This is a genomic window from Paenibacillus xylaniclasticus, from assembly GCF_004001065.1.
GTDB classification, from domain to species: Bacteria; Bacillota; Bacilli; order Paenibacillales; family Paenibacillaceae; genus Paenibacillus_T; species Paenibacillus_T xylaniclasticus.
Window position 1 is genome coordinate 230,687 of the sequence record NZ_BIML01000001.1, and the last position, 56,717, is coordinate 287,403.

Annotated in this window: 75 protein-coding genes, 1 tRNA gene and 1 pseudogene (2 of these 77 running past the window's edge); 13 read left to right on the forward strand and 64 right to left on the reverse strand. The window is 35.7% G+C overall.

Translation table 11 applies throughout. The annotated features are described in order from the left end of the window. From PXY01_RS01180 to PXY01_RS01315, 30 genes are all read right to left on the reverse strand, one after another. Positions 1-430: the 5' portion of a DUF5662 family protein gene (locus PXY01_RS01180; RefSeq protein ID WP_218028196.1), read on the reverse strand. Its footprint begins 77 nt before the window's first position; only the first 430 of its 507 coding nucleotides appear in the window; the start codon lies at positions 428-430; its stop codon lies off the left edge, out of view. 114 nt (positions 431-544) lie between these two features. Then, entirely contained in the window at positions 545-712 is a 168-nt protein-coding gene (locus tag PXY01_RS22195) for a hypothetical protein (protein ID WP_164744263.1), read from the reverse strand. Positions 713-727: 15 nt separating this feature from the next. Beyond that, entirely contained in the window at positions 728-1,228 is a 501-nt protein-coding gene (locus tag PXY01_RS01185) for a 5' nucleotidase, NT5C type (protein ID WP_246027764.1), read from the reverse strand. A gap of 19 nt (positions 1,229-1,247) precedes the next feature. Then, positions 1,248-1,796, reverse strand: a complete 549-nt coding sequence (locus PXY01_RS01190) for a guanylate kinase (RefSeq protein ID WP_127566431.1) — start codon at positions 1,794-1,796, stop codon at positions 1,248-1,250. Continuing rightward, positions 1,793-2,041, reverse strand: a complete 249-nt coding sequence (locus tag PXY01_RS23225) for a nucleotide modification associated domain-containing protein (RefSeq protein ID WP_127566433.1) — start codon at positions 2,039-2,041, stop codon at positions 1,793-1,795. Before PXY01_RS23225 ends, PXY01_RS01190 begins: the two co-directional genes overlap by 4 nt. Positions 2,042-2,078: 37 nt before the next feature. Further along, positions 2,079-2,585: a 3D domain-containing protein gene (locus PXY01_RS01200; RefSeq protein ID WP_246027754.1), complete on the reverse strand. Its 507-nt coding sequence runs from the start codon at positions 2,583-2,585 to the stop codon at positions 2,079-2,081. A 204-nt stretch (positions 2,586-2,789) separates the two neighbouring features. After that, positions 2,790-3,089: a hypothetical protein gene (locus tag PXY01_RS01205; RefSeq protein ID WP_127566435.1), complete on the reverse strand. Its 300-nt coding sequence runs from the start codon at positions 3,087-3,089 to the stop codon at positions 2,790-2,792. 41 nt (positions 3,090-3,130) lie between these two features. Further along, positions 3,131-4,174, reverse strand: coding sequence for an AAA family ATPase (locus PXY01_RS01210; protein WP_127566437.1), 1,044 nt, complete (start codon positions 4,172-4,174; stop codon positions 3,131-3,133). 31 nt (positions 4,175-4,205) lie between these two features. Then, a complete protein-coding gene (locus tag PXY01_RS01215) occupies positions 4,206-5,237 on the reverse strand; it encodes a YorF family protein (RefSeq protein ID WP_127566438.1) in 1,032 nt (343 codons plus the stop codon). Between the two features lie 94 nt (positions 5,238-5,331). Then, positions 5,332-5,408, reverse strand: a tRNA-Ile gene (locus tag PXY01_RS22200). A 124-nt stretch (positions 5,409-5,532) separates the two neighbouring features. Further along, positions 5,533-5,832, reverse strand: a complete 300-nt coding sequence (locus tag PXY01_RS01220) for a hypothetical protein (protein WP_127566440.1) — start codon at positions 5,830-5,832, stop codon at positions 5,533-5,535. Between the two features lie 251 nt (positions 5,833-6,083). Next, complete coding sequence (locus PXY01_RS01225; RefSeq protein WP_127566442.1) at positions 6,084-6,323, reverse strand: hypothetical protein; 240 nt, start codon at positions 6,321-6,323, stop codon at positions 6,084-6,086. A gap of 548 nt (positions 6,324-6,871) precedes the next feature. Beyond that, on the reverse strand, positions 6,872-7,501 hold the full coding sequence (locus tag PXY01_RS01230; protein WP_127566444.1) for a hypothetical protein: 630 nt from the start codon (positions 7,499-7,501) through the stop codon (positions 6,872-6,874). Between the two features lie 287 nt (positions 7,502-7,788). Then, the gene (locus tag PXY01_RS01235; protein ID WP_246027755.1) at positions 7,789-8,211 is read right to left on the reverse strand and encodes a GTP pyrophosphokinase; all 423 of its coding nucleotides are present in this window, start codon (positions 8,209-8,211) and stop codon (positions 7,789-7,791) included. A gap of 5 nt (positions 8,212-8,216) precedes the next feature. Then, positions 8,217-8,468 carry a hypothetical protein gene (locus tag PXY01_RS01240; protein WP_127566446.1) on the reverse strand — a complete coding sequence of 84 codons (252 nt, stop codon included), beginning with the start codon at positions 8,466-8,468 and terminating at the stop codon, positions 8,217-8,219. Positions 8,469-8,659: 191 nt separating this feature from the next. Continuing rightward, entirely contained in the window at positions 8,660-9,178 is a 519-nt protein-coding gene (locus PXY01_RS01245; protein WP_127566448.1) for a hypothetical protein, read from the reverse strand. Positions 9,179-10,078: 900 nt separating this feature from the next. Beyond that, complete coding sequence (locus PXY01_RS23230; RefSeq protein WP_373864263.1) at positions 10,079-10,636, reverse strand: accessory gene regulator B family protein; 558 nt, start codon at positions 10,634-10,636, stop codon at positions 10,079-10,081. A gap of 152 nt (positions 10,637-10,788) precedes the next feature. After that, positions 10,789-11,766, reverse strand: a complete 978-nt coding sequence (locus PXY01_RS01255) for a phage lytic cycle repressor MrpR family protein (protein ID WP_127566450.1) — start codon at positions 11,764-11,766, stop codon at positions 10,789-10,791. Positions 11,767-11,802: 36 nt separating this feature from the next. Further along, positions 11,803-13,140 carry a DNA sulfur modification protein DndB gene (locus PXY01_RS01260; protein WP_127566452.1) on the reverse strand — a complete coding sequence of 446 codons (1,338 nt, stop codon included), beginning with the start codon at positions 13,138-13,140 and terminating at the stop codon, positions 11,803-11,805. Between the two features lie 615 nt (positions 13,141-13,755). Then, entirely contained in the window at positions 13,756-13,974 is a 219-nt protein-coding gene (locus tag PXY01_RS01265) for a hypothetical protein (protein ID WP_127566454.1), read from the reverse strand. A 48-nt stretch (positions 13,975-14,022) separates the two neighbouring features. Further along, on the reverse strand, positions 14,023-14,229 hold the full coding sequence (locus PXY01_RS01270; RefSeq protein ID WP_127566456.1) for a hypothetical protein: 207 nt from the start codon (positions 14,227-14,229) through the stop codon (positions 14,023-14,025). A gap of 25 nt (positions 14,230-14,254) precedes the next feature. Further along, positions 14,255-14,545, reverse strand: coding sequence for a hypothetical protein (locus PXY01_RS01275; protein ID WP_127566458.1), 291 nt, complete (start codon positions 14,543-14,545; stop codon positions 14,255-14,257). Between the two features lie 33 nt (positions 14,546-14,578). Then, positions 14,579-14,863: a hypothetical protein gene (locus PXY01_RS01280; RefSeq protein WP_127566460.1), complete on the reverse strand. Its 285-nt coding sequence runs from the start codon at positions 14,861-14,863 to the stop codon at positions 14,579-14,581. 640 nt (positions 14,864-15,503) lie between these two features. Then, the gene (locus PXY01_RS01285; protein ID WP_127566462.1) at positions 15,504-15,716 is read right to left on the reverse strand and encodes a hypothetical protein; all 213 of its coding nucleotides are present in this window, start codon (positions 15,714-15,716) and stop codon (positions 15,504-15,506) included. Between the two features lie 37 nt (positions 15,717-15,753). Continuing rightward, a complete protein-coding gene (locus PXY01_RS01290) occupies positions 15,754-16,086 on the reverse strand; it encodes a hypothetical protein (protein ID WP_127566464.1) in 333 nt (110 codons plus the stop codon). A gap of 543 nt (positions 16,087-16,629) precedes the next feature. Continuing rightward, a complete protein-coding gene (locus PXY01_RS22205; protein ID WP_164744266.1) occupies positions 16,630-16,767 on the reverse strand; it encodes a hypothetical protein in 138 nt (45 codons plus the stop codon). 23 nt (positions 16,768-16,790) lie between these two features. Then, positions 16,791-17,249 (reverse strand): hypothetical protein, encoded by a 459-nt coding sequence (locus tag PXY01_RS01295; RefSeq protein ID WP_127566466.1) that lies wholly within the window; start codon positions 17,247-17,249, stop codon positions 16,791-16,793. A 45-nt stretch (positions 17,250-17,294) separates the two neighbouring features. Beyond that, on the reverse strand, positions 17,295-17,603 hold the full coding sequence (locus PXY01_RS01300) for a helix-turn-helix domain-containing protein (protein ID WP_127566468.1): 309 nt from the start codon (positions 17,601-17,603) through the stop codon (positions 17,295-17,297). Positions 17,604-17,828: 225 nt separating this feature from the next. Beyond that, positions 17,829-18,083 (reverse strand): hypothetical protein, encoded by a 255-nt coding sequence (locus tag PXY01_RS01305; protein WP_127566470.1) that lies wholly within the window; start codon positions 18,081-18,083, stop codon positions 17,829-17,831. Between the two features lie 260 nt (positions 18,084-18,343). Continuing rightward, positions 18,344-18,901, reverse strand: coding sequence for a helix-turn-helix transcriptional regulator (locus PXY01_RS01315; RefSeq protein ID WP_127566473.1), 558 nt, complete (start codon positions 18,899-18,901; stop codon positions 18,344-18,346). Between the two features lie 175 nt (positions 18,902-19,076). Between PXY01_RS01315 and PXY01_RS01320 the strand changes: the two genes are divergently transcribed. Next, complete coding sequence (locus tag PXY01_RS01320) at positions 19,077-19,298, forward strand: hypothetical protein (RefSeq protein WP_127566475.1); 222 nt, start codon at positions 19,077-19,079, stop codon at positions 19,296-19,298. 34 nt (positions 19,299-19,332) lie between these two features. Here PXY01_RS01320 and PXY01_RS01325 read toward each other — a convergent pair whose 3' ends face one another. The 29 genes and pseudogenes from PXY01_RS01325 to PXY01_RS01455 all read right to left on the reverse strand — a co-directional run bounded on the left by PXY01_RS01325 (position 19,333) and on the right by PXY01_RS01455 (position 38,443). Beyond that, positions 19,333-19,770, reverse strand: a complete 438-nt coding sequence (locus tag PXY01_RS01325) for a M23 family metallopeptidase (protein ID WP_164744267.1) — start codon at positions 19,768-19,770, stop codon at positions 19,333-19,335. 237 nt (positions 19,771-20,007) lie between these two features. After that, the gene (locus PXY01_RS01330) at positions 20,008-20,340 is read right to left on the reverse strand and encodes a hypothetical protein (RefSeq protein WP_127566479.1); all 333 of its coding nucleotides are present in this window, start codon (positions 20,338-20,340) and stop codon (positions 20,008-20,010) included. 18 nt (positions 20,341-20,358) lie between these two features. Further along, positions 20,359-20,550 carry a hypothetical protein gene (locus tag PXY01_RS01335; RefSeq protein WP_127566481.1) on the reverse strand — a complete coding sequence of 64 codons (192 nt, stop codon included), beginning with the start codon at positions 20,548-20,550 and terminating at the stop codon, positions 20,359-20,361. 26 nt (positions 20,551-20,576) lie between these two features. Then, positions 20,577-20,948, reverse strand: coding sequence for a hypothetical protein (locus PXY01_RS01340; RefSeq protein WP_127566483.1), 372 nt, complete (start codon positions 20,946-20,948; stop codon positions 20,577-20,579). Between the two features lie 225 nt (positions 20,949-21,173). Further along, a complete protein-coding gene (locus tag PXY01_RS01345) occupies positions 21,174-21,452 on the reverse strand; it encodes a sporulation transcriptional regulator SpoIIID (protein WP_373864264.1) in 279 nt (92 codons plus the stop codon). A 59-nt stretch (positions 21,453-21,511) separates the two neighbouring features. Continuing rightward, complete coding sequence (locus PXY01_RS01350) at positions 21,512-21,811, reverse strand: SMP domain-containing protein (RefSeq protein WP_127566485.1); 300 nt, start codon at positions 21,809-21,811, stop codon at positions 21,512-21,514. A gap of 108 nt (positions 21,812-21,919) precedes the next feature. Next, positions 21,920-22,129 carry a hypothetical protein gene (locus tag PXY01_RS01355; RefSeq protein ID WP_127566487.1) on the reverse strand — a complete coding sequence of 70 codons (210 nt, stop codon included), beginning with the start codon at positions 22,127-22,129 and terminating at the stop codon, positions 21,920-21,922. A 193-nt stretch (positions 22,130-22,322) separates the two neighbouring features. Next, complete coding sequence (locus tag PXY01_RS22210) at positions 22,323-22,496, reverse strand: hypothetical protein (RefSeq protein ID WP_164744268.1); 174 nt, start codon at positions 22,494-22,496, stop codon at positions 22,323-22,325. Positions 22,497-22,517: 21 nt separating this feature from the next. Beyond that, positions 22,518-22,904, reverse strand: a complete 387-nt coding sequence (locus PXY01_RS01360; protein ID WP_127566489.1) for a type II toxin-antitoxin system PemK/MazF family toxin — start codon at positions 22,902-22,904, stop codon at positions 22,518-22,520. 569 nt (positions 22,905-23,473) lie between these two features. Next, positions 23,474-23,731, reverse strand: a pseudogene (locus PXY01_RS23235) (ISL3 family transposase); the annotation flags it as partial. A 152-nt stretch (positions 23,732-23,883) separates the two neighbouring features. Beyond that, the gene (locus PXY01_RS22685; RefSeq protein ID WP_246027756.1) at positions 23,884-24,900 is read right to left on the reverse strand and encodes a DUF262 domain-containing protein; all 1,017 of its coding nucleotides are present in this window, start codon (positions 24,898-24,900) and stop codon (positions 23,884-23,886) included. A 337-nt stretch (positions 24,901-25,237) separates the two neighbouring features. Further along, the gene (locus PXY01_RS01375; RefSeq protein WP_127566491.1) at positions 25,238-25,909 is read right to left on the reverse strand and encodes a hypothetical protein; all 672 of its coding nucleotides are present in this window, start codon (positions 25,907-25,909) and stop codon (positions 25,238-25,240) included. A gap of 395 nt (positions 25,910-26,304) precedes the next feature. Next, a complete protein-coding gene (locus PXY01_RS01380; protein ID WP_127566493.1) occupies positions 26,305-26,652 on the reverse strand; it encodes a regulatory protein RecX in 348 nt (115 codons plus the stop codon). Positions 26,653-26,774: 122 nt separating this feature from the next. Continuing rightward, positions 26,775-27,008: a hypothetical protein gene (locus tag PXY01_RS01385; protein ID WP_246027757.1), complete on the reverse strand. Its 234-nt coding sequence runs from the start codon at positions 27,006-27,008 to the stop codon at positions 26,775-26,777. Further along, a complete protein-coding gene (locus PXY01_RS01390) occupies positions 27,001-27,480 on the reverse strand; it encodes an HNH endonuclease (protein ID WP_127566495.1) in 480 nt (159 codons plus the stop codon). The genes PXY01_RS01385 and PXY01_RS01390 overlap by 8 nt, the downstream gene beginning before the upstream one ends. An 88-nt stretch (positions 27,481-27,568) precedes the next feature. Then, the gene (locus PXY01_RS23010) at positions 27,569-27,700 is read right to left on the reverse strand and encodes a hypothetical protein (protein WP_262385109.1); all 132 of its coding nucleotides are present in this window, start codon (positions 27,698-27,700) and stop codon (positions 27,569-27,571) included. Positions 27,701-27,768: 68 nt separating this feature from the next. After that, complete coding sequence (locus PXY01_RS01395; protein ID WP_127566497.1) at positions 27,769-28,086, reverse strand: hypothetical protein; 318 nt, start codon at positions 28,084-28,086, stop codon at positions 27,769-27,771. Positions 28,087-28,169: 83 nt separating this feature from the next. Further along, a complete protein-coding gene (locus tag PXY01_RS01400; protein WP_127566499.1) occupies positions 28,170-28,502 on the reverse strand; it encodes a hypothetical protein in 333 nt (110 codons plus the stop codon). A 68-nt stretch (positions 28,503-28,570) separates the two neighbouring features. Beyond that, on the reverse strand, positions 28,571-28,852 hold the full coding sequence (locus PXY01_RS01405; RefSeq protein ID WP_127566501.1) for a hypothetical protein: 282 nt from the start codon (positions 28,850-28,852) through the stop codon (positions 28,571-28,573). A gap of 75 nt (positions 28,853-28,927) precedes the next feature. Continuing rightward, positions 28,928-29,107, reverse strand: coding sequence for a hypothetical protein (locus tag PXY01_RS01410; protein WP_127566503.1), 180 nt, complete (start codon positions 29,105-29,107; stop codon positions 28,928-28,930). A 68-nt stretch (positions 29,108-29,175) separates the two neighbouring features. After that, positions 29,176-29,388 (reverse strand): hypothetical protein, encoded by a 213-nt coding sequence (locus PXY01_RS01415; RefSeq protein ID WP_127566505.1) that lies wholly within the window; start codon positions 29,386-29,388, stop codon positions 29,176-29,178. 101 nt (positions 29,389-29,489) lie between these two features. After that, positions 29,490-30,551 carry a DNA polymerase III subunit beta gene (gene dnaN, locus PXY01_RS01420; RefSeq protein WP_164744269.1) on the reverse strand — a complete coding sequence of 354 codons (1,062 nt, stop codon included), beginning with the start codon at positions 30,549-30,551 and terminating at the stop codon, positions 29,490-29,492. 63 nt (positions 30,552-30,614) lie between these two features. Then, positions 30,615-30,794, reverse strand: a complete 180-nt coding sequence (locus PXY01_RS01425; RefSeq protein ID WP_127566509.1) for an RNA polymerase — start codon at positions 30,792-30,794, stop codon at positions 30,615-30,617. Between the two features lie 157 nt (positions 30,795-30,951). Next, positions 30,952-33,993 carry a helicase-related protein gene (locus PXY01_RS01430; protein WP_127566511.1) on the reverse strand — a complete coding sequence of 1,014 codons (3,042 nt, stop codon included), beginning with the start codon at positions 33,991-33,993 and terminating at the stop codon, positions 30,952-30,954. Positions 33,994-34,054: 61 nt separating this feature from the next. Further along, the gene (locus PXY01_RS01435; RefSeq protein ID WP_127566513.1) at positions 34,055-36,316 is read right to left on the reverse strand and encodes a hypothetical protein; all 2,262 of its coding nucleotides are present in this window, start codon (positions 36,314-36,316) and stop codon (positions 34,055-34,057) included. 155 nt (positions 36,317-36,471) lie between these two features. Beyond that, the gene (locus tag PXY01_RS01440) at positions 36,472-36,840 is read right to left on the reverse strand and encodes a hypothetical protein (protein ID WP_127566515.1); all 369 of its coding nucleotides are present in this window, start codon (positions 36,838-36,840) and stop codon (positions 36,472-36,474) included. 42 nt (positions 36,841-36,882) lie between these two features. Then, on the reverse strand, positions 36,883-37,092 hold the full coding sequence (locus PXY01_RS01445) for a hypothetical protein (protein ID WP_127566517.1): 210 nt from the start codon (positions 37,090-37,092) through the stop codon (positions 36,883-36,885). Between the two features lie 323 nt (positions 37,093-37,415). After that, positions 37,416-37,664: a hypothetical protein gene (locus PXY01_RS01450; protein WP_127566519.1), complete on the reverse strand. Its 249-nt coding sequence runs from the start codon at positions 37,662-37,664 to the stop codon at positions 37,416-37,418. Positions 37,665-37,786: 122 nt separating this feature from the next. Beyond that, positions 37,787-38,443 carry a hypothetical protein gene (locus tag PXY01_RS01455; protein ID WP_127566521.1) on the reverse strand — a complete coding sequence of 219 codons (657 nt, stop codon included), beginning with the start codon at positions 38,441-38,443 and terminating at the stop codon, positions 37,787-37,789. Between the two features lie 549 nt (positions 38,444-38,992). On the opposite strand from PXY01_RS01455, the gene PXY01_RS01460 reads away from it, so the two are divergent. Further along, the gene (locus PXY01_RS01460) at positions 38,993-39,295 is read left to right on the forward strand and encodes a hypothetical protein (RefSeq protein ID WP_127566523.1); all 303 of its coding nucleotides are present in this window, start codon (positions 38,993-38,995) and stop codon (positions 39,293-39,295) included. 418 nt (positions 39,296-39,713) lie between these two features. Here PXY01_RS01460 and PXY01_RS01465 read toward each other — a convergent pair whose 3' ends face one another. The 5 genes from PXY01_RS01465 to PXY01_RS01485 all read right to left on the reverse strand — a co-directional run bounded on the left by PXY01_RS01465 (position 39,714) and on the right by PXY01_RS01485 (position 45,403). Continuing rightward, positions 39,714-40,133 (reverse strand): hypothetical protein, encoded by a 420-nt coding sequence (locus PXY01_RS01465; protein ID WP_127566525.1) that lies wholly within the window; start codon positions 40,131-40,133, stop codon positions 39,714-39,716. Between the two features lie 1,040 nt (positions 40,134-41,173). Beyond that, a complete protein-coding gene (locus PXY01_RS01470) occupies positions 41,174-42,145 on the reverse strand; it encodes a hypothetical protein (protein WP_127566527.1) in 972 nt (323 codons plus the stop codon). A gap of 261 nt (positions 42,146-42,406) precedes the next feature. Then, positions 42,407-44,044: a DEAD/DEAH box helicase gene (locus PXY01_RS01475; protein WP_127566529.1), complete on the reverse strand. Its 1,638-nt coding sequence runs from the start codon at positions 44,042-44,044 to the stop codon at positions 42,407-42,409. Further along, the gene (locus tag PXY01_RS01480; RefSeq protein WP_127566531.1) at positions 44,041-44,292 is read right to left on the reverse strand and encodes a helix-turn-helix domain-containing protein; all 252 of its coding nucleotides are present in this window, start codon (positions 44,290-44,292) and stop codon (positions 44,041-44,043) included. Before PXY01_RS01480 ends, PXY01_RS01475 begins: the two co-directional genes overlap by 4 nt. A gap of 73 nt (positions 44,293-44,365) precedes the next feature. Next, positions 44,366-45,403 carry a tyrosine-type recombinase/integrase gene (locus tag PXY01_RS01485; protein WP_164744270.1) on the reverse strand — a complete coding sequence of 346 codons (1,038 nt, stop codon included), beginning with the start codon at positions 45,401-45,403 and terminating at the stop codon, positions 44,366-44,368. 477 nt (positions 45,404-45,880) lie between these two features. Between PXY01_RS01485 and PXY01_RS01495 the strand changes: the two genes are divergently transcribed. The 11 genes from PXY01_RS01495 to PXY01_RS01540 form a co-directional block, all read left to right on the forward strand. Continuing rightward, on the forward strand, positions 45,881-46,165 hold the full coding sequence (locus tag PXY01_RS01495; RefSeq protein WP_127566537.1) for a hypothetical protein: 285 nt from the start codon (positions 45,881-45,883) through the stop codon (positions 46,163-46,165). Beyond that, positions 46,165-47,271 carry an FtsZ/tubulin family protein gene (locus PXY01_RS01500; RefSeq protein ID WP_127566538.1) on the forward strand — a complete coding sequence of 369 codons (1,107 nt, stop codon included), beginning with the start codon at positions 46,165-46,167 and terminating at the stop codon, positions 47,269-47,271. Before PXY01_RS01495 ends, PXY01_RS01500 begins: the two co-directional genes overlap by 1 nt. 16 nt (positions 47,272-47,287) lie before the next feature. Continuing rightward, on the forward strand, positions 47,288-47,428 hold the full coding sequence (locus tag PXY01_RS22215; RefSeq protein WP_164744271.1) for a hypothetical protein: 141 nt from the start codon (positions 47,288-47,290) through the stop codon (positions 47,426-47,428). Between the two features lie 486 nt (positions 47,429-47,914). After that, positions 47,915-48,100, forward strand: a complete 186-nt coding sequence (locus PXY01_RS01505; RefSeq protein WP_127566540.1) for a hypothetical protein — start codon at positions 47,915-47,917, stop codon at positions 48,098-48,100. Between the two features lie 270 nt (positions 48,101-48,370). Next, positions 48,371-49,804, forward strand: coding sequence for a TrbL/VirB6 family protein (locus tag PXY01_RS01510; protein ID WP_127566542.1), 1,434 nt, complete (start codon positions 48,371-48,373; stop codon positions 49,802-49,804). A gap of 9 nt (positions 49,805-49,813) precedes the next feature. Continuing rightward, complete coding sequence (locus PXY01_RS01515; RefSeq protein ID WP_127566544.1) at positions 49,814-52,096, forward strand: FtsK/SpoIIIE domain-containing protein; 2,283 nt, start codon at positions 49,814-49,816, stop codon at positions 52,094-52,096. Positions 52,097-52,101: 5 nt separating this feature from the next. Then, positions 52,102-52,317 carry a hypothetical protein gene (locus PXY01_RS01520; RefSeq protein WP_127566546.1) on the forward strand — a complete coding sequence of 72 codons (216 nt, stop codon included), beginning with the start codon at positions 52,102-52,104 and terminating at the stop codon, positions 52,315-52,317. A 167-nt stretch (positions 52,318-52,484) separates the two neighbouring features. After that, a complete protein-coding gene (locus tag PXY01_RS01525; protein WP_127566548.1) occupies positions 52,485-52,712 on the forward strand; it encodes a hypothetical protein in 228 nt (75 codons plus the stop codon). 254 nt (positions 52,713-52,966) lie between these two features. Further along, complete coding sequence (locus PXY01_RS01530; RefSeq protein WP_246027758.1) at positions 52,967-55,483, forward strand: RNA dependent RNA polymerase; 2,517 nt, start codon at positions 52,967-52,969, stop codon at positions 55,481-55,483. A gap of 116 nt (positions 55,484-55,599) precedes the next feature. Then, positions 55,600-55,872 (forward strand): non-specific DNA-binding protein Hbs, encoded by a 273-nt coding sequence (gene hbs / locus PXY01_RS01535; protein ID WP_127566552.1) that lies wholly within the window; start codon positions 55,600-55,602, stop codon positions 55,870-55,872. A 100-nt stretch (positions 55,873-55,972) separates the two neighbouring features. Beyond that, positions 55,973-56,717 carry the 5' portion of a PhoH family protein gene (locus PXY01_RS01540; RefSeq protein WP_127566554.1) on the forward strand. 449 nt of this gene lie beyond the right edge of the window, so the window shows 745 of its 1,194 coding nt (coding positions 1-745); the start codon lies at positions 55,973-55,975; the stop codon falls past the right edge of the window.

Sequence of the window (56,717 nt, forward strand, 5' to 3'; positions counted from 1 at the left end):
CCGCTTTCCAGTCACAGAACATTTCCATTATGTCCAATAGGTTCATTTGTGTAATATCTGGCTCCTCTTGAAACTGTGAATATCCACATACAGCACATTTGTTAGGCATAGCGCCCTTGTATTCAGCAAAACAACCGTTGCATACGAACTTTTTATAGTGTTCTGGGTGGTGTGAGTTATGTTCATAGTGATGCGTCAATGCTTCGCCCATGCCTTTCAAGAAAGACTTATATTCTTCCGAACCGTATGTACTATTCTTTAACTTCGGTGTGTATTCGGTGAATATCTCAACCTCTGGAGATTCTAATTTCGACTTGTCATGCACTAAAGCACGTTGGATTAACTGATTAACAACAACCATCATAAACTCGCGAACCTGACTGATATGCTCCTTGGTGTCTCTAATGCAGTCCTCTTTTGAGTACTCCATTCCTTCACTCTCCTTCGCAATATGGGTAACCAATTTATTGAAATAATGGATTTCGATAAAGTATCATTCCACCAAATAATCCGAAGAGACTAAAAAAATTAGTATTTGATTGCCTTAGTACTCATCGCGCCCAATCCAGAATGATTCGCTCAATACCTCAACCTGATACTCATCTTCGTATTCTTCACGGATTTTCTGTTTTTTCTTTTTATGCAGTTTCGTAGCGAGATGCTGCTTCTTATCTTGTTCGGGAACATTGCGCCGTTTATTTTCTTTTAGCAACTTTCTCTTCTCCTTTTATACACCAAAATAATTCGCAATCTCATTCCAATTTTTAAAACGCTCAAATCGATGCTCGTTCTGATTATGCTCTGCATCAAACAATAATCCTTTTCCTCTGAAAGTTAGCAGGTTTTCAGGCTTGTCATCGATAAGGTAGTCTCCATAGCAAATACTCTTATCTATAGCATATACAATTTTATCCTTGTTGATAAATGGAAAATGTTTTTTCAACCATTTCGCCTTTGCAGGGATGATTGACGCCTCTCCTGCCGCCGTCGCTATAAAAACCTCATAGTCTTTTACTAGTTTTTCTAACACCTCTTGTGAACCTTCAATGACTGGGAGAGATTCAAATAATTCGGGCGTGAGTAGTTTATATATCTTTTCTTGCGCTTCCGGCTTCGTGATAACATGCCAATCCCACATAGTGATATCTGAAACTTTCAAGTGGTCATTATATGTATTATTATAACTTTCTAGCCAAGGATCGGTAAGATTGGCGATCACATTATCCATATCCACAAAAATTCGCTGCTTAATTTTCCGACATCTCCTTCTGCAGTATGTCTCGCACGCATTCAATCGTTTCATCAATGCGGCCTCGTTCATTAATTACAACATGGTCGTAATAAATCATATTATTAATTTCGTCATCATATGTTTTGAGACGCTTAATAATACTTTCTTCGCTATCGCCGCGGTCGCGCATATTTAATTCGACCTCATCTTTTTCTGCATATACATATATAGAGATACATTTTTCATGAACCTTTTTTAGTTGACGCATTCCGTGAATATCTACCACAACAAATGCATCGCCTTTTGATAACTTATTTTCATATTCTTTTCTAGTAAGACCATATTGATTTCCCGCATATTCAGTAAATTCAATTAGACCATTATTTTTAAGCAAATAGCTAAACTCGTCTTTAGTGATGAAAATATAATCTACACCATTCACTTCACCAACACGAGGTTCGCGAGTAGTGAAGCTAATGAGTTCATTATCCATAACAGAGCGCATAATAGTAGTTTTTCCGCTACCACTGACTCCTGAGACAAGGAATAGTTTATTGGTTATCATACCGTGTTAATGCCTCTCTCCTTATCAAGTTCAATTAACGTTAAAATACAATACCCAGCTAGATCCTTAATTGTATCATAGACTGATTCGTTTGCTACTTGTTGACTTGCGCCACCGATTAAATTCTCAAGCCTAAGCCACTTATCTTCCATTCTAATGAAGGCCGAGAGAATTCCATGTTTAGAGTAACGCTTTGCAAATGCGTCTCCATAGTCACTATTTTTACATATCAGCGTCGACTTCATCTCTTCAATTTTCTCAACGATCCATTGTTCCTGCGTCTTAATCTTCTTTCACCTCGTCTTCTGGATAAATAACCAACACTTTAAGATTACGTCTTCCAAACGCTAAAGCATCGTCTAAATCCTCCATGTAAATGTCAAGCTTTCCTTCTTTTATTGCTCCTCCGCGATCTTCACAGACAAAGGTATTATCAAAATAAGGTATGTAAAGTTCAGTTCCAAATGGCATAGTCTTTGGGCAAGCCGCCGTGCGGTTTTCTTCTACCTTCTTTCCACTTGCAGTAATACCAAACAGAGGATCTTTAGGTGTTTTACTTGTGGATTCTTCGTATGCCGTGTATGCAGTTACTTCAAATATCTCATATTTATCTTCTTTATATGATTCAACTATTACCTCTTGCTCGTTCTTAGGCTGAGTCTTCATCTCTATCTCGGTCTTATATCTCATTAATTTGTCGATTGGGTTTGCTGCTCTCTCCTTCGCTTCTTCAAAGTACAAAAAGAAGTGCGAAGCGATTAAGGATAAAGCAATCAGCGTCTTAATCATCTAACCTCCTGAGTGTTCATTTTTCAAGAAAGCCTTAGCTACTCGCGGATTAATGCTTTTACTAAGGCTTCGAAGACTAACTCTTATATGTTTATAATTGTATTTATTTTACCCTAAACTCATAACATACTCATAAGCACATTGAATTTTGCTATATCCGTGTTCTCTGTAATAAGTTGAGACAACTATTATGGGCTACCTCAATTATCTATCTTTAACTTTGACAGCATGACCCTTAGATGCAACAATTGTAACATCCTCAGGGTTCAATGATTCTTCTTCTAGAAGCCTATAAACTCCCGCTTTAAATTTTGCAGATTCTTCATCTTTTGCCACTACTTTTTTATCAAGAGTGATAGAGCCGCCTTGATCAACAACCGTTACTTCGTAAAGATAATACGCCATAGCGCTAACCTCCGAATTATTTAGTTTGTCTTTGTACTCAGTCCAATACCCACTTAAACTAGAAGCAACTGCGCTGCCCGATACAGGAATGCCTCTCATTGAAATTTCCACCTTTATCACCTTTTGAAATAAATTTTTTATTACAATGTGAGAATTTGTTTATATAACTCTTTAATTTCATCAAAATCAAACTCAGTAGTATCGGCTATTGTTCCTCCATCGAGAACTGCGTTGATGACTTCACGTACCTTTTTAGAGCCAATCGATTTGTCTTTAGATTTCTCTTGGCACAGCACAGTCAGTAGAGATTTAAACTCCTCAAACTCTAAATCAGGAACTTCGAGCATATTGTTTTTAGATCCGTTCTTCTCTTCTTCTGCTGGCGCTGCTTCCGCCTTCTTAATACTTGGGGGGGCATTAGTCACTCTTACATCCTCGCCAGTCTCAAGCCATCTCATAAGTTGCCTACCAGTCTCAGGCGAGATTTTAAAGTATTGTTGGTCAAAGATTGTTGTACGGTCTTTGCTACCATATGCATTATGCTCTGCATCAATATCGAAGAATGCAGTAAACTCATACTCCATACCGTCACGCTGGATTGGCGCAAGACCGACTTTGCGAACGCTTGATTTGCCATTACTATCCTTCTCGATTACATACTCCGTTTTACTACGCATCGTCACAATAATATGTATATCTGTTTGAAGCATCGTATCAACAAATTGATTATGTAATGGTGTTACATCTCGCCATGCCGTATAACTGTTTCCTGTACGTTTAGCAACATTCCCTTGTTGCTCAAGCAAACCACCCTGTCCTGCCCAAGCATGTGAGGCCGAATCAAGGATACATACTTCGATACCTTCACTATGGCACGTCTTAATTCCTTCAATGTACTTCTTAGGAGTAAATGGAGGTGTAACTGGAATTGTGAAATATTCGCCAATCTTGAGTCCATCAATTGTTAATCCGACATATAACTCTCCGCTACCATTCTCTGTATCAATGATGGCAATTTTTGACCATCGTTCATCTTCTGTGGCATCAGGATATTTTTCAAGCATCAGACCGTAAGCAATTAGCAATGATCCTAGCGTCTTTCCTCCACCTGACGGAGCTGCTAAACCAAGTTTAAGTTTTGCTTTTCTGCGCGATGCGCGTCTTAATTGGGAAATAATAATCACTCCATTTTTTTATTTTTTATATTGGATACTATTAAAACGGCAAATCTTCCGAATCATCCTCAAAAAGTTCCTCAGATTCAAATGGGTTCGTTTGATATTCAAAATCTCTCTCTGTATAGTAATCTCGCTTAAGGGTGCTGCCATCACCTTTAGTAATCTCTAGCTCTTTAATATAATCTTTGATAACGTAATTGTCTTGACCTTCAGGAGCAAATCCACCAAAATCATCTCCAGTTTCTTCTTCTCGACCGAGAACTACGCCAAAATTAATATTGCCACTTACTCGAATTGTGGAGCCAAACGTTAGTTTTTGAAAACTTTGAATAAGCTTTTGTAAAGATGAGTATTTTTCTTTATCTCCCTCATATTTCTTGGAATCGATTGCGAATTTGTATGGGACATGTCGCAGTTCATTATCTTTCTTATAGATAATATATGTATTAATAAATGTCTTGCCTGTATCATTATCCTCGTTTTCACAATCAACAAATACAATCTCTTGATCAAAAGAGGCTTCTTTAATGAAGTTATCAGCATCGAGATTAATTAGATCGTTAGTGACGTAAATTTGTTGAATTTTAAATATCTCTGGAGCCTTGCCGTTATATTCTGTGATTTCGATTCGACCGCGAATAAATACTGACTCGCCATCTTTTAAGTATTTTTTAATATATTCCACGGCATCGTATGGAACAAGTGTCTTATTCTCTTTTTTCTTTTTGCCATCTTCATCTCGTTCAAGACCAACCTTAATGGTATTCTGAATTTCATAATCATCTGTCCGCTCTTTATAGCGATCTGTCCATTTTACTTTTAGTGTCTTGCTGAAGTCACGTTTCCCTTCACTTGGGTCGCGATACACAAATTGAACTTCTTTTGATTTTGACCCCAATAACTCAACATGCACAAAGTCAGTCTTACTGGTCTTAATACTGAATTGAACTTTCTTCCAAGGGTTGCCGCCATCTTTTTGACCTTCAGTAAATGCCCCTTCTCGTGACACGCCTGTCACAATACCCTTTAATACGAAGTTACCGTATGTCGCCTTTTTAACATTTCCCATTAAATTAATCAATCTCCCTTTGCATTTTTAGTTTTTAAATCAACAATCGGTAAAGCAATCTATATAATCACTCAACTTGCGAGTGTTGATTTATTGGTCGGAGGTGTGAGGATCGAACTCACCTTTAACGCTGTATAAGAACGTCGCCATCCACCAGATCGCTTACCTCCGAGAAAACATCATAACTAGCATTTCAAATATTCGAAATTTAGTAAATTCTCTTCGTCATTGTTTGTTCGACATCTCATCGAATGAAGATTTATTTGTTGTTCAAAATAGAAATTGCCGACTGAGGTCACTTTGTATCTTCGTCCCATGACGTTTCACTTTCCATCAAGTAACAGTCGAAATACTCGCCATCAATTTCTAGTTCAGGAGTAGCCCATGTTGATGCTAGATATGTATAGCTATTATAATTAGGCTTGCCGTCTTTGAAAATAATTCCGCCTGTCCATTCCCAGTCACCGCTTAAACCAGCAGATACCGAATTCGCGTTCCTTTCTTTGATTAGTCTTGCAGCCTTATCCCAATCGAAAACCATCATCTCTCTACCTCTATTCGCTTCGCCCAACATAAATGCGCCCCAAGTGTTCATCTTCTTTTACCCTTCCCATCTCCCTTGAAATGTATATATTTCATTCTATTCTATGCTTCTCCCTTTCTTGTACAATCATTTCAGATAGTGGAGTTGTGCCCTTTAATTTTTCATCAAGCATACATCTCTTACTTCTTCCATAGTCATTACAGGGACATTTAGTTCTAAATCATATTTAACTTTTTGTTCTTCTTTTCTCTTTCTAAGATATCGCAGAACCCCATTCAGAGTTATTACCTCCCGATGGCTTATTAAAACACACTATCCACATCAATCCAAAACTCTTCTCCATTATCCAAAACTTTCACTCGCAGCGCATCTTCTTTTACTTGTAGCACCTTTGCAGTTCTACCGACATTGTATTGATTATCAGACCTTTCAATTTCTACAAAGTCGCCTACTTCATATAGTGACTGCAGGCGTTTTCGAACTTCGGGAATCTCATTCGTTTGATTGACGAAGTTTTCAAAATCTTCTCCTACGTTAGTCAAATTACTCACCTCCTTATTTTATTTTAATAGTCAATGGCAGGGTGGCATATCCTGCATCTCTGATAATTTATCTCACAACTTGATCCTTTTTCAAAGACTTACATTTATAGATAATGTCTCGATAAACGTGCGAGTAACCTTTCTCCCCTCATCGACTACAACCGCAGAGCCTTCACCTCATATTCTCTGCATTAGATAGCCCAACGAACAACCGCTATCCTTTCCATAACCAACACTGTTGCCAACACTCCAGCCACGCGGTATCAGATCACGTCAACAAAGAATTACGTGCTAACCGTTAATCGTGGATTTTATCGACCTTTGGAGTTTGAAACCTTAACTTTGAACTTAAAGATCTTTGAGTCTTAAACTTTAACCTATGAGAGTTGAACTTTGAACTTTTATTATCTTTTATAGGTAATTATCTACATTGTAAGAAATTTAGATAATAATCCATTGTTTAATCTTCAAAGGTTGAGCGGTATAACCGAACCACTCATGCGGTCTTTGGTTCGTCTGATTTCGGAGTATTGGCAGTGAACTATTATTTAAATTGAATCTGGTATTTCAATTTGCGTTATTGCATTAATGGTACTTAGTTCATAGTCTACATTCGTAAGGAATTCTTCAATCTCACAACTTAGTTTATCAATTTCATTTTTTAATTTTAATGGATCAATTAGCTTTGGTTCATTCTGTTCAAGAAATGGCTTAGAAGTCGCATCGTACTGATCTGCAGTCGGTTTTTTATCACTGCCAAATGTCGTTTTAATAAGTTCATCGAGACGACCTTTTACCTTCTCCTCTTCCTGTTCGTATTTCCGTATGGCTGCCGCATACTCATTGGTCAGTTTGTGTAACAATAACTGTTCATACTCAATAGATGATTTTCTTTCGATAGCTTCAGCGACCGTCATTTCCTTGCCGCCAACAGTAACAATTGTTTCTGCGTTTGATTTTACAATTGCTGCTTTTATATTGTTTCTACGCTTGATTAAATCATTTACAGATTGATAGTTGGACTTAACTTTGCTTTCATACTCAGTATTATCTTTGTAACCAACAATTGCTTTCTTACCAGTCACCAATCCAATATATGATGTTTCTTGGATTGCTTTTCTGATACGACTATCTAATGTCTTAAGTTCTGCGAGACCGCGAGTAATTGAGATTTTCAACGAACATCTCTCCTTAAATTTGAATTTTGATTTTTAACCTAACTCATATGTATTGACCACCTTCTGCATAATCAATAATAGCATTTTCCAGTTTTTGAAGTCAATACATATGAGTCTGTTTTTAATATTTTATTTTTTAAATCGATTAGCGCTCAATAATCCTTGCCAATCAAACGGTATCCGAGCTGCTAGATCAACTTAATTCCCTCCTCTTTCGGCCATTGAAATACTCGATTTATTACCTACGGAACGTCCAAACTGGATAATATGACGAGTAGATCGTCATATTATCCAAGGAGTCGTTGAGCTGCCATACGATATTCTTGAATATGGTTGCTGTTTAGATCAATGACGCTGTTCAAACTTGATCCTCTCAAATTATCATTAATCTCTAAAAATTTAACCTGTTTGGCAAGTTCATTTTGTCCCAATCTGTCAATATAATCCTCATAGGCTTCATTTTCTCGTTTTGTTAAATGATCTATAGCAGAAATGATATCGTCGCTAAATCCGTCAAACTTTAGATCATTTAATGTATATGAAGTGTTCTCAACGATGTCATGCAAAACTGCAACAATACGTTGATCTTCTGAAATTGTTGCCTTATGCATTAATCGCAGGGGATGTAAAATATATGGTCTACCACTTTTATCAGTTTGACCTTCATGCATCAATACTGCTATTTTAATCGCCTTTTCTAGTGTTGCCATATGTACTATGCCCCTTTTATAGTTGATTGTTTCCACTTGCGATAACCATAAGCAGTTGCCTCTAGATTGTCCAAATCTCCATCAAAAAAGTTGCCTATATATTCTCTCAGGTCGTTTGTAGTTTCAACGCAACTTTGAAAAATTCGATATACCTCATTATCCTCGTCAAGTTCGCAAATAACTTTTAACCACTTAAAGAAACTACCCACATCATCCTCCCATGTCTCCCAAAGTTGATCTTCTAGATAAGAACCCATTCAACCCCTCCGCTCTGCGACGACTATTTAGTATTTCACTTATAAGAAAATTATCCTACAAACAATGGTAGAATTGTAGGATAATTTTCTTCTAGAAAAAATTAGACTTGCAATGTGGACTATTTTATGCATATACATCAGATTTATGTCTTATTTTGTCGAATTCCGATAAAACACCGCAAATCACGCAATCATTCCCTTAAAGGCTTGACAACTGAAATTTCTTTCTTTTTTCTTGGATAATACTCTCCTTTTGCACTATTCAAATCTCTTAAGTCATACTTTGCTTTCGATACGATATTTTTGATTGCCATTCCTGTTACTACTTTAGAAGTTCCATTTGAAAAATAAACTTCATTCTTAAAAGAATCATAGCTAATTACTAAATCCATATTAACTAAATAACCATGCTGAAGGCACTTGAACTGAGGATAATTGGATTCAATATAAGCCCAAGCGTTATCACTCGGATCTTTTAGTTTAATAACTTTTCCATTGACAAGTTGTAATTCGCCTAATTGTCTTTTAGGTTTATAAAAGAACATTACATCAGACAGTATTTGCTCCTTAAATTCATTAATTCCAAAAGGAATAATTAAATATTCATCTTTCATTTCGTCTATAACTAATTTAAAGACATTCCCTACCGCTTTTTTGTCTCCAGACAATACTAAGTTCCTTAGAAATTGTTTTAAATTTTCTAACTGCACTCCAATACCGCCCTTTCTATACATACTTATATATCATAGAAGAACGCATCTTAAAATACTTAGATGCGTTCTTCCTGATTGATAAGTACGTATTATTTTTCTAAATCACAAAAAATCCAGAACTTAAGTGGTGTAATTTCTGGCAGTAATGTTACTACTGCTAAAAGCGCTGCGGCTGCGTTAGAAAATTTAAGTATCTTCTTCATTGATAATCACCTCCTATTTAAAATATATAAATCAACACAAATTATGAGAACTCTTTCTGGTCGCGCTTGTATGATAAAAAAAGCATCACTAGTAAAGAGACGAAGATTGAAATTGTAAACCCAATTAAAACAGATGATGATACATTGTACTCAAGTGAATAATAAACAAAAGTTAAGAATATCAATAAAAGAACCGACACAGTTATAAACTTCTTATATCCATGTCCTCTGAACATAAAACCGAATCCGCCTCTTGTCAACTTAACGTAAATAGCAACCGTTAATCCAATCGATGCATTCAGAGATTGTATCAAATATGTTTTAAGACCAAATGATTGATTAATTATTTCATTTACAGTAATAACATTATAATGACTGAATAATGAAGAACTTAATAGTGATACGAATCCGTAAGTCAATGATCCAGCTATTACAACAACTAAGGAATATGATACTTTCTTTTGATATATAATCCAAAAGCAAATAACAAAAATAAAAATGATAATAATAAAGGAAGGGACAATACTAAAAACGCCGTTAACTAATAAAAAATATGACAAAAGAGATGTTATTTCTGTAGTGATTATCGTTTCTTTAATATAGTATTTAATTTCCAAGTTAAATATTGAAAATATGAGCAATATGCATACCAAGTATTCCATAGAACTGAAGAACATATAGCCAGCAAAATTGCTCAACCTTTCCTCCATTTCCCCCGACCGCCTTCATATTTAATCCAATCAAATGAGAGTATGAATAATGATGTTATAAGAATTTTTAATTCTAACGAATAAGCTACTAGAATTAGAAATACGATGAATATTTTTCTTAAATAATCATTTTTCTTAGTATGTTTATTGAATGGGGTAAATAATAATGAAATAAACAGTGTCCACAAAAACGCAAATAACCAAAATTTATCCATATATGGACTTATTATTGGGGTTCCAATAATAACCGATGTTGTTACTAGATAACATAAATCTGGCTTAAAATGATGCCCTCCATTTAAAAGACGAATAAATACTAAACAAATTGATGAAAAAATCAAATCAGTCTTTTCGATCCAGTAAGAGGAGATAACTATCGATATAATTATCATTATGTACAAAAAAGTAATTTTTAGACCTTTTTCTAGTTCTATTATACTTGTTGAACCTTGATCAAATCTAGTCCTATTTTCGTCGTCAAGATTGTCATATATCCACTTAACAATTCTTTTACTTAATCGACTTATCAATATAACCCACACCTCATTTCCTATATTTAATATATCATGGTCTTAAAAGGAAAGTCAACAAAATATAAGTACTATTTCTTATACTTTATTTTTTATTTTATCTTCATGATTAGCAGTATCTCTTATTGTTCTGGAGCAAAACAAAAAACCTAGACACAGTATGTCTAGGTTAAACTGTATACCTGTTTTATTGTTTCAACATTCAAGAAGTCGTTCTTCAATCGATATACTCCACTATCCTTATCTTCGCCAAATTGAATAGCAATCTCGATAACATCAACATCAGTCAACTCGCCATTTAACAGATAGCGATCTTTAGCCATTGCCAACATACCAGATCGTGCAATATTGAGAGTTGCAGCGAAATTCGGTTCACCGATCTCATCTGCTATTTTCTTTAATCGACGATGTACCACGTTCTTATCAGCTTCGCTGTGCTCGCTCTTTACTCTAGTCTTAGCTAGTCTGACCACAAATTCATTGTCTACTAACTGAGCCATTGGTGACTTGATATTAGAACTTGTGTTACCGTTCATTTTTTCGTATTCTGACTCTCTGATTGCTTGCTCACACAATTTGATACATTTATCAGATACAATAATCGTCCTCTTGTTCCCTTCATCATCAATCAAATGCAATTGATTATTAAAAGCATCTACCGCATTTTTTGTAAGAAGAGTGATCTCACTGTTCGCAATACCTCTAACACCATTTCGTAAAAGCTCAATAATTACAGCATCAGAGGCATTGTGTCTACTATCAATAATTTCATCCAACTCTTTGTCAGTCCAAAATGATTTAACTTGCCTATTAACGAACTGTCTCTTCCATTCGGTTGAAACCATGTCTAGCGGATTGATGTCTTTTAAGTGTCCTTCGTCAATACACCAATCGATATACTTGCCTATCAAAGTAACGTTACTGTTGCTACTTGCCTCTGTCTTAGGTTTGTACATAAAAAACAAGCGACGAAGTTCCTCAAGATTGAAATCATAAAGGTCTTTTCCAAGCTCGCTTTCTATTAACCGAGATACTTTAAACATCCTCTGAAATATTTTTTGTGTACCTTCCTTATGGATCTCCAAAAAATCCCTCTTCAAATCTTCGTTGTGATATTTATCCTCGTAAATTACATTTGACATTTATCTTCCCCCTCACCAGAAGAGATGCATTGTTTTCTACAACAATGCATCGACTTTCTCCTCAAAGAATTTACGAATGCTGCGCTTCACTCGATTTGAATTCACTTTTCCTTGGCCCGCCATGAGAGTATTGAATTCCGAACCTTCAGTTTTTGACAGATCAATTGCATTGATGATTCTTACGATCTCATCAACCGGAAAATCTTTACCATACTTATCGTAAAGTTTTTTAGCTACAACCACAAACCCAACAAACATATTATGATGGTTAATCCAAGACACTTTTGCAACCTCGGATTTATTTGTGGTCAATTCGCTTTCGAATGAAGGAATCAAATACCCGAAGAATTTTTTTAAGGCCTCGGTAAAATCATACCTATCTTTAGTGTTTTTTGGCTCAAAAATTGACTCAATTGACTCAGATAGAATCGCAAAGTTGGTAAAGTAGAGAATCTTTTTATCCAATGTCGTCTTAATTGAAACTCGGTTTCTAAGCTCAGGAATATTCATCAAATCTTTTGTGATTTGCGCTCCAATAGTTTCGCTCATATAATTTTTTATCAGCGTTTTATCGAATCGGTTAACCGTGTTAACTTGGCCAAGCAAAAATTGCGCTTCTTGAAGAGGAAAGTGTTTTATAGCCACGTTTATAAAGCCATCAAAATTAGGGTTGTCTTCTAACACCTTGATCATCGCTGTGACACGATGAGCGCCATCGATCAGATTGAGCGTCGTCCCTTCTCCTATCGTTAAATCGCCGTTCGAATATTCAACATCGTCGTTACCATCAACCAAAATATTAAACAAAAGCGTATCTGCCTTGTATTTCCCCTCTGTCATTAAACGAGCGATGTTTTTTACGCTCTTTTGGTTTATGTCAATTTTCTCTAAGAACGTTCCATCTTTTTTAGCCTTCTTCTTAGACAATCTCTGTGTGTCAAAATTGTATGTCAATATCTTTGACAGCCATAACTTCACAACTTCTTGATAGCTCATAATCGTGACGTAATCTCTTCCAGATGGAGCTGCAATAACACCTTCAAAGGTGTACGGTAGCGTTAATTGCTCGACTACTTCTCTTTTATACCTCTCCGCATTTTTGATTTCTCTGGATGAGTAAAAATTTGAAGGGTTGGTGTCTTCATTTTTCGTAACAGTATAAAACACAGTTACAAACACAGCCTTTTCCTCTTCTGAAAGGGATTCAAATTTTGCAGGATTAACAAGTAATTCATCGAATACTCCTCTAGGAATCCTGTGATTGGCATTAAGAAGATCATCAATCTCTCTTTGCTGCTCCTTATTTTTGTTCACCTCAACAAGGACGCTAAAAACTGTTTCAAGAAAATCCTTCTCTTGAATGGCCTCACTCATCGTAACAACTCCTTTGTCAACTTACCGCCTAAATATCGATTTGCTATTTATCATTATACACGAGTTTTTTAAAATTTAAAACAAACAATAATAAAAAAGACATATGCAAGGGAACACACTTGACGCATGCCTCTTACGTATATCTTTTTGCCATAATAAAATCCACTTTCACAATCTACTCACACGTTTCTAATTCTCTCCTAAATAGCATAATTTTTACACCAAATAGCATTCTCTCCATAGATCTTGTCTCTACTTAGGATATATCTATCGCCCTTTAAGCCAGAATACTTCCATCTGTCTCGACCTAGATAATTTAAAACCTGTAAAAATTCGAATCCGTCTCATTCTTTAAGTAGACGTACAGAATTGACTTGCTCAAGAACCCAAATGCATTTGTTTCCTCAAACGTATCAAGTTTCATTTGCTCCAAAAATCGTTCCTATTGATATCTTAAAACCATGGTGTTTCATGGAATTTTATATAAATTACTCATGATATTCACAACTTCGCCCATGCGCTTTTGTGCCCACTCCTCGACCTGCATCTTAACAATGACACTCATTCTATTATCAGCCCGCTCACTTGTCACTACCTCTTAAAATAGTATTTTTATCACTTTTTAATTAAGCCCTCGTCAAGTAGTATCTGCTGAACTTTACTTTCAAAATCATTTTGCACTACTCCGTCGATCACAGAACTATGAACAATCTCATGAACAATCCTTCTAACCTCTTTATTAAAGTCTCTTTTCGAAACAGTTATTTCAAAATAATCATCATCTAGTACACTTGGCATGTCAAGTTCTACCGTAAACTCGATTTTTATCTTCATTTTTCACCATTCTTTCATTCCCTCGATACACCTATCTGAAATGGATTATTATTCGGATTTACCGTAAACATTTTGATATTGCACTTCTTCAATCTTGATAATCCCACTTGCTTCAGCTAAAGGAGCGTTAAAAGGTAACTTATTTAAATAATCCAGAGTTGTAATCGAAGATTTATATTTACACCCAATCATAGATCCGTCTAAATTAAACCGAACATACCTGTCACCGCATTTTATCACATATAACTTCTCCATTTATTACCCCCATCAAACTGACATTTTATTGGATTTTAGTCTTATCCACACGCTGACCACAATCATTGCAAATGTAAAATTCTATATTAAGACCACTTACCTCAACCTCATTTTTCCTATATCCGTTTTCATGAGTGCAACTTTGCCTTAATTCGTGCCAAATAGCCCTAATTTTCTTACCGATTGATTTTCTTTGTTGTTTTAAATTTTCTGATTCTTGATGGGTTACTTTCTTTGCACACTGATAACATAAATTATCGTCATTGAATATAAAATTTGAATTGGTTTGTTTCCCACATGTGGCACATATTTTCAAATATTCACAGCCTCCTCCCCATAAAATTGACCTTTATTCAGATTTGACCACTGTAAATTTATTACCAAAATCCTTAACCAAAATAAATCCTTCCCATGAATCTACTCCAATCATACAATCCTTAATAATAACTTCACTTTCACAAGGAAATCCTTCGCTGTCAATCCATTCTACTTTACTACCTATACAAATTTTTTCACCATTTCGATCTTTATATCCTGTGAATATTAAATTTGATAACTCTGTTTTTTTTCTCAAAATCTTTTCAACAATTTGAGCATAGTCCTTCATCAGTATCGTTTGCAAAAAAATTTTCATTACAATCACTACAGATTAATTTTTTGTATCCTTCCAATTCAATTTCTCCTTCCCAATAAAAGTGAACTTTCGTTTGGTTACTTAATACCGACGATCTTCCCTTTGACAACTCTGATTCCTTTGTCTTTTAGTTCATGTTTATCTGTGAGATCAATTGGACTACTACCCATGTATTCAAAGTAATATTGCTTTGCACAGTCTGGACTGCAAAATATTTCAGTTACAAATTGGCTGTACTCCAATTCCATCTTATCAGTTAATTCAACTTCACAAGTTTTACAGGTCAATACTTCATTCATCATTCTTTCCCCAATCTGTATGAAAGTCAGTTTTCATAATAAATCAATCTTCGTAGTCAGCCCACTCGTCCATATCTACCTGCTCATTACATTTAGCACAATAGATAATATCCTCATAGAAACCATCAATATGATCTGGTTCGATGTCGTAAGTCTTTTTGTGTCTTGAACCATTCTTTAGATCGATCCTTTGCTTCGCTTTAACAAAAATTTCAGTGTAGAAAAATCTTGTTTCTCCGCAACTCGTACAAGTATATCTCATTCCCATTCGATACTCCTCTTAAAATTCAGGATTTATTATCCATATCTTTAAATTCATTTAGCTCACGGTTGAGATTTTCCTAAAATACATCAGTTCTATTACTCTTTAGAGCTTGGGTTTTTACATCTTCGTTATGTGCACTAAATCCAAGAACTACTAGAGGTGTAAAGATTGCAATTGGTAGAATAGCCCAGAATGCGAAAAGCAAATAAAAGATATATACTGCTGCTCCCCATCCAAGGATCACCGTAATTCCGAAAGTGGCAATCCCAATCTTATCTAGTTTACTCATTCACTCACCCCTGTTTTGAAACAACTCTTTTATGTGCCTATAGCAGCTTATTTAATCTGTCAATAAGCCTTCTAATGTCTTCCTCATTGTAAATCGCAAACTTGTCATCGTCATCAAACATTCCATCTCTTCTTCCACAATTAAGATCCATTCGAAATTCATAACTGCTGTCCTTCTCCGCTTTAGCGAAAATCTCATCAAACTCATTTTCGTCTTCATCAATATCACCGACTACATCTTGATATATCCAGTCGTTAGTTAATGATTCAAGTTTACTATGTAGTCCTCTGATCGTACCAAGTGATTCGTATCTTGAATACAAAATTCCACTCGGTAACTTTAGAAACTCTGCTCTATTCACAATCCTCACAATCCATCCTCCTTTAGATGGTAAATCTAGTATTTCAATACCTCGCTTCTGTCTACTATCAAATAATTTTACCCCTTACTTTCATTAAATTTTTAAAATAACTATTTAGATATTGACTTTGAGGGCTTCCTACTTGACTTATATTTTTTTCGACTCACAACTGTAACAACAAATGCAAGAGATCGTTCCTTAAATTTTAATACAACATAATCTCCGTTGTTCATTCTCCACGAAATACGACCATCTGAATGCGGTAATAAACTAAGTTCTCTTTTTAATTTATCGACATTTACATTTTGTTGCTTACACCGCTTAAGAGCGTGATCAGAAAAAATAATTTTTATCACGACGTGAACACCTCAACTCCGCTTTCAAATTTTAGATAAACGAAACTACCGCTTGTCTAAATTGTCTCACATTCGAAATGAGATTCATGTAGTTACCTTAGCCCATTCATTATCAAGCGCATGTCTGCCATTAAATCCTCATCAAGCAAATTTGTTAGGAATATACTTCTCTCTACAATCTTCTATCTGCTAACAGTCAGGACTTTTCTTTCGCATTTCTCTCTGCAAGCGACTTAAATAACTCTCCCGCCTTTTCTACTTCCTCCTTGGTCATATCCTCACGAAGCATATCCTTGATCTTTTCAATAGTTTTATCTGCTTGTTTATCGCTCATTATTAATCCGCCTGATTAAATTATTATTTAACATCAAAATAATCAAACAGAGGTTTAAATTGCTCTTTTACTTTCTCAAAAGGGAAATTGTTTGTCATCCACACAATGTTCGTTGTAATATGATTTACAATTACAACCGTTAGTTTATCTTGCTGCTTTATTGTACACAAAAAATCATAAATCTTACTATGAGGAATCTCGCATTCTAAATTGATGTCGGGTTCTATATCAAATCCCCAAATCAAATTAATGCCTTCCATATAAGCCTTTGCGCCCATCGGCACAGTATCTTCGATTGTTTTGCCTTTAAGCGGTTCGTAAAGCCACTCTTCTCCCTTAACAACGAAAATATACTCCTTTTTGCCGTCAGGAAGTGTACCAATAACTGGAGTCATTGAATTAGTCGGAGCATCTGCTATAACTTCTCCGTACCCCTCCTTTAACCACCGCTCAAACATCTTTACGTTAAAATTCTGTCTCAATGAAGACACCTTCTTTTCTCTTATAAAATCTCCGATTTATTTCAACTACTGATGCAATCTTCGTACTAGATGCACTACCATCTCATAATCTTCCGCTGATAGTTTGCTAATTAGAATTTCTATTTCCGAGTCAATCAATCTCGGCAATTTCGCCTCATCAGCCAACAACAGCCAATCAATCGAAACATTTAACTTAGTAGCAATTGACACTAGTTGCTCTAAATTCGGCTCAGATGCACCAGATTCCCATTTTGAAATTGTAGAGTTATCAGCATAAAGAAACTCACCTAATTGTGCTTGAGTTAGTCCATTCAAATTTCTTAAATGCTTTAATCGAACTCCAAATGAATCCATAAACTCTCCTTTTGATACAATCAGTTTCTTATCTTCGTGCAATTATTGATAAGTATTGATGCACCATGCAATCGACCGTAATCTACAATTGTGAAGTAATCAGCATTTTCAATGGTCGCAGCCTTCACATCATAGATTTCTCCCCTAAGAGTGTTCAAGCCATCCCTAGTAACTTTAACCTTAAATGTATTAGGCTCCACTTTATCACCTCTTAGAATCCGTTTTTTAATGGTAACTACTAGCAACTCGTTCAGACATTAGTCCAATGTACCCTACTTCTTTATGTTTAAGATAGTAGCAGCGGTCAATTGCGTCATATTTCTTTGTGATCTCATTGCGTTCCAAAAATTCATCGTATCCTTCAATTGGTTCTTCAAGAAGGCATTGTTTAATATCTGCTTGAAGTTTATGTGTTTTAATCTTCTCCACTTTATAAACATCGAGCAATTTGAAAAACTCTTGGTTAATTGATACTCTCATACAAAAATCCACTCCTATCCTTTGAAATCAGACCTTCATTACCCTTCTTCTCACTCTAAACTGACTCCGATCAAACACTGGTGTTACTTCGCCAAAACTCGATGAGATAGATCCACCGTTAACATGAAACACATCGCCATCCCACATACGAATGTAGCCCCAATGTCCAAAATAGTCTGATTCTTTATCCGTGATATGAACTTCTCTGTTAATCATATTTTCTGGTTTCACATCTCTCACCGCCTCATACAATTAGATTTTCATTCCCTAACCTCTTCAATTTCCTCATTTGGAATACTTAGAATCGCCCTGATTTCATTTAGCTGCTTCTCATTCAACAACTGTACGCCTCGTTCAAATCGGGCGTAGTGGATGTAATTCAGCCCCAATACATCGGCAATATCTTTTTGAGTAAGATTGTGTGATTTTCGTATTGACTTAAGGTTCTTAATGCGAAAGCGAATCGTCTCACTTTTCTCATACTTTCTCTTCTCTCGGTCATTCTCCAGCTCGGAGTAATTCTTTTCAAGTTGTTCGTATTTCTTTCGTAAATCAAGTAGTTCCTGAACAACCTGTTCATATTCACCCTTACTCTTATTAAAATACCTCGCATTTCCACTTTCGTCTCGATATTGAATTATTTCTTCAACGGACACATCTAAAATTGAGCAAAACCTATCTAGCACATCGAATCGGATAGGTTCATCCTTGTTTATCTTTGCAACAGTCGATGATGAGAACCCTCCTTCTTTTATGAGATCGGTCAGTTTAATTCCCTTATAATCAAGCAAATTTCTTAGTGGTTCGTATGTTAGCACCTTTAGTTCACCTCTGACTATATATTAACATATTCGCATTCGTAAAGCAAACATATAATTTAATCGACATTTTTTCTTAACTAATACGAACATGTGTTTGCATATATTTGAACGTCATGTTAGAATTAATTCACCGCTAATCCACATATTATTACATAAATCGGGAGATGGTAACGTGAGTCAGAAAATGTATCAAGTGTATGGATGTTTGACTTTGCCGCTTGTCTTCAACATTAAAGATGAATCCGAACAAGCGGCAATAGAGTATGCAGAACGAATATTTAACTCGTCAAACATATTACGGATTGAAATGGATCTGGAGAGTAAAGATAACAAACACCATTTAATAATAGCGGACACATTTGATTTCTCTTGGTTTGAAGCGGAATCAAAGTAAACCACTCCCGACCTACACTATTCAGTGTAGGTTTTTACATTAGAGTGTCTGAAACGGTATGTTTGAAGTTAAACCACAATTCAGGATCGATGTAGTGTCCCAACTTATCTCGTATGCTTAAATGTAGGTGCGTACCAAAAGATCGCCCTGAGCAGCCACACAACCCAATTACATCACCCTTCTCAATTATATCGCCTACATTGGTTTTCAGAGCGCTCAAATGTCCAAATATAAGACGGAATCCATCGCCCGTTTTGATCATTACCGCATTCCCCAGACCTTCATGTAGGCCATTGTCGTGAGTTATCTTTGATACTACGCCGTTTACTGGCGAATGAATTTCTGTACCATCACTACAGGCAAAATCAATACCTTTATGCAGGTGCGAATGAGTTCCATCTATTGCTCCGTATCTTGTTGTAACTGTTCCTAGTGGTGATACAAGTATCTTGATCGTAACAAACTTGCTCATGCTGCTCACCTCATGATGATTAATAAAACAAGACTTCAATGACATTTACTAGACATATATTCTTTCTTCCACGTCACTCTTTTATTGTTATCCATCTCAGTTACTATTACCCATCCATCATTATGCATTGGTATCGCATTCTGTAGATAGTCTTGAAAATCTTTGTATTCGACAATCCGAATTTCTAATAAAACTAGCCATCAGTATTCATCCTCCAAGACTAAATTTATAGGAAAATCAATAATTGTCATTATGTTTTACACGATCATTCGCATTTACAAAATTGACATATGGATTAGTTCTGTACAGTTCGCGCAAATATGCATCAACGCAATGATTTATTTCATCTCCAGTTTCATCAAGTCCATTATAGGAAGTTAAACAGATCGAATAATACTTGGAAAGTAGGTTAACTGCACTGGTGATTTCATCAGTTCTAATTTTAAATTCTTTGATTACAGGTTCTCCTGCAATCCCCGTCGTGCAATCATAAGTTGCAAAAATTTCACCATTCTTCACAATGGCCTTGCCTCTAGGAGAAAGGCCAACATATTGTGTAAATTGTGCCATTCTAATCATCTCCTGAATTTATACTGTAACAAAATGCTCACAGTGTGCTTTATATTTGTGATACACGTCCAGTACCACTTTTGTATCGCGAGACTTAGGCTTAACGCGCTGCACCCAACTATCATCCTTTTGAAGCAACTCCAAAAGGTCTTGTTGAACATATGTCAATTTAATTCCTAGTACTTCTTGTGCGTATTTGATTGCGTCCATTTCTATATCTATCTCCTTATTTTATATTACTGAGCAATTGCCATTTTAGAATTCACTTTTGTCAGTATCTCTCGAATCTTTCGTTGTTCGGAAATTACATCAATCACCTCTTCTTTTGCAAGTTGCGACGAATACTCAGCTACTTTCCTGTAATAAAAATCGAGAGCAAATCCAGATAACTGATCTAATTGAACTACCTCATCAAGATTGTTATCGTAAATCTCAGTGGTGTATGATTGTTTACCTGTGCACGTGAAAGTAATTGTTAGATCGTCGTAAATGTATGATGAAGATAGAATGCTTTCGATATCCCCTGCTGTTATGTATTGACTGTTCGATTTAATAAGGTTGTAAAGATAGTCACGTTCAATAAAACGAAATCTTATTTGTTTTTTCATTTTAAACACGCCTCCAATTCTTTAACTTCAGGGTTTGAATATTGCTTATCAAATTCTTCCCATCTTCCGCAATCCATACATTCCATCGCTAAAACTTCATTCCATGCAATCACTTTACCATAAGTGCATTTGCAAACTTTGCATTCAAATTGTATCTTCAGCACAGCAATTCATCGCCTTTCGTTATGTATTGAAATTCACTTTTCAATGGTTTTCAATGCCGATTTAAGCCGATTTAAATTCTTTAATTTTAATCCTTGTTGCTTCTCCTCCCCTAATATGTTTTACTGCATTATGGTAATCCAAGTGCTGTCTGATTCGTATGTATAGTTCTGGGTTAATAATGCGAAGACGTTCTTCTACATCTTTATGTACAGTGCTTTTAGAAACATTCATTATTTCGGCAGTTTCTCTGATTGTTAACCTTTCTTCAAGAATTCTAATCGCGGTGTTCAATACTCTATTCTTAATTTTTTGATTAACCTTCATTTGACTTGTTATCATGAATATTCGTCTCCAGTTTTTATTATTATTTTTGGGTATTCGGATTTTATGGTGGAACACTAACATCGGAATTTCCATTTATCTCTCTGCTGCCATTTACCGTTTATATAATGGAGTCCCTTTGTGTTAGTTGATCTATCCAATGGAATAAAGCAAAAATGAACGCCGTCATTAAATTCAATGACAATAGTCTCATCGTCAGCCCAAGCATCGGGATATGAGGAAATATGATTTAAGCGAAATGCTTCAGGATTAGCAAGTAATGCTGTGATATTGCCTTTTTCTACCCAATCCAGATATCGAAATCCATCAAGCGATTGTTTCAAGAAAGAATCAAGTGCAAGAAGATGTTCTTTCAAACTGCTTTCACACCTCCAAAAATGGAAAATGACTTATATCAATTCCACCATAAAATCCGCAGAGCCTTATTTTTTATAAGACTATCGAAGAATCCTTTCGACACCCTACTACAGTGTGTACGTCCTTTGAGGCTCAGCTTCAAGCAGCATATATCCTTTTTCCTCTTCATCTTTCACCGCTTCCTCACAATATGCAATGACTCCCCAAAAACGATCAGGATATTCTGGTTCAAGTTGTCCAGGAAATACTTCATAATACTTTATGTCTTGAGAAGTGCCATTGCACCTACAAAACATACCACCTTGACAATTTTTCATCTTCGTTTTCACCCCTTGTTATTAGGTAGTAAAATATTCATTTTATTTCATTATAGTCTTCGCAAATGCAAATGTCAACAATATTTTTCGATATTTTAGTTTGATTTCTAGAAAAAAGAAAACCGCTCGACCCACGCTGGATCAGCAGTTATTTAGGGATATTTTTGTATAACAACTGAAACCATGACGTACCTTAAACCTTAAATAGCATTACCTTCTTGTTTCCAATTCGAACACTTGCCTTACGAGTTCTTTCCGCTTCAGTTAGTATAGATAAAGCATCGCGAACGCCAATTTTCTCAAAGAATATTCTAATGTCTTCCTTGTTCAGCAGACCCTCTGTTCCGCCCCAAATCTTATATGCCACAATCAACATCTCCTTTTTTATTTATGTAGTCACTAAAAGTTCTTGATTAGCCAAGTCAATGACACCAGTAGATATCATTAGAGCCGTATTTACTTTCATCATATCTGTCTTATCTAAACTTGCTATTTTATAATAGTCTAATCGGTCTTTATCAACGGTGCGAATTTGCTCCAATAGTACAACCGAATCTTTTTCAATATTATATTTATCTTTTGTTATTTCGACATGAGTTTTTAATTTTGCTTTATGAAATTGACCTGTTATGGCTGCTACGATAACTGTAGGGCTATAACGATTTCCAATGTCATTTTGAATAACAAGGACTGGTCGCAGGCCGCCTTGCTCTGATCCTGTGACTGGCGACAAATCAGCTAAGTAAATGTCACCTCGTTTAATAAAACTATTCATCAATCTCACTCCTACTCGATTCTATATATTTTAGTTATGGATTCAGATATTGTACGTCATCTACTCCTTAGTCTAGAGCGATCTTTTACTATTTTTGTTTCATCCTTTGACTAAAGTATAGTCAAATTACCTTACACTAACAAGCGAACATACGTTTCAAATTTAAATAAATTATAAAAAGTCAAGACCAATTTTTTCGGAGAAAATTATTGCGCGGTTTGACGTAATAATTTACGTTGACAATTCTTTAAATTTATGATAAGTCTACTAATCAAATATATTTTACTCCTCTTAATTTATGCTTATACTATGTTTAAAAACGAAACAATTGGAGATTTTTTAAAAGAATATTATAAGACAATACGTTTTTGAATAGGATAAAGATGACATATTAACCAATACTGAACGAAGGAAACTGAAGGTAGTGGAAAAGTATATGGGGGCGCATTTATGGTTTGATTGGACGTAGATTTAAAAGGGGATAGGTATGATTGCATAGCGTTTTACGAGGAAACAGTGATCAATACATAAGATTTTAAGGGTATTCGGATTTTATAGTGGAGAAGGGCTTATAACTCGCCCTTCTCCAATTTCTCAATCAAGGTGGAAATGTCGATACCAAGAAGTTCGCCACGCTCACGGACAACGCCTATAGGTGGCAGCTTTTCGAACATAGGGAAGTTGTAGTCTCGAATTTCGTAATCATCCATACGTTTTTAGTACTTTGGCTTACGTTCTTTTGCAAGACCTTCTGTGAAGAGCATTTTAGCTCTAAGGGCTTCAAAGGAGTATCCCCTGCCCAAACGGTTCATTACACGTATAAGGCTTACTTTGTATTCCTCCTCTATGATAAAACGTGTCTTTCATTACCTAATTATTGTTACACTAGATTAAACATGTTATAATGTACATTACTATTCGACATACCTTTTTTAAGGCCGCATACCTATCTCCTGCATAGTCATACGGCCTCTTTTTGTTATACGCCTATAAAAACTCGATTCTCTTTCTTGTACTCTTCATACAGACTTTGCAGGCCGCTAATCCTACCTTTGACCTGATCACGTTTCGCCCCTCCAGCGCCGCAATATTTACGATAAGGATCGCCCTTTTTGGTCACATTGGCGTAGTGCTGAAGAAATGGGACAACATTCTTTTCATTATTAAGAATCAATTTTACCATAGGTGGGATATTTACCTTTGTCACAAACTTATTTCGTTCGGGGAATGCTTTATAAATTACTTCATAAGCAGATGAGACCTTCTTTAAAACCTCTTGTTCAATTTCATTTTCACTGAAGAATTTTTCAATATCTCTTGTAGCAAATGAAACCCACTCGTAATCACCAGCAAGTAAAATAGATTGCAATACCGTAATTTCTCGATCCGACTTTTTAATACTGCCTTCGGGATAATGTGCCGTTATTGTGAATAATGGATCGCTGCTAACCATGCTATGAACATAGCTTTGAACGTTACTTGAAGCTGATACCAATGCCAAATGTTCGCGCGATACCGCTTTTCCGTTGTTCAGTCGGTAAAAGATTTCTTGAATTATAGCCTCTTCGTCATCCCCATCCTCAAGTTCTATAACTTTAAAACTGACGGTATAACTGTTTATCGCGTCCTGAACATCCTCATGTAACTCTGAAAACTTTTTACCCGTTAATGCATGTGTCTCACCTGTATCAAGTGTTATGTCCTCTAACTGAGTCAAAGCGTATAGGTCTCGTTTAAAATCATGAAAATTAGTTAGGCGTTGTTTGCCATCAATTACATCATACACGTTTATTGTTCTGTCCTCTACTTCTTTTTGATATTTAATAACATAAATGTCAGGTACGAACATTCTCAATGTGGAGTCAATGAGCAAAGACTTGTCTTCCACCTTCCATTGTCCTGCTGGTCGTTGTAGCGGATTATCGAAAGTAATCGTCCCTTTTTCGATCATTGTGCATATCTGTTTTATACTCCATGCAATTGTGCTACGCTTCATATATTTCACACTCCCAATTAATTGTTGTTATATTCGCCATTTCTTAGTCAAATCCTTTTATATTCGATTAGAACATCTTTCAATTCTTGTACCTCATGTAGCTCGTACCATCCTTTTAAACGTGGCAGTTTATAAAGGATCTTTCCATTCATATATTTTGCTTTTAATCCATCCATAGATATTACCTCCATATCAATACTTTGCCTTATTGTATGTATTATTACGTTTCTGCTTATTTTCTCTCGATCTTTTGCTGCGGTACAGAATCAAGACTATAAGCAGATCTATAGATAGCCAGCAAATAAGGACTTCTAACCATAACGGCAATAGTTTCACCTCATTTCAATTTGTTGGATCTATCCTTAAGTTCATCCAGTCTCAAATCTCTTTCAAGATTTACCATTGCTTCTCTTGCCCATACTCCAATTAACTCTATTCTTTTCAAATTCATTTTCTTATCAATATATTTTCTTTCTGTAATACGAATATAACCGTCGATTTTCTCCAATAAATCCTTAGCATGTTCATTTGTAATATTCTTTAAGTCTATTTTATTGATGATTTCAGATAAGATGAATTTGCCTTTAACCTTAATATGATCAGCACTATTGCTTAAGACTGTTACAATATCAATATTTATATTATTGTCTTTAGATATGATAATAAGACTTTCCTTAGCTAACTCTAGTGCTGTAATCAACTTATTTTCAAGAATAATTATTTTTCTTTTTAAAATATCTTTATTGCAGGTGGTTTTGTCTTTTATAATAGTATCTTCTTCAAAAACCGTTTCGTCTCCAGAATCAATTCTATCCCTAATTTCTACAACTTTATTCATTACTTCTTGTCTTATGTTCGGCCTTGCCTCTCCTTCAAATATCTTAAAGTTTCTCCACCCTCTGATGGTCGCCGTAAACCGTCTTACGTTGCTGTTGTTCTCATTATAACTCTCTGTTATTACGGCTCCTGCAACCCATTTATGACGAGAGATAACATTCCACTGTTTCATTTCGACCCTCCTCTCTCTCTGTATGAATCCCTTATTTCATTTGTTAAATAAATCTATTAATAATTTCACCAAGTTGTTCATGATCAATTTCTTCTTGACTGTTAATCATCGCTTCATTTTCATAGTTTTATTTATAGCCCTGTTATGAAATTCTGATTTCGTTAAATATCTTACGAGTGCATCGGCTGCACTCGTACTTTTTTGATCTAGCCTTTAATATACTAAGCGAAAATCGTTATAATCGACGGAATCAAAACCATGTTTATCCAAGAATGCCGCCTCATCGAATCCAATGAGGCGAAGCGCCTCGTCAACTGTTATCGAACCATTCGTAACAACTTCTCCGACAAGAACTTCTTTGTAATAAATTTTTATAATCGATCATCCCTTCTAATTTATTTTGAAAATTCCTCGTTTAATGCTTCAAGCATAAGTCTGGCATCGTCCTGAAGGTCGACACCATTGATATGTCTTATTACGTCCTCTATGACTTCTGAGTCATACTCTTTTTTGAGCTCGAACAACTTGTCTTCAAGTTGTTGATGAAGGTTTAATGTGGTCCACCACCATTCATAATTTTCTTTTGACACTATATAAGCGTCTAGTTCTTCATCGTATACAAACTGATCTAAGCCGCCAAAGTTGCCGATCAGTTCGTTTTCAAAGTGTTGTCCGGTTTTAGGATCAGTCAAGCTTAAGAAGTCATATTCGCCAGTTTCTCGGATATAAACTCTCATGGCCATGATAACCACCCTTTCGCTTCATCCACTATCTACATCTTATCGTTTTCTTACTGTTTCTGTCTCCCTTTCTTTAATTTAATTATATCACAACTAATTTTGCATGTAAATATGTTTATGTAAAATTAGTTTCCTCTCTGGGGTCTTTTTTTCTCCGCATACGCTTCCAATTCTTCGCGTAAATACAAGCGTGTCTTTCTTTCACTTCCAAACTCGATAAAATGTTTTATATGTCCAGTTGCTACGGCTTGATTAAATGCTGATCGAGATTGTTTTGTAATGATCCGCGCCTCGTCCTGCATGACTAAGTTTTCTTTTATCCACATCTTAATCTTCTCGCTACCAATTATACTATCCATTATCAAGTTCCTCCAGGTAGGGCTTATGATATTTTTCTTCTGCCTCCAAGCGTAATTTATATGCTTCTTCGGCAGTCGCTCTATCGCCAAGATATATTCTTTTGCCTTTTATTGTTAGTACTGCTCGATATATGACATTTCCCTTTTTGTCTCTACATTTAGTCACCCCTTTATAGCCGGAACTATTATTGCGATTCTTCTTCCTTTTCAAATTTGTCGTTAGCACACCTTCAACGGCAGATTGTTTTATGACTCCCATGCCAATTTTCGAAGTTTCTTTTTTTAGGCATCCACACGAACGGATTCTTTTTAATGTCAATTGGGATGTCGAAACAATCTTCCTTTTGCCGCACGTGCATTCACACATCCAACGCACCCGATAATCATTGGTTTTGATATCAGATTTTCCGATAACTTTAAGATGCCCAAATGTCTGATCGGTAAGGTCTTTGTACCTTCCTTTCCCGCCCATATCGCATCACTTCCTCCTATCCTATGGTTAATAAAAGACTGGTTTCATTTGGGAGTCCGAAGACTCCCGCTGTTATATATGGCTGCTGTTATGCGTAAAAGTAGGAATATTCTTCAATTACCTTTGCCTTCTCCTCAGTCGCCAATGCTTCAAATTCTTCTACATGCATTCTATAATCGTTCACCAACCACTCATTAAAATCTTTCTGTTCGTCATTCATTATAATCCGCTCCTTTTATATTTCCATTATACTCCCATAATCCACAACAATACATCCCGAGTCACGCGTTATTGACAATTCAATACATGATTTTTCAGAATGTGCTGATAAAAACCGTTAATGTGATTCCTTGCGTTCGGTTTCGTTTTGATATAAGTCTCCAGTTCATCATAAGTCATTGTTACAGCGTCTTTGTCGATATAGTCCAGGAAGTTTCCTACACGGCTTTTATACTGGAGCCAAGATGCCTTTTGTTTCGGATCGGTTTGCCAATCGGGATATTTGTCGTTTCGAAACGTCTCAAAATATGTATTATTGACTTCTTCCATGTGGAATGTTTTATATTGATTCTGCCATGCTTGAACCATTTTTTCGGTTACTGCCATTGTTAACCGCTCCTTTGTGCTACACTCCCATAATACCATGTTTGCCGATATTATGGGAGTGTGCTGTTGTTGACTGTTAAATATTAAATAGGATTATGCCAGACAACATTTTTGTAAATACTATAAATTTCTTTTACTTCGTCCATACTTTCAGCGTTCGTCATCATTTCCATGACATGAGACTGAAGCAACGATCCGCGCAAATGGATATTTTTATATCCTGCATATTCGCTTTGGAATCGCTTTAATTCTGCCATAATTTCTTTTTCAAATTCGCTTTTTTGGTTTTGTTTCTGCTTGTTGTTATGTTGGCTTTTAGGTAAGAAGTCTTTCATGCTCAATTCTACAGGTTTACCAGACAGTAAAGCCGATTTAACGTGATTGTTATACATTTGTCCTGCTACCGTTTGAGTCATTTGTTATTCCTCCACTGTTTTATTTTAATATGATAATCAAATAAGCATTTTAACGGCTGGTCTTTAGTTTAAAAATACATTCCACTTTTCCAACGCTCAAAAGTACAAAAGCCATGTTTAATCGTCGGTAGTTCATAGTAGTACCTATATAGTTCCGTATCTTTATATAACGTTTGCAATACAGTTTCAAATGCTGCTTTTCGTTGATTGAACTTTTCTTTGTTGTTTCCATACCATGTAAGAATATCATTAGGCCGTAATAAAAAGTTCATTGCTATATTACAAAGTGCTTCATAACTTTTCTTGCTTAATCTTTCTATATCACTATTTGCAATTTTTATATTATTCATTAAAATTAACCTCCAATTATTTTATTATTTAGAACTTAAAATGAGTATTTCAAGGGGGATTTCTCCCCCTCATTTCTATTCTTGAATCATGTGAGCGTTTAGCACATGTCCTTTACTTACTGGCTTATAGTTCTCGTAAAACCATTGCTTATCTACTGCCGATCCGAATCCTTTAACTTGCATGAACACTTGTGAATCGTTACACTCTTCAGCTACCACTACTGCACCTGTCGTAATGTTCTTATACTTTTTCATCTCGATCATCTCCTCTTTTGCTTATACATAATTATAACATGCACTTAATTACATGTAAATAAAAACTTTTACCGAATCCGTTTATTTTTTGCGTATGCTTCGAGATCCGATCTTAGATATAACCTTGTCTTGCGTAATTCTCCAAACTCTACAAAAGGAAGTATGTTGCCTGTAGCTACAGATTGATTAAACCCTGATACTGATTGGCCTGTAATAGTTCGAGCTTCGTCCTGCAAAACTAAATTGTTTTGAATCCATTGCTTGATATCTTCGCTGTTCATTTTCGTATCCTCCGATAATACATGAATACATTACATGCAATTAACTATACAACATTATTTGATAAAGGCAAAGAATCAAGTCGATCCTTTGCCTAGTTATGTTACGCTGCTAATAGATGTGGCAAAATTAGAGTATCAGCGTCAATCATAAATGGTACTGTACTCCCATTTAACTTGATTGTTATCTTTTCGCTTTCCTTATTTTTTAGCGCCTCTAGGATGAATTCTAGGTTGCAAGCAAGACGCATATCGTCTCCAACTTGCTTAGCGTCTAGAGTGCTTTCTAATTGATTTGATGTAGTGTCGTTTGATGCGGACAGTTTAAGCGATCCGCTGCTAATATTCATTTTGACTGTATTTGTCTTGTCCGTTACTTCCTTCATTACGGTTAGTTCTTCGATAAGATCTTTTTTATTGACCGTAATTTCAGTATTGAACGTTCGCGGAATGATTTTACTCACGTCTGGATACGTTCCTTCACAAAGTCGAACAATCATAGTCACATTATCAAATTGGATATTCACAAAACGATTATATTCGTCAACGATGAATGAGTATTCGCCTTTATATTGCTTCTCGGTGAAAGTCTGGATAAGGTCAATAGCGTTCGATGGAATAACCATATCATGCGTATAATCATTTGATTCGAGCGTCCGTAAAGCCATTCTATGACGGTCTGTAGCGACTACATTAGTATTACGGAATAGTACGCCTTTAAGGATTGGAGTTGACTCCATTGTACTGCATGCATATGTCATAGGCAGGATCTCGGACATTTGAGGGCGCGACAATGTGAATGCGTGTTGATTGAAATTGAAATTTTGTTTTTCTGGATACATTTCAGTTGATAATGCTTGATATTTTACATTACGCTTACCAGATTCAATATTATTTTCACTGATCGTGATATATGTATCATTTAGTTTTTGTACAAGTTTAATTGTATCTCTAGGAATGATATATGATCCTGTTTCAATTACTTCAGCGTTCTTTAGTATGACATGAATAGTTGTGTCGATGTCTGTAGCGGTCAGTTCAACTTTTTTTGAATCGGCTATGATAAGGATATTAGACAGGATCGGTACGCTGCTTTTAACTGGAGCAAGTTTCAATAAGTTTTTGAATGCCGTTTGAATCTCTTTCGTGTTAACTGTAATTTTCATTTTAATTCCTCCAATATGTATTTTTATTTTATAGAGGAGACTCGTCATATCTCCTCTAACTTGTTACCATTCCATATCTGCCGCATCTTCCAGTGCTGTTATCAATCCGTCAAAATCTTCAGATGATCCATACAGGGATGCAATTTCTAAAACTGTTTGAAGTGGTACACCATAGTCATCAGCTAATGATTCTAGATATTCACGTCGATTAGTATAACCGTTTTCTTGATATACGTTTGACATTTGTTTATCTCCTTTCTTTAGGTCTTGAATACATCTTATCATGCAATTAATTACATGTCAATCTTTTAATAGGTTTTTTAATATTTTGTTTTACTGAATCTTTTCTAGACTCGATCACCCTATAAATTCATAGTTTTAACAGGTGAAAAGAGGAGCATTAAGCCCCTCCTGAAATCTTTTGATTGCCCCATGATGAGGTAACTAAGCGAACAGATCCGTTTTCATCATACTCCTTCGTAATGATTGAATTGAATATATCTAAGCTGATTCCGAACTCATCGAATATGTCTGCATCCTCTTTGTATTCACATTGTTTCACGAACTCATTAATGCGCTGCTTAGCCATGAGCAATGCAAGTATGTTTTGTTCCAGCGTATTCAGGTAAGTAACAAAGTGGATCGTTGTTTTATTCTTGCTATTCAGCCTCGTAAACCGTCCAATATACTGCATCATATTAGAGATGTTGTATTGCAGTCCTTCACATATAACAACATCGCACGATGGGATATTGACACTCTCAGAGAGTGACATTTGGGTTGATACAAGTATCCCGTTCTTAGTTGCTTCAAACTCCTCTATGATGGTCTGACGCTTCTTAAATGACGTTTCACCAAGTATAAGGAATATTGGTCTATCTGGATAATCCCTCTTTAACTTACCGTAATAGTATGTGGCTGCATCTATAAACGTTGTACCGACTGCCACCTTATCGTTTGATGACCTCTTAACGATTCGGCTTACTCGATTGTATTTATTCGGCTCTTGATGTGCTTTATACTCCTTCAGCATATGAGGAATGGAAACACATTTCTGCATAAGTTGGATCTGCTGAATAATTCGAAGCATTGCATCTTTGCGGTAGTTCCCTGTCGATCCGTAGTAACTCCTCAACATTGAATGAAACTCTTCCATGATAAGTCTATATACATTAACTTCGCTTTCATTTTGCGTTATTCTGTGTGTTTTAAACTCGACCATATTTTTATTTAGTACTTCGAACATGTTGCGAACAATAATCGTCTTTTCAATAAGTTTGATCAACTTATCCGAGTGCATAATATCCTGATTTGCTTTCTCAACTCCAAATACCGTTGCTTTTTTAGGTGAGAAGCAAGCAGAGAATACACTTTGTTTATTTGCTGGAAATGGTTGATTGTAATACTTATTTCGCTTCTGCTTCCATTCTCCTGTTTTCTTATCCTCAGATAGTACCGTTTCACATTCGCACATGAGGTTAACGCTGCTTCCGTATAGGATCATGAATTGAGGATATAACTCGTTAGCGTTGTTTTTTGTTGGTGTGCCTGATGCTAGGAGCTTATAAGGAACGCGCTGGAATACGCTTAGAACGGCTTTAGTGGTCTGGGTGGATGGATAGATGCAACGGTGTGACTCATCGAGTATTAAAGAAATTTTACGCGCCTGACGCTTGATATACTGTTTTAAGTGACGTTGATACTTGACTAGCATGTTAAACGACACCAAAATGATATCAGACGGTCTGATTTTGTACACATCGGACAACGACTCTATTTTTACATATGATATACCGTAAGATGCTAGTCGATCAGTCCAAGTCATTTTAATCGATATGCTAGATGATACGATAAACGTATTACGAATAGGTTTGTGTTCATTCATATACTTCATCCACGTTATACCTGCTTCTGTTTTGCCCAACCCAACATTCCACGCTAGTAGCGCTTTATCTTTCTGAAGGACTTTCTGCATGTCTTCTTTCTGGAAATCCCTTAGTTTTACTATTTCATTTTTAACACTATTATATAAGTTGAAGTTATCTAGCCATAATTGAATAGTTTTTGAAGGCCGGATACTCTTTAGCGGCATAGACTGCTGTTGATACTTATTAATTTTTCGATTAATCAACTTCTTATATCGTTGATTTTCAAACTGATATAGGTCATTCGCAACCATATTTACAAAAGTATCTTCTTTAACGCCTGTATACCTAGAAAGGTATACTTTATTCTTTTGAGAATAACCTTTTAACTTTAGCGAATACTTGCCCATAACCAAACGAATTTCGTCACGGTCAATATTATGCTGGTTTTTGATAATCCGTTTCAAATAAGATAATACTTTAGGCTTCGTAATACGTACCTTTTCCCATTCCTCATACTTCATCCCTTCTGGCCTTACTTGATTGTAATATTTATCTACATACTCTATACATTTTGCATATGATTTATTAATTTTTGGATTACGTTTAATGTCGAATAGAAGTTTGGTTATTTTATGCTGAAATTCAATATCCTCGTTGTTATGCTGCATTTGTTCAAAGAATAATTTATGCTTGACCTTTTCTTTTTGTTGAATAACTGGTGCTATGTATTTGTTATAGATATTATCGCTGTTCACCTGCGTAAGTTCTGTTATATGTGATAATTGTGTTGAAAAAGACTGCTCCGTTGTTATATGTTCAGTTTTTTTGGAAAAGAACATTAGTTTGGTTCGGAATGAATCAACACCTACAGACTTAAACGAGTTAGAAGGTAATTCAATTTGATATATAAAGTTATACATTTGATCCATTCGCTTAATCATTCCGCTATCAGTGAAATCGTCAGCAAGGAATGAGACAGGAACAATTAACGCGAGTATGCCTGAAGGCTTCAGAAGTTCATGAGCTTTGATGCAGTAATACAATTGCGATAGATATTCGTCTTTGTTGATTTGCCAGCGTAAAGAAAATGGGGGATTACCTAGTACAATATCGAATGAAACATTGGGATTGTAGTTTCGAATATCATCTGCTGTTATATGTGCTTCTGGGTATAAAAACCTTGCAACCTTATAAGCTCTGATATCTAACTCGTTGCCATATATGTTAGATTGATTAGGTAACCAGTTAAAAAAGTTGCCCATTCCGCATGTCAAATCAGCGATCAAATCATGATTAGAAGGCTTTAAGCAGTCAACAAGGAATTTTGATAATGTGTGAGGTGTGAAAAATTGACCTTGCTCTATATCTTTTTTAGCCTCGGTATATTCATGGAAACTGTTATAGTCGGCAAACGATAAACCATGCAAAGATCCATTGCCTGTATAACTGTTATATATATCGGCTGCTGTTATATTGAACTTATCCGTCAAGTTGTTATCGATAAGATGCAGGATCTTGTTGTTAATTTCTTCGCGTTTATTTTGTGGAACTGTTATAGAGGAAATAGGATACATGTATTCACCTTATTTCTAGGAGTCAGCCACACTATTGACTGACTCCTATTATATAGTTCTGTTATGCTACATTGGAGGTACCGCAATACTCACGCGCAAACTTGTTTGCTAGTTGATTAGATATGAATTCAATTTCTAATTTTCCATTCTTTAATATTTTGATTGACTTAACCTTACTTAGTGTCGATGGTTCATATCGTTCAAAGTTGTTAACGTTTCTTTCATTGTTATAGCCCACATACTTATTGATTAATTCCTGATTACCCTTGATAGATCCATTCTCAAAATGTTGCAAAGCCTCAAATACTGCTTGACACTTGTCGCCGCTAATTCTATATTCTTTCCATATGGAATCATGATGAGCAAACCATCCATCAATAACCAGTTTACTATTCCTGATTATTATTTTGTCGCTGCTTCTAACTAGTTTCTTCGTCTTTTCTTTAATCTCATTTTCGGCTTTTTCGGTGAAATTAAATCCGCCTAGCTGTATAGTAATTTCATCAATAATATTCTCATATGTCACATTTGATTTGTACTTCTTTTGGATCTTTTCGTAATCAATTGTTATATTATACTTACTCGAAAAATAGTGAACAATTTCAAAAATAAAACGCTTATTGATATTATCAATGTTACGTTGTAAATCATAGACCGAAAATCCTGCATTGTAAGCTGTTGATTGATCGTGAAAATATGCGCCGTTACTTCTACCATACTTTTTACCGTGTTCCGCTGCTACTGTTTGGATTGCCTGTAATTGTTCATTGAGGCTGGTATAGGCTTGAATCATTTGTTGGTATATGTATTCTTGTTCTTTACAAAATTCTAAATCATCGGTTGAAATTTTAGAATCGGCTGTCACTTCGACGCTATCGAATTTAGATAGTAAATCGTCAAATGTGGTATTTGTCGTATTAATATTCGCCGCCTCCTCATTGTTATTACTGTTAGTAAAATTATGATAAATTACATTATCATTTTCTTGTTGTTCGTGCAAATAGTCGCTGTTATCGGATGCATTTGATGCGCTGAGACTTTCCGTAGCGTCATTTGCGACCGTTTCCGTTTGTTTCTGCTGTTCTGTTACTGGCTGGCTGTTATCGCCATTCTGACCGTTTAATAATGCTTCGACTTCTGCTGTAATAGATTGACCTGCTTTAGACTTGCCGATTAATTCGGATGCTTGAGCCTTGGAGATAATGAGATTAGTTGTATTCAGTTTCGTTGCAACGTGTAAAGCCCACAATTGACGTTTAGTCGCTTGATTGGATGGAGTGCTGCTATTATCGGCCTGTGCTGTTATTGGCTCTTCCTGTGCCTGTTCTGGCTGTGCGAAGTCTTCAGACGTTTCAAGTTGGATGGAGTCGGAAACCTTTTGTTTACGTGCTGTTTTAGTCACGACCGTTTTCTCAACGTACTCTGTTACCTCTTGAGATTCGATGATGGCGATATGACCATTCAACAGCATTTCATTGAGGCGGTTAACCGTAAGACTCCATTGCTTATCCCTACTCGTCGATGGTTTTCCACGCTTACCAACTTTTCCAAATACATTGTATCCGTCAATCGATTTAGATTTATATATAAATGCGTATTTAGTACCTTTGCTGTTGCCGCCAGTGTAACCTACTTTCATCACGAACATTAACCCTTCTTTGATGTTGTCAATTGTAACGCTCTTAATGTCTGTTTCAACCATTTTAGTAACCGTTACAGGAACTTTAACCGTTTTAGTTTCATATGCATCAGCAGAGCTCACAACGGCTTCAATACGGTTGATAAGGTTGTTAATCTTTTTGTCGCGTTTAATGCGGTTATCTTGGATATGGTCGTTACTTTCATAGCAAGCGAATACGCCTGTACCTTTGCCAAGGATTTGACCGTCTTTTTCTACGTGCCAAGAGCAATTATCAGGATTTCCATGTGAGAATGTTGGATATGTCTCGATAACTGTATATTTAGGTGCGATATTTTGCTTTTCAATCTCTTTTTGAATGAGTGCTGCACAATTGGCTTTTTCACTTGGAGTCGATGCGGAATCATTCATATGCGCCTCAAGCTTTTTGATGCGGTCAGTTGCTCTATATGCTTGATTGTTATAGTTATATTCTTTTACCTCATAGCCACTATAACGGTTACCGTATTGGTCGATTACGAGAACAAAACCGTTTTTAGATGCGATTCCGTCCCAGTGTGCTGGATGAAAATAATCGGTCATGGAATCGGATTGATCAGGAGAATAACCAAACACTTTCCATCCGCGATTAACGAGTTCATGCATGATATTTACCTTAGCTTCGCGTTTATCTCCATAGTACATAGTAATCGCTCCCTTATGCGCTGTTATGCGCTATGTATTGATTTCCAACACCCAAGGCTGATCCCTTGGGACGCTCACGGCCTAATGGACTAGTTTAGACTCGCCGTGACGAGTTTATTTAAATATTCGCTCGCTACATACGATCTTGTGCTATATCAAATTACATACAATTGCTTTCTATTTTCTATGTCCCATATGAATAATGCTTTTTTCTCTCTAGTGCAACGCTCTTCATTTAGCACTTTTACCGTCATCGGTTTTTCGCCTTCAATTTTCCAATCCACTACAGGATATTTGCCGTCGAAGCCGATTATCTCGCCTATATTATCAACGCCCATCGTAACCTTATCCAACCTAATCATCAATTGAGTTTCAATTTCAGAAGTATATTTATAGTCTAGATCCGTATCGAATTTAACTTCAGCTTCACCAATTGCCACGCAGAATGCTTGCTCTGGTAGTACTGTATTGTAAGATTGGAACATGATGGCCACTGCTCTGTCGATAATCTTATCTTTCAACATAATTATCATCCTTCTCGAATTTAGGGGTATGAAAGTGTTATTTCAAGATGTAATACCTTCTGGAAGTTTAACTTTCATATCTTTGTAGAATTCAATTGTAAACCTCCAAGCTTGCTCCGTAAGCGTGTCAATATTCATTGTTGGGTACTTACCTTGATAAGCTTTCATAGACGACTGCATAATGCTTTTAAATGCTTCTCGTTCTCCTTTTTCTTTAATTAACGCTTTGAGTACTTTCTTTTGTTCTGTCACTATGTATCAACTCCTATTTTCTTTTTACTATATATATATATATATTCGCCATTCGCAAAGAAAATCCTTCTTTTTTTACGAATATTAGATAATTTATTTTTAACTCTCACGAATCAGATACTCACACATCATATCAGCCGTGATTGATCCGTTTGCTATGCCTTCGCGGAATTCTAGTAAATCGGAGTTATAGAGCATGGCGACATCGGAGAAACATGATACAAGGTTATCGAAGGTTGGTTCATAGTCGGTGTAGTCTGCTGCATCGAGTGCTTGACGTATTTTGGCCGTGTTAAGGTTAGGCATGTGTTATAGGTTCCTTTCTAGATTGCTAATTTCAATTGTTCATTGTTAAACAAATTCGCAATCGTTTCTCTAATGATTCTGTCATCATCTCTAATGATGTCACCAGTCCATGCACCATAAGTATTTTCTTTACGGTCTAAAATGATATCAAAACGTTTCAACGGAATTAATAAATCCTTTTCTGGTACAACTTCAAATGCTCTGCATGAATAAATTTTTATATTACCTGTATAAAATCTTCTCGCACGTTCAACATCGTATTTCATTTCAATATGATACTGTTTGCCGTTTATAGCGACTTCAAATTGTTGATAAAAGGATTTGTTGTTTTCATTTATGTAATCACTCCTTATTTTATTTTATATCAGCATCGACTGCCTATTGGCTGTTATTGTAATAGTAATATTGTCCTGTTAAATATATTTTTGCTTAATCGTATCCGATATACCCCAGATTTGCCGTAAATACGACCATTCCAACGTCCTACAGGATAGCATTCAGGCTTTTTCGGTTGTTCGCCAAGTGTTTCGACTTCTTGTTTCATTTCAGCCGCCTTACTCTCTGTATTCTTAACGTATACTTGATAAGTGATTAGATCGGCTTGTGATACATTGTTTTTTATTGTAACACCTGTTATTGACTTTGCATCGTTTAATTTAGACTTTAACTCTTCGAGACTTGTGAGCATATACCATGATTTTTGTGGACGTTTTGTACTTAATGCGCCGAAAATTCCGTTTGATGGGACATCGTCCCATTTGTAGCCAAGTGATTTAATTTGATCCTTAACATCTATTGTATTACCAGACCATGACAATAAGATAGGATGTTTAGTGTTATACGGTAGGAGTGACACGGTTAGGACTGGTGGAGATGCAAGCTCCTTTTCGCGCTGCTCTTTGCCGTAGCATGCAGGACATTGATTGTAATTTGCTTCAGCCCATTCAACCCATAAATCAGCTTCTTTACGGTTGTTTTTTGTTGTTTCTTTACAAAATTCATTTTCACATGTTGCACAAGTACAGTAGGCTACAGCTTTAGCCATTGTAATATGCCTCCTTTAGGCAGATTATAACTTAACTTGCAATCAACTTGCAATCCTTATATATTGGCCTGCAACTCTTACGGTTAAATGAGTTTTTATAGTCGTCGTAACGACTGTTAATCATTATCTATGCATTACTATAATGGCTCATGTAATATAGTTTTATATTTATATTACACTTTTTTTATTTTCATAAATACGTCCTTTATTTATTTTACACTTCAATATCCCATTCATCTTGTACCAGATCCGTTTTTGATTGAGACATGTTTTTGATTACTAATATTGCACAAGTTACAATAACATTTGATATAATTGCGATTAACATAGTCTCTCCTCCATTATTATATTTAAGTTAGTTTGTATATCGACATCGGCTACCATGGACTGTATGCAATGCTGTGATCTCCTGTTGTTAATTCTATAATAGCACTTCGCATATGCAAAAGCAAGCATTTTTTTTAGGCTATTCGGATTATTGAGTTGAAACGAAACTGCCAAAATCCATTATTTCCAGAATAAGTTATCGAAGAAATGGAGGTTTTTTAAATGACAAATCAATTGGATCACAAATATCTGCGAGTAACTATGCCTGACGGATCCAAATGGGAAATACCAATGTCTGTGATAGCCACAAACAAGGGTGAAAATCACGAATATGAAGGCGTTGATAATATCGAAGAGTGCATCCATTTGGCGATGCATGAGTCGGATGAATCCCTTATTGATTGGGCTGAAAACGACATGAATTGGAGCGAGGTGGCAGACCACGCTCAGATGGTCGAGCAAGGAACGGTGGATTATGAAGATGGTTGGACGAACGGCGACAAGGAAGTAATCGTCTACGATTGATTAATATCATCTGGAAATTGATTCGTCGATTTCAACCATAAAATCCGAATACCCTTTTTTAAAAATTAATCTTTTGATATATAAAACAAATGGACGCTCATTTACGAGCATCCCTTTGGTCTTTTTAGTCTTAGCAGCTGTTAGATAGTAATGTCTTTGACACTCCTTAATCATCTCTCTTGTTTTTTTGGAGCCGATTGTCGTATCTCTTTTTACTATCGATTATGATTACGTCTATACCTCCTCTATCTCCATATGTACGCTTGCACAGTTTTTCAGCCGCTTTGTGTGCCTCTTGATACGTCGTGTATAATCTAGTTTTTCTTGTTTCCAACGATTTGAGCTGATCAATTACTAAACCTTGATACATATCAATGTCATCCTCTCACCCTCATCCGCTATCTGCGGCTTATTGGTATTAAAATATTTTTGCAATCACTACAGCATCTTTAATTAGGATTTCCTCTTCGTCTGGTTCGTCATGGCGCCCTTGTTGATTACCAGCAACGATATAGCAATGATAAGTGTCAAAATATCGGGAGCACTCTCGATCTAAATCTGCGCTACTTGCTCGACCAAATCCGGGATAGTGATGATCTGTAAGTGTTTCGAGACCCCATGCGCTAGTACCGTTTAGTTCTGGTAAATCGTCATATTCCTCGGATCCGAATACCGGAAACTCTCTCTCATCTTCGCGGTCTGGGTTATGTTTCGACCATTCGCACTCTTCGCCGATCTCACGAGTTTTGTCCTCGAATCGGATACCGATATAGCGGTACTCATCTTCGTGCTTGTCCCTAATTTGCTTAACAAGATCGTACATTTCATGGATGTTCATACCATAACTCCTCCTAACTACTCGGTTAATTTGATTGCATTGTTGCGATTTACCCATTATGCTGCCATAACTAACAATTCCTTTGCGATCTCTTCTTGATATAAGATAGTTACCGCAACGTTTACTCATAATGAGGGTACGACGTACTACTATTCCGCAGTTGACCACAGTAGAGATGATGCAACAACGGAAATTTTAGTAATCATTTGTCATCTCTTCTATTCGATTGTCGTTACACTAATTATAACATTTTTGAGGAGATTTGTGAAGTATGTTTAGGCATCTTTTATATTTTAGATTTAATATATGTGATATAGGTTTCTTATCAATAATAGTCGCGACCAATAAGAATTGTTTATTGAACTGTTAACCCGACGGCTTCATGTTACAAGGCCGATAGTTTCACTAGATGAAACAAAAATAAATCACAATTCGTTGAGAATGTCAAGACTTTTCCCCAATTTCTAAATTTTTTTGTTCGTACACTGTTCTTATTGACATTTCACCAAATATATGTTTATGCTATCATTCCCAACGAATGACTATTCGACGGGATAGCTCAAAAGCCTTGTGTATCAAGGGACGGGGGTATGTTTACATTATTTCGCTTACTAAAAGTAAGTGTATGCCGACCAACGGTTCAACTCACACACTCGACTTATTTATCGAACCGATAGAAAATTTCTATCACAACTCGTTAAACCACTAATATACAGCTTTTTCCATAAATGTATATTCAACCACCTTCTCGCTATCGTACTTTCAATCGTAAAAACCTTTATCTTATCAATATTTTAATCTTCCGTCCCAACTGGTAATTCCCCCATTTCGCATCCCACCTACTCATATTTCCCTTTATTTATCTACATTTTATCGATATAACCTCAATTTTTTACCTACACCTTACAATATACAATCCTTAAAAACCCTTATAATTTCTACATTTTTACCTATTATTATTTAACTCAATTTATCGACTCACCGATTGTAGTAAAATTACCTCTCGATTGCAGATCTGAACATCAAAAAAGAAGCAGCCATCAAACTGCTCCCAATTCCTTCTTCTGTCTTAAATATTCTTCCTCATATCGCTCAAACCGTCCATCGTATCTCGCACTCAATTTCAATTTATCTATCACATCTTTGCACTTTGTCACTTTATCCATGCAGATTGCATAGTCTTCACACACCCTAAACAATTCATAGTCATACTGGTTAACTTCTGCCCATTCGCCATCTACTTTCTTTCCCCAAGATGACGCTAGGAACTGATCCCTAATCTCCCACCAATAATCTTCAGCTACAACTGTATTGATTATATGATCTTTTGGATATTGTTTATCTTTCACTTTTTGTTTCTTACTCTGTACGGTTTCAAATGGAATTGTCCTATATATATTCTTGTCTTGTTCTACACCGCCACGCCTCTCACCTGATAACTTATACAACATTCCCTTTTGAATCATATCATTTGCATATGATCGAAAAGTCTTTTTGGAGACACCTAGCAAATAACCGAACTCACTTTCACTAATCCAGCGTCCAGATATTCTATTACCTTGCACATTAACATTGTTAAATCTCGAAACGGCAATATGTATAAATAGATAATTAATATTAATAGCATTATCAAACTCATCATATGTCAATTTATAAAATCCCTTATACTCAGGAACATCAACAAAAGTAATATTGAGGGGGAGTGTGTTTCCCTTTTTAGACATAAGTAGAATCTCATCTATATCGGCAGCTATAATACCGCGTTTAATTAAAGATAAAATACACTGTTTAATGATAAGCCTATTCTTGCTCTCAACAGAAGGATAGTATTTCAATTTTGTGTTGTGATGTATCATATCTACATTTATTTCAATCTTATTGTCATAATTCTTATACCTATGAAGGAAACAATACAAATACATTTCATTTGGAGATAACTCTAGTTTCTGATTTATGTATATATCAGTAAATACATCGTAAACGAATATTACATTTTCATTTTTACTGTTCAAACATACACCACCTCATTTTTCTCATCCTCAATCCAATCTCACCAATTTTATCCCCTTCCCTATGTATGTACTGTATATATGTTATTACTGTATATATGTATGTACTGTATATACAGGGCAATTCATTATAGTTTAACAGTAACGTTTTACCCTACCTAGGGTAATTTGTTTATGTTAAACATTAATATTTTTCCCTAGGTAGGGTAATTTATTATAGTTTAACAGTAACATTTTACCCTAGGGTAATTTATTAGTTTTTCTTTATGTTGTTTCATTAGCATCGTTCTTTATTTTGTCCTTATGATATTTATTTAGTGTTGAGTTAATTGTATTGGCTGCGAATATCTTGTGTACTTCCCATTTAGTCTTAGCATGCGGCACAAATTTTCTCTGAGCTTCTGTTGCTCGCTGAAGTTTCCATTCCGAATTCCTAATTGTATATGTATTTCTTGAAGCAAATTTTTCTACGTATGCAATCATATCCTTCATTGAATCTAATGAATGTTTCTCTTGCACAGAGCGATTTTCTTTATCCGTTAATACATAGTACATGACAAAAGTATTGTCCTTGTTTTCTATAACATAATGAGCATTAGATCCCATCGACAATGCATATGTGAGGTTATTCACTCTAAACCAATCCAGATTAGCTTCTTCTACTCTTGATTTCATGTCTTTATTGAATAATTTAATTCTTTGTGCCACCAACTCCATCTCTTGTTTCTTGCGAATTTCTTCTTCAAGCCGTTTTTGTTCAAGTTGCTTTCTTCTAATTTTCTCTGCTTTCTTCTCATCTTCATTCCGTTTCTTTGCTTGTCTATAAGTTTCACCGCTTTTCATTTTAGTTTCGAATAGGTCTGATATAGACATCAGGTCGTGCTTCTTGGTGATATCTTGAATGTCAATAATTAAGCAATCCTTTTTATTCTCAGCCAATCTTAGCCCTCGCCCAATTATCTGCTCATACAGAATACGGCTTTTTGTCGGCCTGCAAATTACGATTGTATCTGTTTCTGGAACATCGAATCCAGTCGTTAACGCCATGACGTTTATCAATACTTTTGTTTTTTTACTTTTAAATCTATGTATAATTGTTTTACGCTCTTCTTTAGATGTATTGCCATCCACATATTCAGCAGCAATTCCTTCGGCAATGAATTCCTTGAGAAGCTCTTTACCGTGATCGCAGCCAGCAGCAAATACTAATGTTAAAGTTCGTTCTTGTGCAAATTTCTTGTATGACTCAATGATCAATTGATTGCGCTCCGCATTGTTTACCGCCTCCTCTAACTCTCCTTGAGAAAAATCACCGTTTGTCGTCTTAACATGGCTGATATTAGTTTTGGACTGAACTAAGATTGCGTAAGGCTCAACTAGATACTCTGACTCTATCATATCCACGATAGATCGTCGGAATACAGGTTGACCAAAAACTGCAATACATTCTCTTGTATACGGCGTTGCAGTAAATCCAATTGTCTTTATATTTTTATTTATATTTTTTAATATTTTATCTATTTGTTTGGGCGCTTGATGAGCTTCGTCCACTATCAGATATTCAAAATCCCCATGTTTTAACATACGTTTAAGTCTATCGCTTTTTGGATGTGTTAATGATTGACGTGTAGCAACTACAATTTTAGCATCAATATTATCAATCTTGCCTTGAACTGATCCAATATCCAATTCACTATCAATCATTTGTAACTTTTCTTCTGCCTGTTCGCGTAATTCAGTACTTGGAACAGCAATTAACACTCTACCTTTAGTTTCTGCTGCCAACTTTGAAAAGATGACTGTCTTGCCTCCACCTGTAGCACAAACTACTAATGACTTTTGACACTCTTTCATTCTCTTAATTTCTCTTAAACATTCTTCCTGGTAATCTCTTAGTTTCAATTAATCAACTCCTCGTCTTTCCCATCTAATATCGACACCCACTTCTTATAGATATGTATTGGTATCTCTTGTTTCTCATTTTCTAATTTTGATATATAACTTTGTGACACTTCTAATATTTTGGCCAAATCCTGTCCTTTTATTTTCTTTTTGATCCTCATAATCATCAATTCTCTTCCCTTAAGCACTACTTGATCAACCTTTCTTGTAATATTTATGATAAACAAAATATAAAAAGATGCAGTCATCAAACCTGCATCCTCAATATAGCAAATTTCATTTTTTAAAGTCAATACATTTTAAATTTAGTTTTTCACTTAATTACAATCCAATTATCTCTTGAATATGCCGAACTAACTGATTATACGCCGAGATGTTCAATTCCTTCAACATCTTTAACGCTTCTTCTTTACTTACCAACTCTAGCACAGATTCATCAAGTTTCTTCATCATACGAATACCTGCAAGGTTAGCATAATTAGGTGTATTGTCTGTATAATGATCCTTCAAGACTTGAAGAGACTTATGTCTTGTCTGTTTCTGTGCTCTATCGAGTGATCCAGACTCATTAAGCTCAAACACAGGAGCAGTTTTCCTAAGTGAGTGTGTCGTAATATGTTCGCTATCAGGTATGCCCATTTTCTGTGCCAGTCGCTTCACACAGTCCAACACGCTGTCTGCGGTAAGCCCTTCAAATATTCTTTCATCCTTATCTACAACAAATTGCATTAATATATCATACAATTCTTTTTCGAATGGAGCTTCAACTAATTCTCCATCTTTATCAATGGTGCGAACAATATATAGACCTGGTTTCCTGCTAAATCTAATGTCTGCTTTTGTTATTGACAATAATGCATTTACACGAATACTTGTCACAGCAGCCAACAGAATAAATGCTCGTTTTTTTTCCGGATAATATTTTTCCCCTAAGGCTAATTCGGCCATTTGTTTCATTTGTTCGACATCTAGTATTCCATATTTGTTGTGTTTTACTTTTAACGGAGTTACTTTAAAAGCCATTGAATTAATATCATACCCGTAACCTTGTAGACGTTCATAAATCGCCTTAATTGCGTACATCTTCTTATTGACCGTACTTGGCTTACATCTTCCTTTAAGATAATTCTGATATTTCTCTGCGTGTTTTAAATTTAGTTTCTCATTGTTTACAGTTTCAATATCTGCTTTCGTGAGTTGATTTAGTGCCTTTCCGTGAAAGTACATAAAAAACTCTTCGATACTTTTTAAATATTCGACTTTTGTTCGTTTTGATTCGTACGTATCGAGAATAGTCATAATATCGGATTCAACATTGTTTATCCCAATATCCCGTACTTTAGCGAGGTTAGTGTTCATTATAATCATCTCCTATTCCCATCGATTGATAATTATATCATATATTCGATGGGAATAAATTGTCAATACCATATTTTATATTTAAACCTTTTTCTCACCAGAAGTCGGATATCCTTACATCGTACCCTCTGTTCCTCAAGAAGCTAATTACTACAACAATCGTGCTCTCATATGGTTCATAATCCTCATCGTTAAACAGCCTTGAAGCCGTATTCCGATGCACTGGTAACTCGCTTTGTTTAATCCCTTTAGAATCACACCACCGACCAAACTTAGTTCTTTCTTTATAGTCGTAAGCACTCATATCTTGTCCCTCCTATCTTTATACGATAAGGATGGACAAAACTCTGAAAAATTATACACGCCATATAAAAAACTGTGTGCATAATGACCAAGCATGTCGAGATATGCTATATCATGCAAGACCAAACAGTATCTTTTACACACATCCATTATCTTCAAAGGAGGTGCAAGTGAATGAATGATTATTTCCGAGACGTAGTTAGATGCCTTACAATTGATGATTTGCGCGTCATGGGATATCTTTTAGACAATGATTCAACTACGTCATTCAAAGCGATCAAGAGCAATGATGTACAGAAAGCAATCCAAATGTCAGAAGGAACTTATCGTCGAATTGTTTATCGTCTTGTCGCAAACCGTTTTGTTGACATTGTGACTATTCAAAAGAGGAACGCTATCTATATCACGAATTACGGCGTGTCAGCACTATCGGAATCTATTGAAGGAGTTGGGGCTTAATGTTGAGCGTAGTTGGATTAGGTCAGGCAGGTTCGAATATTGCTGCGGAAGCTCATAGCATGGGGATATCAAGCGGAGCCATTAACTTTTCACAAAAGGATCTCGATGCAGTTGAAGTAAAACATAAATTAAGACTACTTGGTTCTGAGGGGGTTGGTAAAAATCGAGATTCAGCCATTAAACTGTTTCAAGATCAATGGGAAGTAGCAGTAAATTTTATTAAAGATTATTTCGCCAATTCCAAAGTGGTCGTGTTCGCCTTTAGTTCTAGCGGTGGGTCTGGCTCAGGAGTTTCTCCCATCCTTCTCGACATTGTAAGACAACTAATGCCCGAAATCACATTTGCTGCCTTCGCCATATTGCCTGAAAGCAGCGAAGCAACTACAAGTCAGATCAATTGCTTGAAAACATTTGAAGAGTTGAATAATATCGATTGTGCAATCTTCCCTATCGATAACCAGCAAATTCGAAAATTTAATCCTTCAGTTGGCAAGAACAAATTGTACGAATTATCAAATCGGGAATCTATTAGATTGTTGAATCAAATCGTAAGTTACACATCTCTTCACTCTAAAAATGGGAATTTTGATGTCAAGGATCTAATTACCGTCCTCAATACAAGAGGAATAGCAACTATTTCAGAAGCGAACATCTCATCACTATCACAAGGAGTCGATTTAACTCCAGAAGGGGTCGCTTCTAAAGTCATTTCCTCATGGGTTACATCTCCGTTTACACCTATTCAGAACGAGAAGGTCACAAAGGCCGCGATAATTTTTGACGGTCAAGAGAGTCTACTAGAAGCGGTTAGACATGAACTGATGTTCAGCGGATTTAAGAATGGTATCCACGATCTATTTGAGGGATACTATCATGAGCATTCTGGAAAGATTGTATCCTTATTAACTGGTCTTTCATGGTGTTCCGAGCGATTGAATGATATTGAATTATCAATCAAGAACAATCAAGATAATTTAGTATCTACATTGACCACAAATGAGCAGTATCGATTTGAGGCAGATTGGATTTCTCAGGTAAAAGCCGTCACTAGCAAACCGACAAAGAAACAATCGATTAGTGATATTCTCAACAAATACAATCGCTAAAGGAGAGATGCCGAATATGAATAGCGAAATGATAAATGTACTGATCGAACTGAAAAATCAAGGAGTAGAAATTCATTTGACTGAAGAAGGTTGGAAGGAATTAATTAGACTCATGGAAGAGAGGAATCAGACTTCCAAAGTAAACGAGGTAATATAGGAGGAGGATTGTTTTGAGAAAACGCAATATCTTTATTGCAGCGGCGATAGTCACTGTATATATCTTCTGTCCAGCATTCCGTTATTACGCCATTGGAAGTTATATTGGTTACAAAATTCTATTCGATAAACCAATAAAGACCGTACAAAAGAAGCCTAAACATGAGTTAATTGGTTAGATTCCCGTCTTTCCTACCTTTCCAATTCCCTAATTTTCAGTCAATATTCATTGTTATCAATAATGCAAACAAGGGAAAGACGAAAGCATCACTTACCTTAAGTTAAAATTTTATATTCTTTAAACAACTCAACAACTTCCCTCAACTTACTTTCACTCAAGCCGGATTGTCTCATTATCTCTTTCTCAAAGAATTCGTAACTGATTTCCCAGTTGGGTTTTACGTATTTCCAATTATCCCAAATTGTCATTTGTAAATCACCTCTTCATCGTTTCTAATAATATTGCGCGAAAGGTCGTGTTTTAATCATGGTAACTACGATGGGCATGATTGTACTTGGAATTAAAGCAATTATTGCTGGACTCTCATCAGTTAGTCTCGCCTCGGGAGTAAATTGGTTTAATAAAAAGGTTTACACTTCAAAAGGTAAGGGTGGATTGCGCCATGAGAGTGATTTTGACAGCGAAAGATTCAACCGTTTCGACGTTAAATAAAACGCTCTATATTGAACGTCTAGATAGTGATTTTTTCAACCAACTAAACAAGGAGGTGATTGCCCTTCCGAAGACAGCAAGAAAGTTATTAAAGATTCTTACAGTAACAAATTCAATGTTAATATTACCATTAGTCACAAGCGGAACAGCTCTAGCATCGCCAGAAAATCCAGTCCCACAGGAACTAAAAGATTCATTACTCATTATAATGTCGGTCATTGCCACACTAGGAGTTGCAACAGCAATTATTACCCTAATGATAGCAGGTGGATGGAAGATGTTATTCGGGAAAAATCGAGCCGATCAATGGACTACGGACATCTTGCGCGGCCTTACTCAAGTTATAGCAGCTCCTGTGTTAGTGGCAATAGTAGTAGGCGTATTTACTCTCCTATTCTCGAATGTGCCAGCGTTCCAGCCAATGATAAACCCGATAACAATATTCTTTCGTCGATAAATCCAGCAATGTTTGCCTTTGCCCCATTAAGCGGATTGGCAAAAGAGATATTTCAACCAGACGGAGTCATAACAAAATTAGCAAAAGATGAGTCTTTTAAAGATAAAGTTATTGATAAAATAACTCCGTCTTTCCCTTCTCTTAGTGAGTGGCTTGGCGTCAAAGAAAAAGTCAAAGAAATTGCCGAGCAGATGCACCAACAAGCGTTGCTCACTCCTGATCCATTAGATGACAAAATTGACTTCCTTGAATATATGCGACATTACGTTGACAGCGGTGTAGTCTCAAGATTTATGCCTAATTGGTTTAAGGACTTTATGATTTTTACTATGGCAATGTTTAATCAGATCACGCACAATTCGGTTCAGTTTGTATTTACACATATTTATAAATTCGTCACAGAAGTTGTATTGTACACCCCTGAATGGATCTTTGGTAACGACTGGTTCCCTGCCGCCGTTTCGAACTATTCGATACTCAGCGTTGGCTGCATAATGGTGTTCGCTATGATTGAAGGAATAAAACGAATGCTAAATATGAGTCACACGAAATTTTCAGACACATTGAAGAAGTTACCGCTTGCTTTAGGAGTTTCGGCATCTACCCCGTTCCTTTTTTCTACTGGCCTAAAAACACTAAACAAATTCACAAAACTTATTATAGAACTGTCATCGGACACTATGATTACGCACAACGCCTCTATTTTTGCAATATCGCTTGCATTTGAACCAATCAATGTTCTTATGATGCTCGCTTTTCTCATAATTACAGTCGTGTTATGTGTACCTATGGTCTTGCTTCATGCACGAAGATGGTTCAATTTGATGATGCTTGGACTTCTTACGCCATTGGCAATGGGAGCTAGTTTATTTGATGCCACACACGGTTATTATCAGATGTGGCTGAGGAGTATAAAGAATTCGGCAATTGCCCAACTCGGCTATGCTGTCTTTGTTTCGATATTGGGGTTACTTATGTTTGGCACTCCTAACCCTACTACAGTGACAGGAGTATTCTCAAAATCCTTACTTCTATTAGGTGGGATTCACTGTATGGCATTTCCACCAAATTTCATAAGAAGATTCGATGATAATGGTTCAGGGTTTTACAAAATGAGCAAACAGTTAAAAGAGTACAGTGAAAAACAAATTGATTCAGTTAAAGGATTTCGGGAAATCGGAGAGAATGCTCTGGTCAAAGGAGCTTATATTGCTGGGAAAGGGTATCGTTTCTTGTTTAAGAAATGAGGTGTCTGAATGATTCTAAATCAATTACTTCCCAAAGGAAAAAAGATCCCTGAAATGAGTTATTATGAACTAAAGGGACTGTCATTTAACTATGTAAAATCATATCTGAACAACTTGATTGTTGCTGATCGAATTCTAGGTATTGAAGTCGTAGCAACTGAGAACTCGATGAATTCCTATTTCTTTATTGAATCACATAAGACAGATTTAAATCTGAATCCAACAAAGATTAATGATGATCCTGCTGGATGGGCATACGATTATTATTCAATCAATAGTGTAAAATCATCTATTTTCCCATTTCGAACTATCGAAAGTCCTTTATGGATGAATCTGAATGACTTATCAGACAAAGAACAAATCGTCATTCAGTTGCTGTTCATGAAAATTCCCCAAGAACGTGTCCTTGATATGCTTTGGTCACAATACGAGGATTATGTTAATGGTATTGAGTATCCCACGACAAATTTTCTTATTCGTTCTATTCAGCAAAGCATCCTTGAAATTATGTATAAAATCGAAGGAGGGTATCGTAAACACGAAAGAATTCCTGAGACTGAACAAAAATTATCAGAAGGAATATTCTCTTTTGAAGCGAGATTATTAATAGCAGCCGAAAACGAAAATCGAAATAAAGTCTTACTTGATAAGATTAAGGATGTATTTCAACAGCATAATTTCATCAACTCTTGGTCGTTCGTTAAAGAAAATGATAAATCATTCATCAAACACATGAGGTTACGACGATTTTCATTACTAAGAAAAAAACAATATCTTTCTTCATCAGAAATCGCGGGATTCTTTTTAACAGAGAATCTAGCGGATACGAAAAGTTCCATATTAACTACAGTAGAACATGCGCCTGTTATAATTTCTAAATCCGCTGAGGAAAATTCATCACCATTCACCATCTTTCCTTGTGGAGAGAAACAAAATCGGGAAAATGATTATAAAATTGCAGGTCTGATTAACAAGGCACTACGTAAACTGAATTTAATTTCCGATGAAGATGTAATAGTCCAAAAAATTCAACATGGAGCAACGGTAAAACGTATTACTTTTACCCTTCCTGTAGGATTAAAATTAACTACACTTCAACGAGCAGTAAACGATATACAGACTGAATTAGCACTGACATCCATAGGTATAACTCAAGGTTCCAATGCTGGCACTGCTGTATTATCCATACCGCAGATAGAACGTGAATTTGTTCTTGTAAGAGATTGTGTTGAGGATGAAGCATTTAAGAGATTTGCTAAGAGTGCCACTCTTCCCCTCCTGATCGGTCAAAGTGAGACAGGTGAGGTAGTATTTACAGATTTGGTTAACATTAAGCATTTACTCATCGCAGGGTCAACCGGTTCCGGTAAAAGTGTGTGTCTAAATAGTATGTTGACCGTTCTTCTGACCTTGGTTAGCCCTAATGATCTTAAGGTATTTATGATTGATCCTAAGATGGTGGAACTTGCTTCCTATGCAAAATATCCACATGTTCAACAAGTGTTCACTGACATGAATGACATTGACGGGGTACTTTGTTTCTTGTGCGAGAAAATGGATGAACGGTATGCAAAATTTAAAGAAAAATCATATAAAAATATTCAACAGTATAATCGGAATGAGGCAAATAAAATGCCTTACATCGTCTTAGTCATTGACGAAATGGCGGATCTAATAATGCAATGTGAAGACACTGAAAACCATATTGTTCGACTAGCACAGAAATCTCGTGCTGCTGGTATACACATTATTACAGCCACACAACGACCACAAAAGGAAGTGATAACAGGTCTGATAAAAGCGAATATCTATTCAAGGATTTGCTTTGCCTGTGATAGTGGTTTTAGTTATCGAATTGCTTTGGATGAAACTCCCCCATTTGAGTTGCTTGGCAAGGGTGATGGAGTATATCGTTTCGAAGGTGTACAGGGATTGCATCGATTTCAAGGGGCGCTCATTGCTAAGACCGAAGAAGAACAAGATTATATTATCGATAAGATGTCTTACTATTGGAAGGTTAAACCAAATAAAGAATTGATCGATATTGAATCTTCCAGAAAGAAAAAAGATGAACGAGAATTAAATGAATTTAAAAAATTGGTATTAGAATCAGGTGAAACAAGAATAACTGAATTACAGAAGATAATGAGTGTTCGAAACGAGAAAGTGAAGAAGTTAATGACTCAACTAATCAATATTGGCTGGATAAAACAACACAAATCGAGAGCAAAAGGGTATGAATTACTGTTGAACGACGTAGAGCGTAAACGTGAATTAGAAAGATTGAGGTGATTTGTATGATTATTAAAATCTGCGGAGTTCCTATTGAAGAAGTAGTTGAAAAAGGAATCGATATTAAGGCGAATATTGTTGATGCTTGGGAATTGGTTCACGTACCAGTAAACGTAGGGTTAGGTGCAGCAAATGTAGATATTAATCCAACGAACTTCCCCTTCCATCTCATTCATATGATGAAACCCCACTTTAATACATTAGTTGATTTTCTGTTTTAAGAGTCCAATAGGACTCTTTTTATATTTTATATTGACTTTTAAGGGTGAAAGTTGATATGCTAAATATGTAAGTTGGTGGTAAATGGTAGACAGCCACCTCCCTCCAACTTACCGAATTTTAAAGAGAGGGTGGTTAAAAATAAAATTATGAAAATAGGTGAGATTAAATGGGGAAATATAAAAGAATGAATGCTCAGGATGTGTATTACGATGGGCTTATTGATAACCAATATGAAATGTTCTGTGAGGAAACCCAAACACTATGTAGAAATAGAAAATCTATAAATGATATCGGTTGGGGAATATTAAAAAGTGATACTAGATATATAGAAGAAGATGATTGGGATGATGTCATTTCATTCAAAACAAAAACAGAAAAAAAGAAACATAGATAAGATCATTGATGAAATCTATTCTTCTCCCGAGGAGAAAGAATACTGGCGTAATCTTGATTCATTGTATAAAGGTTAGTTTTAAATGTTGAATATGACAGTTAAATTAAAATAGTTTGCAAGGAGGAATAGTTATCGCTTTAAATAAACAAGTACATATCTATAGTTTAGACACAAGTTCATTTTACACTGATGAAGAAATGAAGATACATAAACGTTTGACCAAAGCATATTTATTTAAAAGCAAACTCAGGAGATTGAAGGAAGATAATCACACTTCTCTTTCGTACATACTTAAAATCAATAATCATATTACAAATGTTAATCGTAAAATAAAAAAATATAAAAATATGTTTTATATGTTATTTCGCAATTTTGAAGGTATCAGAAAACTAAGACCAGATGAATTATCCGCAAAAAATATAATTTCAGTCTTTGATTCGGTTCTAACAAGAACGCTCGGCATTCAGCCGAATAGTATATCCACAGATATCATTATAGTCCAGACATATTTCTTCGACGTATTAGAAGATATTATTATTGATGGCTTCACACTGCATGAAGAAAAATATGTTTGTTTTACGGCGAGCGCAGGTCAGATTCGTACAAAGAAAACAGTATTTATTAAAGAATCAATCTATGATCGTTATAAGTACTCTTTAATGTGTGGATTAACAATTGAGAAAATAAATAACTTAGGCGGAGTAAACGTTAATAAATATCTTGCTTATCTTGCACTTTGCAACTCTGCTACTGATGAATGGAAGGATTTCGATATCACAAAAACCATTGTAGTAGACGACATGGAAACAATCGTCCAGACACTTGTAGATCATGTGGATGAAAAGACATACAGTGTAACTAGAAAAGTTATGGATGTTCCAATAAATCATACAGATGGATGCGGAATGATCTTGCCTAGAATAAGTAGAAAAAGTATGATGATTAGACTTCCTTGGGTAAAAGGCTTACTTGTCCCATTTCCTTTTGACAAATTTATTCGTGAAGCGAATAGAGGGTCATCTCAAAAATATGGGTTAGTAAAAGATATATATGGTAAAGAGTGGGATATTCTGAAAGACGGTATTCAGATTATCTTCACAAGGAGTCAGTTCAAAATGTCGAAGTATTATTCATCATGGAGCGAATATCAAGATCTTTTCATCAAACACAAATGTCAAGCTGGAAAATGTAACGAAGAAGAAGATATAATTGATGATGCTAAAATAAATTATCAAATGTTGCAAACTTTAAATAATATGACTGATGAGGAATTATTATCTTTATCTTTAACAACTCAAGAAACAATTAAGAAAATTGGTTCAGACCGAGAAACAATGCTTAAGGTACTCGGCGTAAGGAAAGCAAATGAAAATAAAAACTTTTATCAGCAAGCGCTAGAAATTTACCCAGAACTTCTATCTGATACATATTCAAAAGAAATCTTAAAACAAGTAAAGAAGAGTATTGTAAAGCACAGCAAAGAAGGAAAACTTTTCATCAATGGTAAATACACGTTTATCTGTCCTGATCTGTACGCTTTCTGCGAATATCTTATAAAGGGCGATAAGAATCCAAGAGGGTTATTAAGAGACGGGGAAGTTTATTGTAATCTGTACTCAGATGGTATCGAACTTGACTGTCTTCGTAGCCCACATTTATACAGAGAACATGCAATTAGAATAAATGTTATAAATAAGGAGAGAAGACGATGGTTTATCACCAAAGGTTTATATACAAGTTGTCATGATGCGATCAGCAAGATATTGCAGTTCGATGTAGATGGCGACAAGAGCCTTGTGTGCGCCGACGAGGTATTAGTAAAGTCCGCGAAGTCTCATATGGAAGGGATTGTCCCACTCTATTACAGCATGGCTGCTGCTAAAGCCAATATAATCGACAATCGTGCAATATATAATGGACTGAAGGCTGCTTACACAGGTGGAAATATTGGCGAGATTAGTAATGACATTACAAAGATATGGAATAGCAATAACATTGATTTAGAAGTTATCAAGTGGCTATGCGCGGAAAACAATTTTGTTATCGATTACGCAAAAACGTTATACAGGCCAACGAGACCAGAAGAAAAGAAGAAAACAATTACATCCTACACAAAACAAAAGACACCTCATTTCTTTATCTATGCAAAGGATAAAAAGCTGAAAGACGTTGAACCAATTAATAATAGCGTAGTCAATCGACTAGGAAATATTATCCCTAACCCAAGATTGAACTTTACAGCTAAGAATTTAGGCAAATTCAATCCTATTGTACTTATGCATAATCTTGATACAGAACTACAACAAGATATTATTGAAAAGTATACTGAACTAGATCTTAAAAAGAGATTTATGTCAATGGAACCAAAGAATGAAGATGAAACTTCTAGTGATTCTCTGTATATTTACACAGATATTCGGAACAAACTCTTGGAAGTATGCAATGATCCGATTAAAGTGACTGATGTGTTAGTTAAATATTTGTACATACATAAGAAAAGTAGCTATAAGACTACGTTGTGGTCAAGTTTTGGCGATATCATTGTTCAAAACATAAAAAACAACATTGAAAATAAACTTAGTGATGGTTATATCCTTTGTCAAGATTGTGGAGTGCGAGTCAAAGTAGTTAAGCAGCGTCAATCCAGATGTGACATATGTCAACATAAAATAAATATAATAAACGCTAGAAAAAGAAAAAAGAAATTTAAACAGAAAATAATAAATAAAAACTCAGCGTTCCACCCTATCGTGTCAAAACCGCATAGTTAAAGGGATTTTTATAATAACAAAATATTTAATAATGGTATTTAAGGGAGTAATAATCTGATGTACAAAGTGAAGAGAATTTTACTTCCCTAATAATAATCTAAAGGGAGAAATGAAAAATGAATAAAACTGATTTGATCAATAAAGCGGCAGAGATTTCTGAGTTATCCAAGAAGGATACTACTAAAGTACTTGACGCTGTACTTGAAGTGATTAGTGATGCACTTGCATCTGGCGAAGATGTAAGGCTAGTAGGGTTCGGTAATTTTGAAGTTCGCGAACGTGCAGCGCGTAAGGGACGCAACCCGCAGACGAACGAAGAAATTGAGATTCCTGCAAGTAAATCACCTGCATTTAAAGCAAGCAAATCGTTAAAAGAAAAAGTTAAATAAATACATATATTAAAACCCCTCTTTTTCATACATAGATAAAAATGGAGGACGTGTCTCGCGTTCTCCCCCATCCTACCTTGAAAGGTAATGACGCTTACTTATGAAAAAAGTTCTCGTTGATACAAATTGCTTGATAGATGGATTTGAAATTAAAGAAGAATATACATATGTACTACTATCTCATGTCAACAGAGAATTGGATAAGCATAAGATTTATGGCGACGGAGACCTAAAGTATCGTTCTCGTCGTGCTGTTCGCTTTATCGAAGACAATGAAGATAAGTTCGAATTTGATATTAGAGACTACAATGTTCAATTTGGCTCTGGATTTGATAATGAATACACAGACAATAAGATTATTCAAGCATGTCTAGATAATGACTATTCCTTAATGACGAGAGACTTGCTGCTAAAACAAAAGGCTCGAATGTATGGTGTTGAGTTGGTAGAATATAGTGACGGAGATGAAGTATTCAAGGATTATACAGGCGTTCTAGAGGTCGAATTAACAGATTCTCAACAGTCACACTTGTACGAAAATCTCAACATTAATACATATGGTCTAGTTAAAAACCAATACTTAATTGTAAAAAATAAGAACGGAGACTATATCGATAAATTTAGATGGAATGGGAAAGAGCACGCTCATATAAAATGGAAAAAGGTTTCAAGTCGCTATTTAGGCGATTCGAAGCCACGTAACCAGCGTCAAGAACTTCTATTTAATATGTTGCAAGATGATAATATAACAGTAAAAGGTTGCTTCGGTAAATTTGGCAGCGGGAAAGATTATTGTATGATCTCGCATGCTATAAGTTATATTGAGAGTCAAAAATTCGATAAAC

Bases quoted from the DNA above. Each gene is read 5' to 3' on its own strand.
- PXY01_RS01185 (WP_246027764.1), bottom strand. From the start codon at position 1,228: ATGGATAATGTGATCGCCAATCTTACCGATCCTTGGCTAGAAAGTTAT.
- PXY01_RS01190 (WP_127566431.1), bottom strand. From the start codon at position 1,796: ATGATAACCAATAAACTATTCCTTGTCTCAGGAGTCAGTGGTAGCGGA.
- PXY01_RS23225 (WP_127566433.1), bottom strand. From the start codon at position 2,041: ATGAAGTCGACGCTGATATGTAAAAATAGTGACTATGGAGACGCATTT.
- PXY01_RS01200 (WP_246027754.1), bottom strand. From the start codon at position 2,585: ATGATTAAGACGCTGATTGCTTTATCCTTAATCGCTTCGCACTTCTTT.
- PXY01_RS01205 (WP_127566435.1), bottom strand. From the start codon at position 3,089: ATGAGAGGCATTCCTGTATCGGGCAGCGCAGTTGCTTCTAGTTTAAGT.
- PXY01_RS01215 (WP_127566438.1), bottom strand. From the start codon at position 5,237: ATGGGAAATGTTAAAAAGGCGACATACGGTAACTTCGTATTAAAGGGT.
- PXY01_RS01220 (WP_127566440.1), bottom strand. From the start codon at position 5,832: ATGAACACTTGGGGCGCATTTATGTTGGGCGAAGCGAATAGAGGTAGA.
- PXY01_RS01235 (WP_246027755.1), bottom strand. From the start codon at position 8,211: ATGGCAACACTAGAAAAGGCGATTAAAATAGCAGTATTGATGCATGAA.
- PXY01_RS01240 (WP_127566446.1), bottom strand. From the start codon at position 8,468: ATGGGTTCTTATCTAGAAGATCAACTTTGGGAGACATGGGAGGATGAT.
- PXY01_RS01255 (WP_127566450.1), bottom strand. From the start codon at position 11,766: ATGTCAAATGTAATTTACGAGGATAAATATCACAACGAAGATTTGAAG.
- PXY01_RS01260 (WP_127566452.1), bottom strand. From the start codon at position 13,140: ATGAGTGAGGCCATTCAAGAGAAGGATTTTCTTGAAACAGTTTTTAGC.
- PXY01_RS01265 (WP_127566454.1), bottom strand. From the start codon at position 13,974: ATGAAGATAAAAATCGAGTTTACGGTAGAACTTGACATGCCAAGTGTA.
- PXY01_RS01270 (WP_127566456.1), bottom strand. From the start codon at position 14,229: ATGGAGAAGTTATATGTGATAAAATGCGGTGACAGGTATGTTCGGTTT.
- PXY01_RS01280 (WP_127566460.1), bottom strand. From the start codon at position 14,863: ATGAAAATTTTTTTGCAAACGATACTGATGAAGGACTATGCTCAAATT.
- PXY01_RS01285 (WP_127566462.1), bottom strand. From the start codon at position 15,716: ATGAGTAAACTAGATAAGATTGGGATTGCCACTTTCGGAATTACGGTG.
- PXY01_RS22205 (WP_164744266.1), bottom strand. From the start codon at position 16,767: ATGAGCGATAAACAAGCAGATAAAACTATTGAAAAGATCAAGGATATG.
- PXY01_RS01300 (WP_127566468.1), bottom strand. From the start codon at position 17,603: ATGGATTCATTTGGAGTTCGATTAAAGCATTTAAGAAATTTGAATGGA.
- PXY01_RS01305 (WP_127566470.1), bottom strand. From the start codon at position 18,083: ATGAGAGTATCAATTAACCAAGAGTTTTTCAAATTGCTCGATGTTTAT.
- PXY01_RS01325 (WP_164744267.1), bottom strand. From the start codon at position 19,770: ATGAGCAAGTTTGTTACGATCAAGATACTTGTATCACCACTAGGAACA.
- PXY01_RS01330 (WP_127566479.1), bottom strand. From the start codon at position 20,340: ATGGCACAATTTACACAATATGTTGGCCTTTCTCCTAGAGGCAAGGCC.
- PXY01_RS01335 (WP_127566481.1), bottom strand. From the start codon at position 20,550: ATGGACGCAATCAAATACGCACAAGAAGTACTAGGAATTAAATTGACA.
- PXY01_RS01340 (WP_127566483.1), bottom strand. From the start codon at position 20,948: ATGAAAAAACAAATAAGATTTCGTTTTATTGAACGTGACTATCTTTAC.
- PXY01_RS01345 (WP_373864264.1), bottom strand. From the start codon at position 21,452: ATGATAACAAGTCAAATGAAGGTTAATCAAAAAATTAAGAATAGAGTA.
- PXY01_RS01355 (WP_127566487.1), bottom strand. From the start codon at position 22,129: ATGAAAAATTGTCAAGGTGGTATGTTTTGTAGGTGCAATGGCACTTCT.
- PXY01_RS01360 (WP_127566489.1), bottom strand. From the start codon at position 22,904: ATGAATAGTTTTATTAAACGAGGTGACATTTACTTAGCTGATTTGTCG.
- PXY01_RS22685 (WP_246027756.1), bottom strand. From the start codon at position 24,900: ATGAAGCGTAGCACAATTGCATGGAGTATAAAACAGATATGCACAATG.
- PXY01_RS01375 (WP_127566491.1), bottom strand. From the start codon at position 25,909: ATGAAACAGTGGAATGTTATCTCTCGTCATAAATGGGTTGCAGGAGCC.
- PXY01_RS01380 (WP_127566493.1), bottom strand. From the start codon at position 26,652: ATGGCCATGAGAGTTTATATCCGAGAAACTGGCGAATATGACTTCTTA.
- PXY01_RS01385 (WP_246027757.1), bottom strand. From the start codon at position 27,008: ATGGATAGTATAATTGGTAGCGAGAAGATTAAGATGTGGATAAAAGAA.
- PXY01_RS01390 (WP_127566495.1), bottom strand. From the start codon at position 27,480: ATGGGCGGGAAAGGAAGGTACAAAGACCTTACCGATCAGACATTTGGG.
- PXY01_RS23010 (WP_262385109.1), bottom strand. From the start codon at position 27,700: ATGAATGACGAACAGAAAGATTTTAATGAGTGGTTGGTGAACGATTAT.
- PXY01_RS01395 (WP_127566497.1), bottom strand. From the start codon at position 28,086: ATGGCAGTAACCGAAAAAATGGTTCAAGCATGGCAGAATCAATATAAA.
- PXY01_RS01400 (WP_127566499.1), bottom strand. From the start codon at position 28,502: ATGACTCAAACGGTAGCAGGACAAATGTATAACAATCACGTTAAATCG.
- PXY01_RS01405 (WP_127566501.1), bottom strand. From the start codon at position 28,852: ATGAATAATATAAAAATTGCAAATAGTGATATAGAAAGATTAAGCAAG.
- PXY01_RS01410 (WP_127566503.1), bottom strand. From the start codon at position 29,107: ATGAAAAAGTATAAGAACATTACGACAGGTGCAGTAGTGGTAGCTGAA.
- PXY01_RS01415 (WP_127566505.1), bottom strand. From the start codon at position 29,388: ATGAACAGCGAAGATATCAAGCAATGGATTCAAAACAATTTAGTTTTG.
- dnaN (WP_164744269.1), bottom strand. From the start codon at position 30,551: ATGAAAATTACAGTTAACACGAAAGAGATTCAAACGGCATTCAAAAAC.
- PXY01_RS01425 (WP_127566509.1), bottom strand. From the start codon at position 30,794: ATGTCAAACGTATATCAAGAAAACGGTTATACTAATCGACGTGAATAT.
- PXY01_RS01430 (WP_127566511.1), bottom strand. From the start codon at position 33,993: ATGTATCCTATTTCCTCTATAACAGTTCCACAAAATAAACGCGAAGAA.
- PXY01_RS01435 (WP_127566513.1), bottom strand. From the start codon at position 36,316: ATGTACTATGGAGATAAACGCGAAGCTAAGGTAAATATCATGCATGAA.
- PXY01_RS01440 (WP_127566515.1), bottom strand. From the start codon at position 36,840: ATGTTGAAAGATAAGATTATCGACAGAGCAGTGGCCATCATGTTCCAA.
- PXY01_RS01450 (WP_127566519.1), bottom strand. From the start codon at position 37,664: ATGAAATACGATGTTGAACGTGCGAGAAGATTTTATACAGGTAATATA.
- PXY01_RS01455 (WP_127566521.1), bottom strand. From the start codon at position 38,443: ATGGCTAAAGCTGTAGCCTACTGTACTTGTGCAACATGTGAAAATGAA.
- PXY01_RS01460 (WP_127566523.1), top strand. From the start codon at position 38,993: ATGACAAATCAATTGGATCACAAATATCTGCGAGTAACTATGCCTGAC.
- PXY01_RS01465 (WP_127566525.1), bottom strand. From the start codon at position 40,133: ATGAACATCCATGAAATGTACGATCTTGTTAAGCAAATTAGGGACAAG.
- PXY01_RS01480 (WP_127566531.1), bottom strand. From the start codon at position 44,292: ATGACTGCATCTTTTTATATTTTGTTTATCATAAATATTACAAGAAAG.
- PXY01_RS01485 (WP_164744270.1), bottom strand. From the start codon at position 45,403: ATGAACACTAACCTCGCTAAAGTACGGGATATTGGGATAAACAATGTT.
- PXY01_RS01495 (WP_127566537.1), top strand. From the start codon at position 45,881: ATGAATGATTATTTCCGAGACGTAGTTAGATGCCTTACAATTGATGAT.
- PXY01_RS01500 (WP_127566538.1), top strand. From the start codon at position 46,165: ATGTTGAGCGTAGTTGGATTAGGTCAGGCAGGTTCGAATATTGCTGCG.
- PXY01_RS22215 (WP_164744271.1), top strand. From the start codon at position 47,288: ATGAATAGCGAAATGATAAATGTACTGATCGAACTGAAAAATCAAGGA.
- PXY01_RS01505 (WP_127566540.1), top strand. From the start codon at position 47,915: ATGGTAACTACGATGGGCATGATTGTACTTGGAATTAAAGCAATTATT.
- PXY01_RS01510 (WP_127566542.1), top strand. From the start codon at position 48,371: ATGGAAGATGTTATTCGGGAAAAATCGAGCCGATCAATGGACTACGGA.
- PXY01_RS01515 (WP_127566544.1), top strand. From the start codon at position 49,814: ATGATTCTAAATCAATTACTTCCCAAAGGAAAAAAGATCCCTGAAATG.
- PXY01_RS01520 (WP_127566546.1), top strand. From the start codon at position 52,102: ATGATTATTAAAATCTGCGGAGTTCCTATTGAAGAAGTAGTTGAAAAA.
- PXY01_RS01525 (WP_127566548.1), top strand. From the start codon at position 52,485: ATGGGGAAATATAAAAGAATGAATGCTCAGGATGTGTATTACGATGGG.
- hbs (WP_127566552.1), top strand. From the start codon at position 55,600: ATGAATAAAACTGATTTGATCAATAAAGCGGCAGAGATTTCTGAGTTA.